Annotated in this window: 33 protein-coding genes (1 of these 33 cut by a window edge); 16 read left to right on the top strand and 17 right to left on the bottom strand. The window is 70.5% G+C overall.

Annotated elements, in window-relative coordinates; translation table 11 throughout:
* Window positions 1–123 precede the first annotated feature (123 nt).
* The gene (locus POL72_RS35315; protein WP_272101202.1) at window positions 124–708 is read right to left on the bottom strand and encodes a malonic semialdehyde reductase; all 585 of its coding nucleotides are present in this window, start codon (window positions 706–708) and stop codon (window positions 124–126) included.
* 231 nt (window positions 709–939) lie between these two features.
* On the opposite strand from POL72_RS35315, the gene POL72_RS35310 reads away from it, so the two are divergent.
* Complete coding sequence (locus tag POL72_RS35310) at window positions 940–1,926, top strand: LysR family transcriptional regulator (protein WP_272101201.1); 987 nt, start codon at window positions 940–942, stop codon at window positions 1,924–1,926.
* A gap of 57 nt (window positions 1,927–1,983) precedes the next feature.
* On the opposite strand, the gene POL72_RS35305 is transcribed toward POL72_RS35310, so the two are convergent.
* The 6 genes from POL72_RS35305 to POL72_RS35280 all read right to left on the bottom strand — a co-directional run bounded on the left by POL72_RS35305 (window position 1,984) and on the right by POL72_RS35280 (window position 8,371).
* Window positions 1,984–2,790 carry an SDR family NAD(P)-dependent oxidoreductase gene (locus POL72_RS35305; protein ID WP_272101200.1) on the bottom strand — a complete coding sequence of 269 codons (807 nt, stop codon included), beginning with the start codon at window positions 2,788–2,790 and terminating at the stop codon, window positions 1,984–1,986.
* Between the two features lie 23 nt (window positions 2,791–2,813).
* Entirely contained in the window at window positions 2,814–3,716 is a 903-nt protein-coding gene (locus tag POL72_RS35300) for an oxidoreductase (RefSeq protein ID WP_272101199.1), read from the bottom strand.
* Between the two features lie 31 nt (window positions 3,717–3,747).
* Window positions 3,748–4,737 carry an AraC family transcriptional regulator gene (locus tag POL72_RS51395; RefSeq protein ID WP_272101198.1) on the bottom strand — a complete coding sequence of 330 codons (990 nt, stop codon included), beginning with the start codon at window positions 4,735–4,737 and terminating at the stop codon, window positions 3,748–3,750.
* A 117-nt stretch (window positions 4,738–4,854) separates the two neighbouring features.
* Entirely contained in the window at window positions 4,855–5,967 is a 1,113-nt protein-coding gene (locus tag POL72_RS35290; RefSeq protein ID WP_272101197.1) for an ABC transporter substrate-binding protein, read from the bottom strand.
* 491 nt (window positions 5,968–6,458) lie between these two features.
* Complete coding sequence (locus POL72_RS35285) at window positions 6,459–7,727, bottom strand: FG-GAP repeat domain-containing protein (protein ID WP_272101196.1); 1,269 nt, start codon at window positions 7,725–7,727, stop codon at window positions 6,459–6,461.
* 284 nt (window positions 7,728–8,011) lie between these two features.
* Window positions 8,012–8,371 (bottom strand): hypothetical protein, encoded by a 360-nt coding sequence (locus tag POL72_RS35280; protein ID WP_272101195.1) that lies wholly within the window; start codon window positions 8,369–8,371, stop codon window positions 8,012–8,014.
* 622 nt (window positions 8,372–8,993) lie between these two features.
* On the opposite strand from POL72_RS35280, the gene POL72_RS35275 reads away from it, so the two are divergent.
* Window positions 8,994–10,277 (top strand): glucuronyl esterase domain-containing protein, encoded by a 1,284-nt coding sequence (locus POL72_RS35275; protein WP_272101194.1) that lies wholly within the window; start codon window positions 8,994–8,996, stop codon window positions 10,275–10,277.
* Window positions 10,278–10,296: 19 nt separating this feature from the next.
* A complete protein-coding gene (locus tag POL72_RS35270) occupies window positions 10,297–11,376 on the top strand; it encodes a DUF8021 domain-containing protein (protein ID WP_272101193.1) in 1,080 nt (359 codons plus the stop codon).
* A gap of 87 nt (window positions 11,377–11,463) precedes the next feature.
* Here POL72_RS35270 and POL72_RS35265 read toward each other — a convergent pair whose 3' ends face one another.
* Both POL72_RS35265 and POL72_RS35260 read right to left on the bottom strand, forming a co-directional pair.
* Window positions 11,464–12,975, bottom strand: coding sequence for a serine/threonine-protein kinase (locus tag POL72_RS35265; protein ID WP_272101192.1), 1,512 nt, complete (start codon window positions 12,973–12,975; stop codon window positions 11,464–11,466).
* Entirely contained in the window at window positions 12,972–15,365 is a 2,394-nt protein-coding gene (locus tag POL72_RS35260; protein ID WP_272101191.1) for a FecR domain-containing protein, read from the bottom strand. Before POL72_RS35260 ends, POL72_RS35265 begins: the two co-directional genes overlap by 4 nt.
* A gap of 155 nt (window positions 15,366–15,520) precedes the next feature.
* Between POL72_RS35260 and POL72_RS35255 the strand changes: the two genes are divergently transcribed.
* The 5 genes from POL72_RS35255 to POL72_RS35235 all read left to right on the top strand — a co-directional run bounded on the left by POL72_RS35255 (window position 15,521) and on the right by POL72_RS35235 (window position 24,668).
* Entirely contained in the window at window positions 15,521–17,311 is a 1,791-nt protein-coding gene (locus POL72_RS35255; protein ID WP_272101190.1) for an OmpA family protein, read from the top strand.
* Between the two features lie 24 nt (window positions 17,312–17,335).
* Window positions 17,336–19,147, top strand: coding sequence for an adenylate/guanylate cyclase domain-containing protein (locus POL72_RS51020; RefSeq protein WP_272101189.1), 1,812 nt, complete (start codon window positions 17,336–17,338; stop codon window positions 19,145–19,147).
* A gap of 780 nt (window positions 19,148–19,927) precedes the next feature.
* A complete protein-coding gene (locus POL72_RS35245; RefSeq protein ID WP_272101188.1) occupies window positions 19,928–21,418 on the top strand; it encodes a DUF1592 domain-containing protein in 1,491 nt (496 codons plus the stop codon).
* Window positions 21,419–21,447: 29 nt separating this feature from the next.
* On the top strand, window positions 21,448–22,809 hold the full coding sequence (locus tag POL72_RS35240; RefSeq protein WP_272101187.1) for a DUF1552 domain-containing protein: 1,362 nt from the start codon (window positions 21,448–21,450) through the stop codon (window positions 22,807–22,809).
* A 50-nt stretch (window positions 22,810–22,859) separates the two neighbouring features.
* Window positions 22,860–24,668 carry a glycoside hydrolase family 44 protein gene (locus POL72_RS35235; RefSeq protein ID WP_272101186.1) on the top strand — a complete coding sequence of 603 codons (1,809 nt, stop codon included), beginning with the start codon at window positions 22,860–22,862 and terminating at the stop codon, window positions 24,666–24,668.
* A 127-nt stretch (window positions 24,669–24,795) separates the two neighbouring features.
* Here POL72_RS35235 and POL72_RS35230 read toward each other — a convergent pair whose 3' ends face one another.
* Window positions 24,796–26,337, bottom strand: a complete 1,542-nt coding sequence (locus POL72_RS35230) for an amidase (RefSeq protein ID WP_272101185.1) — start codon at window positions 26,335–26,337, stop codon at window positions 24,796–24,798.
* Between the two features lie 815 nt (window positions 26,338–27,152).
* On the opposite strand from POL72_RS35230, the gene POL72_RS35225 reads away from it, so the two are divergent.
* Window positions 27,153–30,311, top strand: coding sequence for an NHL repeat-containing protein (locus tag POL72_RS35225; protein WP_272101184.1), 3,159 nt, complete (start codon window positions 27,153–27,155; stop codon window positions 30,309–30,311).
* Between the two features lie 225 nt (window positions 30,312–30,536).
* Here the strand turns inward: POL72_RS35225 and POL72_RS35220 are convergent, their stop codons facing one another.
* Complete coding sequence (locus tag POL72_RS35220; RefSeq protein ID WP_272101183.1) at window positions 30,537–31,814, bottom strand: serine hydrolase domain-containing protein; 1,278 nt, start codon at window positions 31,812–31,814, stop codon at window positions 30,537–30,539.
* An 821-nt stretch (window positions 31,815–32,635) separates the two neighbouring features.
* Between POL72_RS35220 and POL72_RS35215 the strand changes: the two genes are divergently transcribed.
* From POL72_RS35215 to POL72_RS35190, 6 genes are all read left to right on the top strand, one after another.
* The gene (locus POL72_RS35215; protein WP_272101182.1) at window positions 32,636–38,593 is read left to right on the top strand and encodes an ATP-binding protein; all 5,958 of its coding nucleotides are present in this window, start codon (window positions 32,636–32,638) and stop codon (window positions 38,591–38,593) included.
* 186 nt (window positions 38,594–38,779) lie between these two features.
* Window positions 38,780–40,027, top strand: coding sequence for a hypothetical protein (locus tag POL72_RS35210; RefSeq protein WP_272101181.1), 1,248 nt, complete (start codon window positions 38,780–38,782; stop codon window positions 40,025–40,027).
* A gap of 361 nt (window positions 40,028–40,388) precedes the next feature.
* Window positions 40,389–40,979: a GTP-binding protein gene (locus tag POL72_RS35205; protein WP_272101180.1), complete on the top strand. Its 591-nt coding sequence runs from the start codon at window positions 40,389–40,391 to the stop codon at window positions 40,977–40,979.
* 70 nt (window positions 40,980–41,049) lie between these two features.
* Window positions 41,050–41,274 carry a DUF2188 domain-containing protein gene (locus POL72_RS35200; RefSeq protein ID WP_272101179.1) on the top strand — a complete coding sequence of 75 codons (225 nt, stop codon included), beginning with the start codon at window positions 41,050–41,052 and terminating at the stop codon, window positions 41,272–41,274.
* 342 nt (window positions 41,275–41,616) lie between these two features.
* Window positions 41,617–42,336: a YciI family protein gene (locus tag POL72_RS35195; protein ID WP_272101178.1), complete on the top strand. Its 720-nt coding sequence runs from the start codon at window positions 41,617–41,619 to the stop codon at window positions 42,334–42,336.
* Window positions 42,337–42,572: 236 nt separating this feature from the next.
* Complete coding sequence (locus POL72_RS35190) at window positions 42,573–44,954, top strand: rhamnogalacturonan lyase family protein (RefSeq protein ID WP_272101177.1); 2,382 nt, start codon at window positions 42,573–42,575, stop codon at window positions 44,952–44,954.
* A 428-nt stretch (window positions 44,955–45,382) separates the two neighbouring features.
* Here POL72_RS35190 and POL72_RS35185 read toward each other — a convergent pair whose 3' ends face one another.
* From POL72_RS35185 to POL72_RS35175, 3 genes are all read right to left on the bottom strand, one after another.
* Complete coding sequence (locus tag POL72_RS35185; RefSeq protein WP_272101176.1) at window positions 45,383–45,994, bottom strand: CE1 family esterase; 612 nt, start codon at window positions 45,992–45,994, stop codon at window positions 45,383–45,385.
* Between the two features lie 498 nt (window positions 45,995–46,492).
* Window positions 46,493–48,193 (bottom strand): right-handed parallel beta-helix repeat-containing protein, encoded by a 1,701-nt coding sequence (locus POL72_RS35180; RefSeq protein ID WP_272101175.1) that lies wholly within the window; start codon window positions 48,191–48,193, stop codon window positions 46,493–46,495.
* 204 nt (window positions 48,194–48,397) lie between these two features.
* Entirely contained in the window at window positions 48,398–49,684 is a 1,287-nt protein-coding gene (locus POL72_RS35175) for a GDSL-type esterase/lipase family protein (RefSeq protein ID WP_272101174.1), read from the bottom strand.
* Window positions 49,685–50,411: 727 nt separating this feature from the next.
* Here POL72_RS35175 and POL72_RS35170 point away from each other — a divergent pair.
* Window positions 50,412–53,426: a glycosyl hydrolase 115 family protein gene (locus tag POL72_RS35170; RefSeq protein ID WP_272101173.1), complete on the top strand. Its 3,015-nt coding sequence runs from the start codon at window positions 50,412–50,414 to the stop codon at window positions 53,424–53,426.
* Window positions 53,427–53,507: 81 nt separating this feature from the next.
* Here POL72_RS35170 and POL72_RS35165 read toward each other — a convergent pair whose 3' ends face one another.
* The 3 genes from POL72_RS35165 to POL72_RS35155 form a co-directional block, all read right to left on the bottom strand.
* On the bottom strand, window positions 53,508–54,593 hold the full coding sequence (locus tag POL72_RS35165) for a HupE/UreJ family protein (protein ID WP_272101172.1): 1,086 nt from the start codon (window positions 54,591–54,593) through the stop codon (window positions 53,508–53,510).
* A 118-nt stretch (window positions 54,594–54,711) separates the two neighbouring features.
* Window positions 54,712–55,710 (bottom strand): rhamnogalacturonan acetylesterase, encoded by a 999-nt coding sequence (locus POL72_RS35160; RefSeq protein ID WP_272101171.1) that lies wholly within the window; start codon window positions 55,708–55,710, stop codon window positions 54,712–54,714.
* A 176-nt stretch (window positions 55,711–55,886) separates the two neighbouring features.
* A protein-coding gene (locus tag POL72_RS35155) for a rhamnogalacturonan lyase (protein WP_272101170.1) crosses the window boundary here: on the bottom strand, window positions 55,887–57,671 show its 3' portion. It continues 264 nt past the right edge of the window; 1,785 of the gene's 2,049 nt are visible here — the last part of the coding sequence; its start codon lies beyond the right edge, outside the window; its stop codon occupies window positions 55,887–55,889.

The following is a 57,671-nucleotide window of genomic DNA, read 5'->3' as shown; positions in this document are numbered from 1 at the left end:
CATCGCGCCCCCCGGTCGGCCCACTCCGCTCTCGTCGCCACGGAAGGTACATCGCGCAGATGGAGGCGAGACAGACGCCGCGCGACAGCAGCATCGCGCAGACCTCCGGCGGGGGCCGGTCGACTACGCGATACGGCAGGCCTCGTCGAAATCGAGGCGCGGGTTGCGCGGGTAGAGCTTCGCCGGATCGCCGTGGCCCAGGTTGATGAGGAGGATCGATTTCCAGGGCACGTCGGCGAGGAACGCGGCGTCGACTTTCTCCCGGTCGAAGCCGCCCATCGGCCCGCAGTCGAGCCCGAGCGCGCGGGCCGCGAGGATCAGGTAGCCGGCCTGGAGCGAGGCGTTCTGGAGGAGAAAGAAGTCGCGCTGCTCCTGCGGCATCGCGGCGAGGGCCTCGCCCATCGTCGGGCGCGCCGGGAAGAGCTTCGGCATCTTCTCGTGAAAGCGCGTGTCGTGGGCGATGATCGCGGTGACGGGCGCGCTCATGGTCTTCTCGACGTTGCCCTCCGCGAGGCAGGGGCGCAGGCGCTCCTTGGCCTCGGGGCTCTTCACGAAGACGATCCGCGCCGGCACGCTGTTGGCCGCGGTCGGGCCGAGGCGCAGGGCCTCGTAGAGGCGGTGCAGGGTCGCGTCGTCGATGGGCTCGGCGAGCCAGCCGTTGTGGGTGCGGGCTTCGAGGAGGACTTGCTGGAGGAGTTGGTCGCTCATGATGCTTGCTCGGTGGTATGTGGGTGAGGTGGGGCGAGTCGCTGCGTGAGATCCCGCCTCATGTCGCGAGCGCGTGCTCGCCGACGCGGGCCTCGGCCTCGGGCTTCGGGGCGCTCGCGATCCAGGCGCCCATGGTGCGTGCCTTGTCGTTCATGAGCGGGCATTCTGAGGCCTGGACACGCCTGCAACAATGCATCAACAGTTGGAAGCATCTGCCAGGATTTGATCCAAATGGACGACCCCCTCGAGACCTCCGAGCTCCTCGCCTTCTCGAAGACCGTGGAGGCCCGATCCCTGTCCCGCGCCGCCGCCGAGCTCGGCGTCCCTCGCGCCACCATCAGCCGCCGCCTCGCGCGGCTGGAGGAGCGGCTCGGCGTGCGCTTGCTCCGCCGGACGACGCGCAGCCTCGCCCTCACCGACGCGGGCGAGGCGCTCTACCGCCACGCCCGCATCGTGCTCGACGCCGTCCACCACGCCGAGGCGAGCGTGCGCAAGGCCGACGGCGCCGTGCGCGGCGAGCTGCGCGTCTCGGTGCCGCCGATGATGGACACGAGCTTCAACGCGATGATCTGCGATTTTGGGCGGCGCTACCCCGAGGTCCGCCTCCACGTCCACAGCACGACCCAGTACGTCGACCTCCAGCGCGGCGGCTACGACGTCGCGCTCCGCGCGAGCAGCGCGCTCGAGCCCGGCCTCGTCGCCCGGACGCTGGCGCGCATGCCGCTCCTCGCGGTCGCTTCGCCCGCGTACCTAGAGGCCCGCGGCACGCCGCGCACGCGCCGCGATCTGCGGAGCCACCGTTGCATGATGGGCTTCGCCCGCGGGGAGCTGCCGCAGACGCACTGGCCGTCCTCCGGCGGTAAGTTCCAGGTCGAGGGCGCGCTCTTCACGAACGACCTCCTCCTGCTCTGCGACGCCGCGCTCCAGGGCCTCGGCATCGCGCTCTTGCCGCAGCAGATCGTGCGCCCTCACCTCGAGAGCGGCGCCCTCCGGCACGTGCTGCCAGGCGCGATCCAGGCGGACTCGCACATCGCGGTGGTCTACGCGGAGCGGGAGTTCATGCCGCCGCAGCTCCGCGCCTTCATCGACGCGGTGATGGCGTGGGGAGGGGAGAATCTCCTCCCGCGCGCGGACGCGCCGAAGCCGAAGCGGGCGGCGAAGAGCGGCCTGCGCCCACGCTCGATATCGCCCGGCGGCCCCCGGCGCGCCTCCGGATAGCCTCGCTCCGCAGGCTGTGGGCGACCCCGCGTCGCCCGCGCGCCGCCCTCCTCGTCGTCACAACGTGGGCGTGGCCCCTCCATCGATGCGAAAGGTCGTGCCCGTCATGAAGTCCGTCAGCGGACTCGCGAGGAAGCACACCGCTGCAGCGATGTCGGCCGGCATGCCGAGGCGATCCACCGTCTGATGAACCGCGTTCTTCAACACCCACGCGCGTCCCTCGGCGGGATCGGTCACGCCTTGCCTGGCGGCGACCTCGCGGAACCACCCGTCGAGGCTGGGCGTATAGATGAGCCCGGGCATGATGCCGTTCGACGTCACGCCGGTCCCGGCCAGGGCCTTCGACAAACTCAGCGTGAAGTTGTTGAGCGCGGCCTTCGATGCGCCGTAGGCACCGAGCTGCGCGTGCGGTGAGATCGCGTTGCGCGACGAGATCTGGATGACGCGGCCCCACCGACGCTCCCGCATTCCCGGCACGAACGCCTGCGCGAGCCGCACGGCAGGCATCGTGTTGCTCTTGTACTCGTCGAGCCACTCCTCGATCGGCGCGTCGAACCACGACGCGTGGGCCACGTTCGTCGCGCCGCCCGCGTTGTTGACCAGGATGTCGATGCCGCGAAAGGCACGCTCGGCGGCGTCGATGACGCTGCTCAGACCATCGACGGTCGACAGGTCACCGATCGCGACGGCCGCGCGCCCTCCCGCCGCGGTGATCTCGTTCGCGACGCCCTGTGCGCGCTCGGCGTTGCGGCCGTGCACGACGACCTCGACGCCCTCGCGCGCCAGGAGCCGCGCCGTCTCCGCGCCGATGCCCGAGCTCGATCCGGTGACGAGCGCGCGCTTGTCTTTCAGATGAAGTTCCATGGTGTCCTCGCTTTGCGCCCTCGTCAGTCGTGGTGCAGCTTCAGCATCGCTCGCCCCACGTCGGTGTCGGCGAAGTCGGGTATGCCGTCGGCGTCGGTGCTCGCGCTGAGGGCCCGGTGGGCATCATCGCTGGCGCCGAGCTCCTGCAGCGTCAGCTTGGCGAGCACGTACGCGTCGCTCCCCAGCAGCAGGCGCCGCGGCTGCCTGTCCATCGACGCGAGCTCGAGCAGCGCCTTCGCGGCCTTCTCGGGCACGCCGCGCGCCGCGCCGGGGTTGCCCCGGAGCCGCTTGTTGGTCGCGCCCACGGTGGCTTCGTAGTCGAGCTGCGACGGGTAGATCGTCATCGAGCTGCCAGCCCAGTCGGTGCCAAAGCCGCCCGGCTCGACGATGGTGACCTGGATGCCGAGCGGCGCGACCTCGTTGAGGACGACCTCGCTGAAGCCCGCGACGGCGAACTTCGCCGCCTGGTACGCGCTCAGCCCCGGCGTGCCGCCGCGCCGTCCGCCGATGGAGCTGATCTGCAGGATACGCCCGCTGCGCTGCGCGCGCATCACGGGCAGCACCGCGCGCGTGACATGTACGACGCCGTAGAAATTGGTGTCGATCTGCGCGCGGAAATCGTCGAGCGGGATATCTTCAGCCGAGTCGACGTTCGCGTAACCCGCATTGTTGACGAGCACGTCGATGCGACCGAAGGCGTCGACCGCTTCCTTGACCGCGCGCACGGCCTGCTCGGGCTGCGTGACGTCGAGCGCCACCGTCTTCACGCGGTCGCCGTGCTGTTTCACGAGGTCATCGAGATCGGCGGGCTTGCGCGCCGAGGCGACGACGCGGTGCCCGGCGGCGAGCACGGCGAGGGCGAGGGCGCGGCCGAGCCCCCGCGAGCTTCCGGTGATGAACCATACTTGCGAGTTGTTCTCCGTCATGCACGAAACATCGTGCGCGAGGCGCCAGCGTTCAAATCCGATCGCGCCATAAATGAATCGAATCGCGCCAGCGGTTCGGGGTCGTCCCCTCCCAGGCTCGGAACGCCCGCGTGAAGGAGTTGACCTCGTCGAAGCCGAGCAGGAAGGCGATCTCGTTGACGTCGACGTCGTCGGTGCGCAGGAGGCGCAGCGCGGCGTGGTGCCGGACCTCGTCGAGCACGCGCTGATAGCTGACCCCCAGCTCGCCCAGGCGCCGCTGTAACGTGCGCGTGCTGAGCGACAGCTCGCGCGCCACCTTCGCGATGCTCGGCCGCTCGCCCGCCATGCGGCGAGCGACCACCGCGCGGACCTGCTCGACGAACGAACCCTGCTCGAGGGGCGCGAGCTTCTGGTCGAGGCTGGGGACGAGCACCTGCAACAGGTCGGCGTTGTGCGTGATGAACGGCGTCGTCAGGAGGCGCGCCTCGAGGACGAGCGCGTCGCGCTTCGCGCGGAACCGCAGCGGACAGCCGAAGAAACGCAGCAGCATCGGCTCGTCGCTGCGCGCGCGAGAGAGCTCGACGCGCTTCGGCGCGAGGGCGAGGCCGCTGCCTCGCTGCAAGAGCACGAGGAGCGAGGCGAGCGATGCGTCGACCAGGCGCGGGGGCATGGGGCCTGGCGCGTGCTGGTAGGTCGTGTGGATCGCCACCTCTTTCCCCGTCGTGTCGATGGCCATGTCCTTCGGCCCGCAAAGCCGCTTGTAGCGGGCGAGCTTGGTCAAGGCGGTGCCGAGGTCGGGAGAGTGCAGCGCCGCGAGCGACGAGACGTCGTACTCGTGCACCTGTGTCTCCATCGCCAGACGAAGCCCGACGTCGTGCGGCGACGACGCGCCGAGCGCTTCCCAGAAGGTGAAAAACTGCGCGGTGCTCAGCTCGCCGCTGGACGGCGCCCGCGCGGCGGCGGTCGCATGGGGCACGTTCGCGCCGAGGCGCGCGAGCCGAGCGCGCACCGCTGACGAGAGGCGGACGACGTCACCGTTCACCGCGAAAAACCTACCGAGATCGAGCCGTCACGACCAGTCCGATCGCGCCACCCCGCTGGGTTGCGGGGCCATGTCGGCTTCAAGCGGCGCCTCCGGCCGTCGGAGCTCCGTGCCCTCTCAGCCGGCGTGAAGGATCCGAAAGCGATCGGGCTCCGCCGGATCTCGATCAACGACTTGGACCGGCGGCCAAGCCCACTGCCAAACGCTGATCCCTGGCGTGCGGGAGAGCTGGATCTGCCCGCGGGTGCCTTCGACTGCGACGCGCGCCCAGGATTCGGCGGCGCGTACCCGGTCCGCGCCTTGAGAACGCAGCACATCGGCGAGGACGGCGACCGTGTCGTAGCCCTCGAAGGCGACGAAGGAGGGCGCTTCGGCCAGCCGCTCGCGCAGGGCCGTCTCGACTCGGGCACCGAGCGGGCTGAGGCGCTCGGGCCGGTAGCGCAAGAACGGGATCGCGGCGCCGTCGCCGCCCAGCAACGTCGCCCATTCGGCGAACTCCGGTTGCCCGGCCGGAGCACCCATCATGATCTCGGCGAGGCGCCGGTCGCGGCGGACAGACTTGACGATCGACACCGCCGGCTCCGGGTAGCCGACCAGAAGAAGGAGGGCTGTCGCGCGACTGTCGACGAGCTCGTCGCACATGGCCGCGGGGGCGAGCGCGCGCATGTCGAGCTCGATGACGGTGCCGCCGCGTGGAGCGAGGTAGTCCCGCAGGATGCGGGCGCCAGACGCCCAGTAGACGCTCGAATCAGCTGCTACGGCGATGCGCCTGTGGCCCGCGCCGAGGAGGAATTTCGCGTAGATCCGCCAGCCGTGGGACTGCGCCGGGGCGAGGCGCGCGACCCATTCCGTTGGCTGTTCGGTGAGCGCGTCGAGCACCGCTGACGAGCAGAGGAACGGCAGGCCGAGGGCGTCGGCCCTGGCGGCAGCGGCGCGAGCGACGACGCTGTGATACTCCCCCGCCAAGGCAGCCACGCCCAGGCGAGCCAGCTCATCGACGGCCGCCGCGGCCCTCTGTGGATCAGCCGCGGTGTCTCGGACCACCAGCTCGAGGGGTCTTCCGACGATCCCGCCGGCGTCATTGACTTCGCGAGCGGCCAGCTCGAGTCCAGCGAGCAAGTGCCGGCCTGCCTCGATCCAGCCGGGCCGAGTTAGCGGAACGAGAGCGCCGATCTGGACGGATGAGCCGTCGGTCTGCTCCGCTCCAGGTGGCGACAGCGGCGTATTCATGTGGTGTCATCTCCCCTATGGCGCGGGTGAGGCGTCATGTGCGGCGGGCGGTCGGGACCTCGTAGCCGAACGAGCCGCGCTCATCGAGGTGGTAGGCGGAGACGTCACGGTCGATCTTCCGCCCGGCAGCCGCCGGAGGCCGGTCTCGTCGAGCTGCCCGAGGGAGCCCTCGATCAGCGTGCGCGCGCGTGCGAGCGCGTCCTCCCGGCGGGCGATGCGCTCCGGGTGCAGCCGGGCCCGCGTCTGGCGCAACACCTGTTGGCGATCGAGCATAGGCGGCGACTATACCCCGGCGCGGCTCCCGTCGGCCGCCTCGCGCGAACGGGCGTCGCCCTGGCCGGGCGAGGTCCTCTGAGCGATCATGCCCTCGTGGAAGCCCTGCTCCTCTCCGCGCTGGGTGTCGCGCTGACGCTCGGCCTCGGCGGGGCCGGGCTTCGATGGGCGCTGTGAATGCCGCGCCGCAAAGGCGAGCTTCTCGCGAGGAGCCTGCCCTAGCGTTGTAGGAAGACGAAAGCGCCCTTCTTGTTCGAGATGACGATGTCCGGCCGGCCGTCTCCGTTGCCGTCCGCGACCGTGAGCTGGGTGCCTACCCCCGAATCGTCATCGATGAGAACGGGCTGGAAGTCGACGCGTTCCGCCGCTCGCGCCTGCTCGAACCAGTAAAGCCGGGCCGGCGCGTCGAAGTCCGGCATGCCGTCAGGCACATGACCCCAGAAGCGCTCGCCGCTCACGAGGTCCTGGAGCCGGTCACCGTCGATGTCGGCGTGAGCGAGCGCGTGCGGCTCGTGCATGAGCACGCTCGACGCGGCATCGGGTGTGGTCCCCGGAACGACGACGTGCTCCACGAACGCAGCGCCGGCCGCGTTCGGAACCTGCTCGAACCAGGAGAGCCCGTAGCCGTGAGCGGCGAGCGTGGCCGCTATGTCCGCGTCCCCGTCGCCGTCCACGTCGACCACCGGCATCTGCGCTCCCCCGGCACCGAACGGCTGCTCGACGCGCGTGAACGGCAAGCCGTCGGGCGACTCTGGGCTCCGCGTGAAGTAGCCGCTCGCCTCGACCAAGTCGCTCGCGCCGTCCCCGTTGACGTCGCCTGCACCGAGGCCGTGCGTGAACGCGCCGTACCCCCGATTCTCGGTGAGCGCCCGGAAGACCCATGGCTCGGTCGGGTCCACGCCGGGCGACGACATTCCGAGCACGCCCCCCGACATGTGCACGAGCTCGGGCGCGCCATCGCCGGTGATGTCGGCGAACAGCGGCGATTCGTTGTCGATCGGCCACGGCAGCGTGTCGTGACGAGCCCAGAGCGCGTCGCCGCCGCGCGGGTTCTGGTACCAAGCCGCGGGCGCACCCGGAAAGCCGACGACGAGGACGTCGGTGAACCCGTCGTGGTCGAAGTCGTAGGGGAACTCGAAAAAGCAATCCGAGTAGCCGTGCGGATCGAAGGCTTCCTTCGGCCACACGGGATGGCTCGTGCCATACCCCGGACCCTCGTACCAATCCGGGCCCGCGATGACGTCCGTCACCCCGTCGTGATTGAAGTCCGCAAAGCTCGCCCCCTCGCAGGTGAACTCGCGGTGCAGCGTGATCTTCACGAAGCGTGCGTCGAGGGCGGCCTCACGCGGGAGCGGTGGAGGCGCGGTGGCGGTGCCCGCGGGCGGCGCGTCGGAGCCCGCGTCGACGGGCGCGCGCGAGGATTCGCCCGCGCAGGCGATGACCAAGGCGAGCGGTGTGCAGCGCCATAACCTTATTCCCGAAGCCATCTCCGAGCGCTTAGCACATCGTGGTAGAATCGGGGTCCATGCGCCGGCCATCGCGCACGGTCCCCGCCGTCGCCCTCGGGGATGAGGGGGCGGCTCGGATCGTTCACGAGACGATCGGTCGCCTGCTCGGGCTGCCGGTGACACCGGAGCGGTGAGCAAGCTTGGACCGAACGTCGAGCACGCCGCTCGCGTGGACTCGCTGCCGGAGCCTTGCCGCACGCCAGCGCCAGCCGTCGCGCGTGCATCGTCGCTCCGAGCGAGCGCTGCGCCCGCGCCAAGGCCTCTCATGCGATGAGCTTCAGCACCACGTTCCCCGTCTTCTGTCCGGACGCGATGTAGGCATAGGCCTCCTGGATCGCATCCAGGGTCACGGTACGGTCGACTACGCGCACCTCCTCCGGCATGGGCCGGCGGGAGAGACCGACGAAGTGTCGCTCCTCGGGTCGCGCGACCGCGCTCTTGGCCGCGTTCACCTTGAGCCGCAGCCGGCCCTCGATGAAGAGATCGCTGCGCCCTATGCCGGCGGGCCACTCACCACGGTGTGGGCAGACGAATACATCTTTCATCGGCGACTCGCCGAACGTCTGCGAGAACTCGCTCGTGCATCTTACTACCTTCGCATAGAAGGCAAAGTATTCTTTCATCGTGCCATCAAGGGTCAAATAGGGAATCGGCTTCGGCCTGCTCCTGGCCCCGGGCGTGGGCGAAGGGGACGATGACCAGCGGAGGCCCGAGGATCGAGGCCATCGAAAAGGACGCAGAGAGCTCGTTCGGTGGCAGGCCGTCGAAGCAGCGCACCAGCTGCACGCCCGGCGCATCCCACAAGAATCGACATTTCGCAAGAGCCGAGAACAGTCCACCTGAGCGGCACGTGCAGCGCACGCTTGTTACGAAAAGTAGCACAAAATCAGCTTGAAGACGACCGGCAAAGTGGGGAATAACTTCGGCGGCACTCGCGGGTCGGGCCCTCGTCCGCCATCCCATCGCCCGACCCCGGCGTGAGCCTGCTTCACGACCCCCTCACGAGGAGCGCTCAACATGCGTCTACGCACTGCACGTCCCACGATCTCTTTGGCCTTGTTCGCAGCGCTGCCTTGGATGCTTGCCGCCTGCGCCACCGGAGGCGAATCGGATCCTGTCGGTTCAGGAGGAAGCTCTACAGTCGGCACGGGGGGCGGCACCGGCACCGGCACCGGAGGGACGCCGACGGGCACTGGTGGACCTTCCTCTTCTTCGGGCGGTACCCCGACCGGGACGGGCGGCGACGTGACGACGGGCGAAGCCAGCACCGGTGGCGGGGGCCCGGCCGGAACGGGCGGAGCGCCGGGAACCGGTGGTGCCGGGGGCAGCGGCGACGGCGGCAACGCCGTGAGCGCCGAGTGGGGCGAGGTGGAAAACCCTGGAGCCGGGTGCACCGTCGGACCGATGCCGAGCGTCGCTTCGCTCACGGCGAACTCGAAGCTGCCGGACCCCTTCAAGAAGATGGACGGCAACCGCATCGCCAGCAAGAGCGAGTGGGCCTGCCGGCGCGAAGAGATCCTCCAGCAAGCCTACAAGTTCATCTACGGCGACAAGCCCGTCCCGGCAAAGGGATCCGTGTCCGGTACCGTGAGCAACAGCAGGATCACGGTCGAGGTCAAGGATGGCAGCGGCAGCGCCTCGTTCAACCTCACCGTGAACATGAACGGGGCGACCGCGCCCGCCCCGGCGATCATCGGCTACGGCGGCCTGAGCGGCATGCCAGTTCCGAGCGGCGTCGCGACGATCACCTTCACCGCGGTCGAGTCGCAAGGCACCAGCGGCGCGAAGAACGGGCCGTTCTACAGCGTGTACGGTTCGGACCATCCCGCGGGTTACCTCACGGCGCAGGCCTGGCAGATCAGTCGCGTCCTCGACGTCCTGGAGCAGAACCCCGGCGTCATCGATCCACGCCGGGTGGGTGTGACGGGTTGCTCACGCTGGGGCAAGGGTGCCTTCGTCGCCGGCGTGCTCGACAACCGCATCGCCTTGACCATCCCGGTGGAGTCGGGTCTCGGGGGCACGATAGGCCTGCGCCTCGTCGAGGTGCTCGATAGCTACAGCGGCTCCGAATGGCCCTATCATGGCATCAGCTACGTCCGCTGGCTTTCGGAGGTGGCGCTCGGTCAGTTCACCACGGGCAACAACGCTGGGGCCGACAACACGAACAAGCTGCCCGTCGACATGCACGAGATGATGGGCCTCATCGCTCCACGCGGCCTCTACATCGTGGACAATCCGAGCACCATGTACAACGGGCTCGATCGGAACTCGGCGTGGGTCACCGCCAACGTCGGCAAGATGATCTTCGAGGCGCTCGGCGTCGGAGACCACATCGCCTACACGGGCGCAGGTGGGAGCCACTGCAGCTGGCGCTCGCAGTACACTGCATCCCTCAACGCCATGGTCGACAGGTTCCTGAAGGGCAACGACGGTACGGCGACGGGCAATTTCGCCACGGACCTGCCCAATAAACCCAACCACCTGGACCACATCGACTGGACACCGCCGACGCTCAGCGGCGAGCTTTGATCCAGCGCAGAGGTAGCGTATGAACCCTAGCTCGTTCCTCTCTCTCGGGGTCGCCCTGGCCCTGACGCTGGGCGCTTGCGGCCCTGGTGAAAACGGTGACGCCACGGGCGGCACCGGAGGTGGTGGAGCCTCAGGCGGCACGGTGGGCTCGGGCAGCCAGAGCTCCGCGGGAGGCGCCGGCGGCACGCCGCAAGAGGCCAGCAGCGCCTCATCCGGCGGCGCCAGCGGCGGCGCGACGTCGACCGGCGGAGCGGGGCCGAGCGGCAGCACCTCCAGCGGCGGTGGATCCGGAGCGGCCACCGGCGGAACGTCGGGGTCGGGCGGCGCTCCGGGTGGCGACTGCACGCGCGAGCTCTTGGATGGCCTCTTGGACGACTACTTCGCCGCCCTCGCTGCCGGGGATCCTTCCAGCCTACCCCTGGCAGAAGGCGTGAAGTTCACCGAGAACGGCATGCAGGCCGAGATCGGCACGACGGACTTCTGGAGGGACGCTGGCGAGGTGAAGCACTCGCAGCGTGCCCTGGATACCGAGGCGTGCAGCGCCGGCGCTCAGGCGGTGATCCCGGAAGGCGGGAGGGATCTTCCCGTCGCCCTCCGCATCAAGGTGGAAGGCTCGGAGCTGACGGAGATCGAGACGATCGTCGTCCGCCCGGGCGACTACACGGCATCGTTCGCGGTCGCCTCGAATCCCGCCGCGATCATCGCCATCTCGGACGAGATCGGTTGGCACGACGAGGTCCCGGAGGCCGAGCGGGCCACCCGGGAAGAGCTGACGAGCTGGATCGACAAGTACTTCCGCGCGTTCCCTTCCGGCGTCTGCGACGTCACGGGAGCCTGCAAGCGCTTGGAGAACGGGGGCGGCAACTTCTCTTGCCGCACCGGAGCATCCTGCAGCGCCGGCGATCCTGGGTCCGGCGGCACCTTCATCCCGCGCGTCATCCTGGCCGACGAGGTGCGCGGCATCGCCATCGGTCTCACCATCTTCGACTTCATGACGGACGGGCATCTGGACATGCATATGATCAAGATGTCCGGCGGTCAGGTGCACGCCGTCCACGCCATCCTGCGCGACACGAACGGCGTGTCCGGCTGGGAGTGATGGCGACCTCCCTCGCGGCTCGCGTCGAACCGCCGCGCGGTCAACGCTCAGCAGGGTACAGCGATACGGGGATTTCCGACCCGCGGATCAGCGCCCCCGGCGCACCACCCGCGCGATCTTTCGAGACAGCGCGTCCGGCGCGACCGGATAACGCGCCACGTCCGCGGCGCCCGCCGCGACGAGCGCGTTCATCCGGTCCGAGGAGAGCCCGGCAGCGCACACGACGGCGCGCACGCCCGGCGCCGCGCGGCCGAGCGCCTCGAGCAGCGCGCACGCGCCCTCCACGTCGGCGCCGGCGTCGATCACCGCCACGCCCAGCCCCGCCTCGATCAGCGCTGCGGCGTCCGGCACCTCGGCGAGGTGGATCCCCTGCGCGTCGAGCCCGATCTCGCACGCCTCGCTGAGCCCCTGCCCCGCCGGCGCGAGCCGGAGCAGCGCCACAGCGCGCTCCGGCACGGGCGCGAGCTCCGCCGTCTCGCCCTCCGGCCAGGCCTGCGCCCGCTCCGCCCGGTCGCCGAGCGGCGCGCCCGCCTTGCGCGCGGGCAGCCGCCGCGCCTCGGCCTCCCGCGACATCGCCTCGTCGAGCCGCGACCGCGCCGCCGCGGCGCTCTCCGGGCGCTTCTCAGGCAGCTTCGCCAGCAGATCCAGCCGGAGCCGCTCCAGGAGCGGCGGGACCGGCGGAGCCCCGGGCGGCCGCCGCAGCGGCGGCGGGATCGAGAACATGTGCATCGCCATGAGCTCCACCGCCGGGAGGCCGACGAACGGCGCCGCTCCCTGCAACAGCGCCGTCAGGATGCAGCCGCACGCGTACAGATCGGTGCTCGGGCCCACCGCGAGCGAGCGGCACTGCTCCGGGCTCATGTACTCCGGCGTGCCCGCGACCATGTCCTTCGAGGTGAGCGTCGGCCCGGCGTCGAGCGGGTCGTCGAGGTGCGCAAGGCCGAAGTCGACGACCTTGGCGACGCGCTCCCCGTCCTGCTCGGCGAGCAGCACGTTCTCCGGCTTGAGGTCGCGGTGGACGATGCCGCTCGCGTGCGCCGCGCCCACGCCGTCGAGGATGTCCGCGAACAGGGCCGCGACCTCGGCGAGCGGCAGCAGCTCGCGCGACGCCCGGAGCAGCGCGCCGAGCGACTGCCCCTTGAGCAGCTCCATCACGAGGTAGATCGAGCCGTCGCCGCCGTCCTCGTCGCCCCCGAGGTCGAGCACCTTGACCACGTTCCGGTGCACCAGCCGCGACGCGGCGCGCGCCTCGCGGAAGAACCTCCGCCGGCTCTCGGGGAGGATCGCGACGTGCGGGTGCATCGTCTTCACCGCGACCGGAACGCCGAGGAGCACGTGCTCCGCCTCGTAGACCTCCCCCATCCCGCCGGCGCCGAGGAGCCGCACGAGGTTGTACTTCCCGCCAAGGACCCGCCCGGCGCGCGTCCGCTGCCGCGCGTCCGCCCCAGGATCATCCGAGGCGAGCGTCTCCGCGGCTGCAAAGGGGTCGGCGCCCGGTCGAGGCGCGGGCGCCCGCCCGTCCGGCGCCCGCTGGCCCTTCAGCACGGTGCGGTCCGGGTCCCCGGCCGGCGGCGGGCGCTCGCCGTCGCCCGCGCTCACGGCGACGCCTCGCGGAAGCCCACCGCGATCTGCCCCGTCACAAGGCCCTCGCCCTCGTCGCGCCACGGGCTCACCCGCACCGACAGCGCCCCGAAGAGCGCGCCGCCCGCCTCCACGCCCGCCGACAGCCCGCCGAGCACGTCGTCCGCCCTGACCTCCCGGTGGACGAGGTGCAGATCCAGCGCGCCGTGCAGCCGGAGCCACGGCGCCGGATCCGCCGTCGCCCCCGCCAGCAGGAAGCCCTGCACGTCCGGCGTGGCCGGCTCGCCGCCCGCCGCGCCGTCGCCCGCCGCCGCGCCGTCGCCCGCTTCCACCGCCGCGCCGTCGCCCGAGGCGCGGATGCGGGCCCCGGCATCGGCCACCCACGTGAACCGGCCCGCGGCGCCGCCGAGCGCGATCCCGGGCTCGATGCGGACAGGCGGGCTCCCGTCGGCCATGGGCACGCCGAGGCGGAGCGTGGGGCCGAGCTCGAGCTCCGAGCGCCCGAGGCGCAGGACGCGCAGGCGCGCGCCGAACCAGCCGGTGCTGCCCACGCCCGCGCCGTCGCCCTCACCGGCCGGGTTCGAGCGGAGCGCGACGTCGAGGCCCAGTGGGCCGATCGCGCCGCTCGCGCGCACCTGGCCCGCGGCGACCCAGCCGCCCCCGGAGCGCGCCGCGGCCGCGCCGACCGCGGCGACCGAGGGCGGCGTCGGCGCGAGCCAGAGCCCGTCGGCCACCCCGGACATCGGGAGGAGCGGGAGGTACGCGCCCAGCACCGGCGCGGCCGGGGGCGCAGGCGGAGGCGCGGCTCGCGGCGCCTCCGGCGCGGCGGGCAGCTCGGCGTCGCTCGTCGCGATCACGCCGCCGCGGCCGTCGGCGACGTCGAGCCGGACGCGCAGCGGCTCGCCGGGGCGCAGCGCCTCCCGGGGCAGCGGGATCCGCGCCGTCAGGGCGCCGCCGCGATCGCCGCCGGCGAGCGCGACGGAGCGCACCCCCCCCGGCAGGTGGGCGACGAGCCGCGGCGCCACCCGCCGTCCTACGTCGACCCCGGCGAGCCCCTCGAGCTCGACCCGGGCCTCGAGCGCCGGCCCGCCCTGCGTCGTCGTCGATGTCGTCGACGTCGACCCCGCGCGCGAGGCCGAGACCACCGCGCCCACCTTCGTGTACCGGACCGGGAGCGACGTGGCCGCGTCGCTCCCACGCTCCGCCGCGGCGCTGCCCCGCTCGCGCAGCCGGAGCGCGCGCGGGGCGCGCTGGAGCAGATCGATGCGCTCGGGGACGGGGCCGAACGGGCCGTCGTCGAGCGAGAGCTCGAGCGCGGGAGACGGCGTGAGCTCGATGATCCCGTACGGGTTCGCGGTGATCTCCTGCGCCGCCGGCACGACGCCCCCGGCGGCCCGCGCGGCGACGAGGTGGAACCTGCGCACCGCGCCCACGCCGAGGTACTCCTCGCGATCGACGACCCGGACCCGGAGGAAATAGGCGCCGGCCGGCATCTTCTCCGCGCGGAACGACAGGACGTCCGGCTTCACCTCCTCGCGGGCGATGAGATCGTTGAACTCCGCGTCGCGCGCGATCTCGACGCGATAGCCGGCCGCGGCCGGCGCCGGCTTCCACGACGCCGACAGGACGCCGAGCCCCTCCGGGGCGAGCGCGATCTGCGCGGCGTCCGCGGTCGTCCACTCGACAGGCGCCGGCAGCGGGCGCGGGCGCGCGGGCGGCGCCTTGCCCACGAACCGGGTGCCGTGGTCCTTCGGGACCACGACGGAGAGGCCGCCCGACGTGACGCCTGCCTTGCCGTCGAACACCGCGACCGTCGTCCGCTCCCCGCGCCGCTGCACCACCGTGTCCCGCGACGACGCGCTCACGCGGCCTCCCCCGCTCGCGGCGACCTCGACCGACTGTCCCCGCAGCGCGGCGAGCGCGGCCTTCACCTCGCCGTCCGCGAGCTCGACGGCTGCGGGCGGCGTCTTCGATACCCGCGCTCGGCTCGCCGTGCCGTAGATGACGACGAGCGTATTCGGCGCGAGGAGCACCCGAGTCCGGTCCACAAACTCGATATCTGCCCTCCCCTCATCCAGCGTGTTGACGCTCGAGTTCGTGAGCAGCGGCATCCCCTGAGCCGCGGGCGACCAGGCGCCGCCGGCCGGGCGCGCGCGCACGTCCGGGTGCATCGACCGGAGCTTCGCGTCGGGGATCGACGTCACCTCGGCCGGGAGGACCAGCGTGAGCCCCTCGGCGAGCGTCGTGCCCGGGCCGCACGCGACGCGGTTGTACCGCTGGATCAGCGCTGCATGCTTGGACGAGCCGTAGAGGACCGCCGCGATGTCGTCGCACGTCTCTCCCGCCTGCACGCCCCATTGAATGACCGCCTCCGGATATCCGGGCGTCGGCTCTCTGGCGCTCGCCACGCCGACGTATCCAACGTGGATCGCAGCGTGGCCGGCGCAGCCGAGGAGCACCGCGATAGCGACAGACTGGCCATTTGACGGTGCCACGCCGGTGGCACGCTACCGGATCGAGATCGGCGTTGCAAGGGACCAGGCAATAGGATACGAGCAGACCGATGGCGTATTGGTCGGCGCGCGTCATCGCGCCCCTCCTGGCCTCCCCGCTGCTCGTCGCCGCGGCCACGGCTTCCATGCCGGCCGCAGCGCAGGAGGCCACAGCGCTCGACAGGCTCGCTCCCGCGCCCGCGGGCGACGGGCTATCCACTGTCCCTTCTGCCGGCGTATCGGGGGAGCTCCGGCCCGCGGTCGGACTTCTGTTCTCCTATTCTCATCAACCGCTCAGCCTGCGCGGGACCGCGCCTGCCGGCTCGGTAACGTGGGTGGGCCGGCAGGCGATCCTCCACGCGCTCGCGAGCGTCGAGCTCCTGCGCCGGATCAAGCTCGATCTCGACGCGCCGTTCGTGCTGGAGCAGGGCGGCGCGTCCGGCGCGCTCGGGGGCATCCGCGTCACGGCGCCCGCGGGCGGCGCCACGCTCGCCGATCTGCAGGCGGGAGGAAGGGTGACGCTGCTGCCCCAGGAGGGGCTCCGGCCGGCGGCGGCGCTCGGGCTCTCCGTCTGGCTGCCGACGGGAGACGAGGCGGCGTTCGCCGGCGCGGGCGCCGTGCGTTATGCGCCGCGGGTGATCGTGGGGGCCGAGCACCCGGGCTTCCGCTGGTCGGCCTCGGCGGGGGGCCGGTTCCAGAAGGCCTCGTCGGACAGCCTGACGGGCAGCGAGGTCCTCTTCGCCGCGGGCGCGGGCGTCCGCAAAGGCCCGCTGCAGCTCGGGTCGGAGCTCTCCGTCTGGGCCGCCGCCGGCGAGGGTTCGGCGCTCGAGGTCCCGGGCCGCGCGGGGGCCGAGCTCCTGCTCACCGCGCGCTGGTCGCTCGGCCCCCTCACGCTCGACGCGGGCGCGGGCCCCGGCTTCGGGCGGCTGCCCGGCATCCCGAAGGCGCGCTTCTTCGCGGCGCTCGGCGTCGCGGCGGACGTCGTTCCGTCGGCGCCCCCTGCCGCCGCCCCTGCGGCCTTCGCCGGCGCGTCCGCCGCGACGAAGGGCGCTCGCGGCGCGGCGCGGGCTGCGCCTCCGGCCGCCGACTTCGACGGGGACTCGGTCCCCGACGCGGAGGACGCCTGCCCCCGGGTCATCGGCGAGGCGCGCCCGCCGGCCGCGGCGGCGGGCGCCCGACCGGCGTTCCGCCGCGGCTGCCCGCCGGATAGGGACGACGACGGGATCTACGATGTCGACGATCGCTGCCCGGACGTGCCGGGGGTCAGCAGCGCGGCCGCCGACGCGGGATCCGGCCCCGCGTCCGCAGCCCCCGCGAACGCGGGGTCCCAACCGGCGTCGAAGCACGGGTGCCCTGCGGATACGGACGGCGACGGCATCCCCAACGCCGCGGACGCCTGCCCCTACGAGCGCGGCAAGCCGAGCGAGGATCCCGCGACGCACGGCTGCCCGTTCGCCGTGCGCATCGAGGGCTCGCAGATCGTGATCCTGCAGCAGGTCCAGTTCCGGACGGGCAGGGCCGAGATCGAGCCGGAGAGCTTCGAGCTGCTCTCCGAGGTCGCGGCCGTCCTCGAGGAGCACCCCGAGATCGCCCGGGTCGCGGTCGACGGCCACACGGACAACCAGGGCTCCGCGCAGGCGAACCTGAGCCTCTCGCAGCGCCGCGCGCTCGCCGTCGTCGCGTGGCTGACCGCGCACGGCATCGACGCCCGCCGCCTCGAAGCGCGCGGCTTCGGCGCGCGCCGCCCCCTCGCCGACAACCGCACCCGAGACGGCCGGGCCAAAAACCGCAGGGTGGAGTTCCAGATCCGCAAGCGCACCGACGAGGGCGCGGCAGGCTGGAGGGACGGCCCTCTTGAATGACGCATCGCCCGCGGAGGCCTCCGCGTGAGGGCGTTCTCGCTCAAGACGAAGGCGATCGCGCTCTTCACGGCGATCGCGCTCGTCCCCGTGGCCGTCGCCGTCACGCTCCTCACGGACGTGAACCAGCGCGCCGTGCGGACCTCCGAGGAGAGCTTGCAGGCGTCGATCCTCTCCGAGGTGGCCTCGGCCTCGATCCAGCTCGTCCGGGATGTCGAGAGCGATGCCGTCGCCGCGGCGGCCATCTTCGGCCACGCCGCGAGCGGCGCCATCCGGGACGAGGACGCTGTCGCCTCGGTGCGCGCCCTCGTCGCGACGCGCGCGCTCGTCGACGCGGTGCGGCTCGAGGTGCCCGACGCGGGGATCAGCACCTTGATCCGCAAGGCGTCGTCCCGCGCCGACGTCCCCGCCGCGCCGGCTGCGCTGCGCCGGCTCGCCGACGAGCGCGGCGTCGGCTTCGGCGTGATCGGGCCGGCCCGCGGCCTCCTCGTGGCCCGCGTGCGGCCCGCCGGCGACGCGGGTGCCGGCGCCGCGCCGGGCGCAGGCGCAGGCGCCGCGGCGCCGCCTCCCCCGGGCGGCCCGGCCGGCTACGTGATCGCCGAGGTGGCGCTCGACATGCTCGGACGCGACCTGGAGGTGATCGCCGGGCGCCGCTTCGGGGGCCGCGCCGTGCGCCTGCTCATCGCGGGCCACAACCGCCAGGTGATCGCGGCGTTCGGGGTGCCCGGTGTCGCGCCGGGCAGCGACGCCTCATCCTTGCCGATCTGGCGTAACCTCCCCCCCGGCGCGGGGTTGAACGACAGGATCACCGTGCTCGCCCCGCACGACGAGGGCGGCCGGCAGATGATCGGCGCCATCGAGACGGTGCCCGATCTCGGCTGGGCGGTCGCGATCTGGCGTCCGGAGCCGGAGGCCTTCGCAGCGCTCGATGAGATGCGGCGCCGCGGCCTCGCCGTCGCGGCGGGCGCGCTCGTCCTCGCGCTCGCCCTCGCGCTCGTCACCGCCCGCCACGTGACGCGCCCGATCCTGCACCTCGTCGCGCAGGCGCGGCTCATCGGCGCCCGGCGCTGGCGCGAGATCGCGCTCGGCGAAGCGCTGCGGGGGCGGCGCGACGAGATCGGCGAGCTCACGACCTCCCTCGGCCGCATGGCCCAGGACCTGGAGCAAGGCGAGGCCGACATCGCCCGGGAGGCGAAGCTCCGCGGCGATCTCGGCCGGTTCATGGACAGGGCGGTCGTCGACGCGATCGTGCGGGGCGAGCACCCGCTCGCCCTCGGCGGCAAGCGGGCGGCCGTGTCGGTGCTCTTCGCCGACGTCGTCGGCTTCACGCCGCTCGCCGAGTCGCGCGACGCCGAGCGGATGGTCGCCCTCCTCAACGAGCTCTTCTCGATGCTCACCGAGATCGTGTTCCGGCACGGGGGCACGGTCGACAAGTTCATCGGCGACTGCGTCATGGCCGTCTGGGGCGCCCCGATCGCGCAGGAGGATCACGCGCGCCGCGCGCTCGCGGCCGCGGAGGACATGATGCGCTTCCTCGAGACGGCGAACGAGGAGTGGCGCGAGCGGTACGACGTCGAGGTCCGCCTCGGCGTGGGCGTGAACTCCGGAGAGGCCATCGTCGGCAACATCGGCTCCGACAAGCGGATGGAGTACACAGTGATAGGCGACGTGGTGAACGTGGCCTCGCGGCTCGAGGCGATCGCGGCGCCGAACCAGGTGCTGGTCTCCGCGGCGACGAGGGACCTCGCCGGCGACGCGTTCCCGCTGCGCGCGCTGGGCGAGCGCAACCTCACGGGGCGAAAGACGACCACGGCCGTGTACGCGCTCGATCCGGACTGAAGGGGGCCCAGCGCGCCCGCGCCCGTCGGCGCATGGTGGTGAACTCCCCCGCCCCGCCGGAAGGATGGCACCGCTTCCGCCATATTGTGAACGTTCACAAATAACGTCACGTCCGAGCGACGACATCGACGCCGCGCAGCAGGCGCACCTCGCGCGATCGCGGCGACCGGCGCCCGCCCTCTTGACGCAGTGATCCGGAGGAGCTCGCCGGCCCTGCCCTCCCTCGGCCTCGCGGAGCGGCACGGGCCGGTCGATTGGCATTGACCTCGGCCATGTGATCGTTCACATTTGGTTCAAGGGGTATCCTTTTACTTCGCGCATGAGCGGGTCGCCCTGCGCGCCGCGCCCTTCGTCATCCAATCGAGTTCTTGTCGATTCCAGAGCTCCGTTCGCCCGACCGCCGCGAAAGCGATGGTCGAGCGATGGTGCTTGGTGTTCTTACCGAGGGTGAGCCACCGGAGGACACCACAGACCTCGTCGATTCGACGGGGGTCGAGAAATCCTCGGTACGGTCCGTCGGGTCACCCCGTCGCATCATCGGAGAGCAAGATGAAGAAGCCGTCCTGGCACGAGCTCCGTTTCTCAAGAGAAGGCGCCGCCATTTGCGCGCTCGCATTCGCGGCCGCGTGCACGGGCGCGCTGGGTGACACGACGAAGGGCGGTGGGGCATCCTCTGCCGGAGGCGACGGATCACCGACGGACTCGGGTGTCGGCAGCGGCGGATCACCGACGGACGCGGATCCCCCGCCGTTCCAGCCCGCGGCCGGGATGTTGCGCCGTTTGACGAGAACGCAATTTCGCAACGCCGTGCGCGACGTCTTCGGCGTGGAAGTCAATATCAATGACCTCGACGCCGACAGCTGGAACGGGAATTTTGCGGTCATCGGCGCATCGACCGTCGTGACCTCGGAGCGAGGCGTCGAGCAGTACCACGCGGCCATCGAGAGCGCCGTCGACGCGGTGTTCGCGGATCGCGCGAAGCGGGACCAGTTCATCGGCTGCGCGCCCAGCGGCGCGGAGAACGACGCTTGCGTGCGTGGCTTCCTCCAGACGCTCGGGCTTCGAGCATGGCGCCGCCCGCTCGAGGCCGCCGAGCTCGACCGGCTCGCGGCCGTCGCCGCGAAGGCCGCGACCGAGCTCGAGAGCCCCGTCGAGGGGGCTCGCTGGGCGACCGTGGCCCTCTTCACCTCTCCGAACTTCCTGTATCGCCCGGAGCTCGGGGCGCCGAGCGCCGACGGGTCGCTTCGCTTGACGGGCTACGAGATGGCGTCCCGGCTCGCGTTCCTTTTGTGGAACAGCCTGCCGGACCAGGAGCTGCTCGACGAGGCCGCGAGCGGGGCGCTCGGAACGGTGGAGGGGATCCGCGCGGCGGCGACGCGGCTGCTCGAGACGCCCGCCGGGCGCGAGGCGGTCGGCGCCTTCGCCGAGGAGTACATGCGGCTCGATCGGATCGGCACCCAGGCAAAGGACTCGGGGCTCTTTCCGGAGTACAACCCCGCGCTGCAAGCGGCGATGGTCCGCGACATGCGAGGCACCTGGGAGGTCCTCGCGTTCGACGATCAAGCGAGCGCGCTCGACCTGTTCTCGACCACGAAGGTCGTCGTCAACAGCGACCTCGCCCAGGTCTACGGTCTCGACACGGCCGGCCTCGGCTCGGGCGCCTTCGAGGTCCGCTCGTTGCCCGCGGACGGCCCGCGCATCGGGATCCTCAGCAAAGCGGGCTTCCTCTCGCAGTTCGCGAACCAGAAGGAGGGCTCTCCCACCCTGCGCGGCAAGTTCATGCGCGACGCCCTCATGTGCACGCCCATCCCGCCGCCCCCCGGCGACGTCGCTCTCGAGCTCCCGGAGCCGCCTGCGGACAAGCCCCTCACGAAGCGCCAGCGCCTCGAGATCCACCGGACCGAGCCCGCTTGCGCCGGCTGCCACTCGTACATGGACCCGCTGGGCCTGCCGCTCGAGACCTTCGACGCGATCGGCCGCTTCCGCACGACCGACCACGGCCTGCCGATCGACCCGAGCGGCGAGTTCGACGGGCAGCCGGTGGCCGACGCGCGCGCGCTCGGCGTGACCCTCAGCGCGGACGCCTCCGTCGCGGAATGCCTCGTCCGCAAGTACTACATGTACGCAGCGGGTCACGAGGAGAGGAAGGTGGACGAGAGCGTGCTCAACGCGCTGACCGCCTCGTTCGAAGGGTCGGGGTACAAGCTGCGCGAGCTGGTCCTCGACGTCGTGACCAACGACGCTTTCTCGTCCGTCGCCCCCCAACCCTGATCGCAGGTACCCCAATGACGAACAAAGCCTTGAACCGACGAACTGTTCTCCGGGGCATTCTGGCGACGGGCGCCGCCGTCACGATCCCGCTCCCCCTGCTCGAGATCATGCTGAACGAGAGCGGCACGGCGCTCGCTCAGACGAAGACCCCGGTCTCGCCGCTCTACGTCACGTGGTTCTTCGGGAACGGCACGCTTCCCGGTCGCTGGAAGCCGACGCGCACGGGCTCCGGTCAGGCCTGGGACCTCAGCCCCCAGCTCCAGCCCCTCGCGGACCTCAAGTCGTACCTCACGGTGATCAGCGGCCTCGAAAACAAGCTCGTGGTATCGGGCGTCGAGCACCCCTCGGGGTCGGCGGGGGTCACGACCGGCGCGCCGCTCAGCGGGAACGCCGTGCGGGCCGCGTCCATCGACCAGGTCGTCGCGGACGCCATCTCGGCGGGGGCGCCGTACCGCTCCCTCGAGGTGGGGGTGACGCCTGCGACGCCGAACGGCCCTCAGGACTCGCTGCACACGGTCTCGCACAAGGGGCCGAACGCGCGCAACAACCCGGAGTTCGATCCGAAGGCCGTGTTCAATCGACTGTTCATGAGCGGCTTGCCCGAGCCCAGCGACGACGGCGCGGCTCAGGCCGCGAAGATCGCGAACGTCCGGAAGAGCGTGCTCGACTCCATCCTGCAGGACGGCGCGAGCCTGAAGCAGCGGCTCGGGGAGGCCGACAAGCATCGTATCGAGGAGCATCTCGAGTCGATCCGGGCCATCGAGCAGCGCCTCGAGACCATGTCGTCCGGAGGCGGTTCGACGTCAGCGTGCAAGAGCCCGACGGCCCCCACCGCCGGAAAGGATGCGCGGAGCGAGGCGCCCCCCGACGTGAACGCCGCCATGGTCGAGCTCTCGGCGCTCGCGCTCGCGTGCGAGAGGACCCGCGTGCTCTCGTTCATGTTCTCGCTGCCCGCCGCGCACGTCTACTACCGGCACCTCGCGCAGGACATGAACGACGACTTTCACGACACCATCTGCCACGGAGATGCCGGGGACCAATCGAGTCAGCCTCGCGTCGACAAGGGCGTGATCTACACGATGCGCTGCCTGAACGAGTTCTTGACGAAGCTCAAGAACACGCCGCACGGCAGCTCGAACCTGCTCGACAGCTCTCTCGTGTACGTCACGTCCGACACCGCGTGGGGCAAGGTGCACACGAGGACGGAATGGCCGGTGCTCTTCGCCGGGAAAGCCGGAGGGCGGCTGCGCGGCGACGAGCACCACAACTTTCCCGGCGACAACCTGAGCAAGGCGCTCCTGACGGTCGCCCAGATCATGGGTTTGCCGATCAAGGAGATCGGCATCGACGCGGGGCGGGTCACGTCGCCGCTCGCGGGCATCCAGGTCTGACCGCGCCAGCGCGCGCCGCGATCCCGCGGACGATGGAGTACATGCACCGCATGCTTTCTCGACACGCGCCCTTCTTGCACGTCACGCTGGTCCTCCTCGCATCTGCCGCCTTCCTCGGCTGCGGCGACGACGCCGACACCTCCTCTGCTGGCAGCGGCGGCGCCGGCGCTTCTGGCGGCGGCGCCGGCGCTTCCGGCGGCGGCGCCGCCGCTTCTGGCGGCACCGGCACGGCCAGCAGCGGCGCCGGCGCTTCCGGCGGCGGCACCGGCACGGCCAGCAGCGGTCAAGGCGGGTCCGGCGGCCATCCTCCCGCGGACCTCGTCGAGCCCGGCGATCCCGGCCCGGGTGATGTCACGTTCACCGTGCGCGCCGATCGGGACGTGCGCCCCATCAGCCGGCTCATCTACGGCGCCAACTGGGCCGAAGACCTGGACGGCGAGCAGCGCGGCACCACCGTCGTGCGCATGGGCGGCAACCGCATGACCGCGTACAACTGGGAGAACAACGCCTCCAACGCCGGCTCAGACTATATGCACCAGAACGACGCGCACCTCGTCGACAACAGCCCGAAGGGCGATGTCCCCGGGGAGGCGGTGCGCATGCACGCCGAGGGCGCGCTGACGCACGGCGCCGCCTTCATCGCGACCATTCCCATCTGCGGCTATGTCGCGGCGGACAAGAACGGCGGCGGCGACGTCAACCAGACCCGGAATTACCTCGAGACCCGCTTCCACCCGACGATCGCGCGCAAGGGCGCTCCCTTCTCCTCGTCGCCCAATCTCAACGACAACGCCGTGTACCAGGACGAGTTCGTCGCCTGGATGAAGCAGGCCTTCCCCGGCGCCTTCGAGGGCGACGTCGCGAGCGTGCTGTTCTCGCTCGATAACGAGCCCGACCTCTGGAATCACAGCCACGAGCGCATCCACCCGGAGCCGGTGCGCTACGCCGAGCTCGTCGACAAGAACATCGAGTTCGCGTCCGCGATCAAGGACGTCGCGCCCAATGCGCTCGTCACCGGCTTCGTCTCCTACGGGTATTCGGGCTATGTCAGCCTCCAGGACGCGCCCGACGCGGACGGCAACTTCATCGAGTACTGGCTCGACGCCATGAAGGCCGCCGAGACGAGCGAGGGGCGCCGCCTGGTCGACGTGCTCGACCTGCACTGGTACACGGAGATCTACGCGAACGGCGAGCGCCTCACGGGCTCCGACGCCTCCCCCGCGTCGGTCGAGGCCCGCGTACAGGCGCCGCGCTCGCTCTGGGACCCGACCTTCGTCGAGGACAGCTGGATCGCGAAGGACGTCGTGCGCGGCCCGATCAAGCTCATCCCCTGGCTCCAGGGCCTCATCGACGCCCATTACCCGGGCACCGCCCTCGGCATCACCGAGTACAATTACGGGGGCGGCAACCACATCTCCGGGGCGATCGCGCAGGCCGACGCCCTCGGCGTCTTCGGCCGCGAAGGCGTGTTCCTCGCGACGATCTGGGATCCCGGCGAAGAGGTCTCGATGCTCCGGGCCGGCGTGCGCGCCTTCACGAGCTACGACGGGCAGGGCGCGCGCTTCGGCGATACGTCCGTCCGCGCCGAGACGAGCGACGTCGCCAAGGCCACCGTGTACGCGAGCATCGACGAGGCCGATCCGAGCCGGATGGTCCTCGTCGCCATCAACAAGACCGCGGCCCCGCTCACGGCCGCGGTGACCCTCGCCGCCTACGAGAGCTACACGGCCATCGACACGTGGCAACTCACATCCACCAAGGCCGATCTCGTGCGTGCGGATCCGATTGCGCCGCGCGCCACGAACGCCTTCACCTACGCGATGCCGGCCCACAGCGTGTCGGTGCTGGTCCCCCGATAGTCGCGTCCCCCTCGTCCGGAGCGTCGTCGAGACAAGCCCCGTCGAGGAATGCGGAGACTCGACACGGGTCGGGATGGGACCCGCGGAGGCCCCCCGGACCGACACGGCAGACCGGACCGAGCTCCCGTCAGATCGCCGGCGCTCGGTAGCCGCCGAGCTCCCGCTCGATGTGGCCGGCCAGGGCGAGGACGACATCCTCGCGGAAGGGGCGGCCGATGATCTGGACGCCGACCGGCGTTCCTCGCGACGAGGTGCCCGCGCGCACGACGACCGCCGGCCACCCTGTCATGTTGTAAGCGAACGAGTAGCTGAATCCTGCGTAGACTCCGTGCTCGACCCACGCATCGTGGGGCAGCGCCTCGAGGACACACGGCGGGCAGACGATGGCGTCGACATCCTTCATGAAGCCGAGCATCCGCCCCCGCCACGCGTCCAGCCGCTCGACTGCCGCGGTCAGCTCCCCGCTCGACAGCGGCTCGCTCGCGAGCGCGGCGTCCACCTCGGCGCCGGGGTCCGTGGTTCCGGCCAGATCCAGGAGCCGCCTCAACCAGGCGCCGCCGTCCGCCCGGAAGATATCTGCGTCTATCGTGAGCACGTCGCTCAGCGCGTCGGGCTTCTTCGACTCCACCCGCGCGCCGCCCGCCTCCAGCGCCGCCGCCGCGTCCACCACCGCCTGGCGCACCGCCGCGTCCGGCGCCGCGATCCCGTTGTCGGTGTGCATCGCGATCCGCAGCTCCCTGAGCTGCACGTGCTTCGGGTCGCCGAGCGGCGCCGGGATCAGCGCCGCGTCGCGCCAGTCGGGCCCCGCCAGGACGCTGAAGAGCAGCCAGAGATCGTCGACCGAGCGGGCCATCGGCCCGAGCACGGTGAACGATTGGAGCAACCCCTCCGCCGGGACGATATGGCCCGTCCGCGAGATGCGGCCAGCGGTCGGCTTGAGCCCGGCAATCCCGCAAAAATGCGACGGCACACGGATGCTCCCGCCGGTGTCGCTGCCCACGTCGAACGGCGAGCCGCCCGCGGCCACGATGGCGCCCGCCCCCCCGCTGGAGCCGCCCGGCGACAGGTCAAGGCCATACGGATTGTTGGTGCGCCCGTACACCGCGTTGTTCGTCTCGTACGACCACGTCATCTCGGGCGTATTGCTCTTGCCCAGCAGGATCGCGCCCGCTTCCTTGAGGCGCCGGACCACGGTGGCGTCCTCTTTCGGAACGAAATTCGTTCGCCCGGCCGTCCCGCCGGTCGTCACCACGCCGGCGGTGTCGATGGAATCCTTGATCGTCATCGGCACGCCGTGCAGCGGGCCGAGCGGCTTGCCGCTCGCCAGGGCCTTGTCCGCCGCCCGCGCCTCCGCTCTCGCCTCGTCGGCGCGGAGCTTCACCACGGCGTTCAGCCGCGGATTGATCTTCGCGATGCGCGCCAGGTGCGCCTCCACGACCTCGAGCGACGACACCCGCTTCCGGCGGATCAGATCCGCCAGCTGCCCCCCGGTCGCCCGCGTGAGCTCCGACAGCGCCTCCGCTGCAGGCTCCTCGACGGGCGTCATCCCATCGCACGCGCCCGACAGGGCCGCCACGCTCCCGGCGAACGCCCGCAAGAAGAAGCGGCGCGAGATCTCCCCTGTGTGCCCGGCAGCGCCCGGGTCATCGACGTTTGCAGATTGGGTCATACTCTCCTCCCCACGGGAGCGTCGTGAGCCAGCGTCGCACGGCTCGCGAGACGCACGCCGCGATTCGTCACGCCTAGATGATGCCTTTACAGGAAACGAGCCATTGCACAGCAGGATACCGGCAATTGGTGGCACGTTGGCCACAGCCGTCCCGCGTGGAACGAGGAAACGATGCGACCCCGGGGCCTCACGCGGCGATCGCCACGCCCACCTCGGACGACCGTACCCTGATGCGATCCGCCCACCCTCGTGCGACGGCTACACGATCTCGATCGTCGATCCACGCACCGAAGGGTGCCGACTTCGCCCCGTGGCTCCTGGTCCCTCTACGGCGCTCAGCGCGCGCGGTTTCGGCGCCGACCATGTCTTCGACGATCCGTGGAGGGAACCCCGCGTCGTGTTGCCCCCTGGTACCCACCCGGCCATGCTCTCCGTCGAACCGCCGGATCCCCACATCGCCTTTCGAGCTCGCAGCTTTGTGCGCGTCGCTCGGCTGTCTCCTGGTCTGGTTTCGGTCGCCTGAGCCGCTGTCGCTCAAGACACTTGCGACCGGCATCATCGTCTCTGTCGAGCTCGCGATGGTCACCGGTGGGCCCTGTCGCAGCACCATCTTCCTGACCTCGCAGCGAGCCCGGCAGATCCTCATCGTGATGTTCACGGCCGCCGTCTGCCGCGTCGGAGCATCTTGCCTCTCGTCGGGCTCGTGGCGGAGCGTGAATGTTCTGGTCATGCCGGGCATCGGACGCGGCATGACCAGAGACCCTGAGCAGCTTGTTTCAGTACCATCCAGGTCAGGCAGCGGTGTCGCGGCAGCGTTGACCATCGCGGTGGTCCTCACCTCCACGGCGTGCGATCTCGTGGTGCGCGGGGGCGGCGGCGCCGAAACGGGCGGCGGCTCCACGACCGGTGATCAGGGCGGCGGCGCCGGTGCTGTCGGCAGTGGCGGAGGCGAGAGCGGCAGCGGCGGCGAGGGCGGCGGCATCGGGCCCAGCGGCAGCGGCGGCGAGGGCGGCAGCAGCGGGCCCAGCGGCAGCGGCGGCGAGGGCGGCGGCATCGGGCCCAGCGGCAGTGGTGGCGCGAGCGGCAGTGGCACCGGCGGCGCGGGCGGCAGCACGCCAGACACATGCGTGCCGGGCTCGGTCCTCACCTGTTATACTGGCCCCGTCGGGGTCGCTCACATCGGGCAGTGCGTCACCGGGACGCAGACGTGCCGCTCCGACGGGCTGGGCTACGGCCCCTGTACGGGGGCGGTGACGCCCACCGAAGAGATCTGCGCCACGCCGGTGGACGAGAACTGCGACGGCGAGCCCCGTTGCCCTCGGTTCCCCCTGTGGGCGCGGGGATACGGCGGCCCCGGCGACGACGACGGTCTATCCATCGTGAGCGACGCCTCCGGCAACTACTACGTCGCGGGTGAATTCGAGGGGACGGTCGATTTCGGCGCCGGCCCCCTCACCAGCGCAGGGGGCTCCGACATCTTCTTCCTCAAGCTCGATCCCTCCGGCTCGGTGATCTGGAGCAAGCGCTTCGGGGCCGCGCACGACGATGACAGCGCCACCATCGCCGTCGACGGGAGCGGAAACATCGTCCTTGTCGGCCGCTACTACAACGGGAGCTCGGTCTTCGGCGCCAGATTCGACCACGAAGGCAATCAGGTCACGAACACGGACTTCGAGATCATGATCCCTGGCGCTGAGCCCAAACAACTCGCTGTCAATGGCGACGGCGATGTGTTCATGCTCTTCGACGACGGCGGCGGTATCGTGGGGTTCACGCGCTCCGTGGCCGGAGGACCCGTCTGGTCCGGTGGGGGTCAAGTGCTTACATACGACCCGGGCACCGTCGCAGCAGGCCTCGCGGTCGGCGACGCAGGTGACGTGATCGTGGTGGAGGAGGTGAGCCATAGTGACCCGGAATTCCCTCCATTCGAGCTGATCGTCACCAGGTTCAGCTACGGTGGTGCGCTGCTGTGGCAACGATCGTTCGCGTCGAGCTCGACCGACAGATCCGCCGCCCCCTTGGCCGCGTCGGTCGTGGTCAACGCGGCGGACGAGATCCTCGTGACGACCTTCACGGACGGGACCATCGACTTCGGCGGCGGCGTGCTCCCCCGTGGGGCCGCGCTCGTGAAGCTGGACGCCGGAGGCCAGCATCTCTTCAGCCGCTCGGTTCGCTTCGGCGACAAGATCACCCTCGATCCCGCAGGCGGCATGTTCGTCGTCGGGCACGGCCTTGCCAGACTCGACGCGAGCGGGACGGAGACCTGGTCGGTCGACTTCGATCCTCTCGTGAAGGACATCGCGGCCTCGCCGAACGGCACCGTGGCCGTCACCGGGAGGGCGCTCGCGCCGGCGGACTTCGGGACCGGCCCGATCCCCTACGCAGCGGGGAGCGACATCTTCGTCGCCACGTTCAGCCCGCCCTGCGACGGCGGCGAGTGGGACTGCGAGACTGCGGGCAGCGGCGGGAGCGGCGACGGCGGCAGCGGCGCAGGCGGCAGCGGCGACGGCGGCAGCGGCGCAGGCGGCAGCGGCGACGGCGGCAGCGGCGCGGGCGGCGGTGGCAGCACGGAAGGCACGTGCGTGCCGGGCTCGGTCCTCACCTGCTACACGGGCCCCGTGGGGACCGTCGGCGTCGGGCCGTGCGTCACCGGGACGCAGACGTGCCGCTCCGATGGGCTGGGTTACGGGCCCTGCACAGGCGCGGTGACGCCCGCCGACGAGATCTGCGCCACGCCGGTGGACGAGAGCTGCGACGGCGTGCCCGATTGCCCCCGGCTTCCGCCGTGGGCGCGGGGATACGGGGGGTCCGGCGACGACTTGGGGCTGTCCATCATGAGCGACGCCGCTGGCAACTTCTACGTCTCGGGTAGCTTCCGAGGAACGGTCGACTTCGGCGCCGGCCCCGTCACCAGCGCAGGGGGGTCGGACGTCTTCTTCCTCAAGCTCGATCCCGCTGGCTCGGTGATCTGGAGCAAGCGCTTCGGGACCGAATACAACGACGCGAACGCCACCATGGCCGTCGACGGAAGCGGCAATATCGTGCTCGTCGGGGTTTATGACGGTGAAACTCTCACGCCAGGTCCGGATCTCGGTGGGGGTCCCCTCCCGCCCGTTCTCGATGAGGGCACGCTGTTCGTGGCCGCATTCGACTCCGATGGCAATCACATCTGGAGCAACGGCTTCCCGGGCAGACTCGGCACCTCGGGCTGGCCCTGGATGGTACAGCAGGCTGCCGTCGACGGCGCCGGCGATGTGTACGTGCTCCATGTCGTCGATGAATCTTATCGACTGGCAAAGGTGGGCGCCGGAGGCACCGCCGTCCTCTGGACAGCCGGCCTGCCCGGGATGTACAGCTATACACAGGCAACGGGAGCGGGAGGCATCGCGCTCGACAGCGCCGGCAACGTGCTGGCGGCGACCCCAAGCGTCTTTACGGGCACGCTCCCGTGGCCGACGACATTCAACGTCACCAAGATCGCCTCGACGGGGGCCGTGCTGTGGGAAAAACAGTTTCCGTCGATGGCGACGTACCCCCGAGCGGCGGCCTATTCGGTGGCGGTCAACGCGGCGGACGAGGTCCTCGTGACGGGCTTCACGGACGGCACCGTCGACTTCGGCGGCGGCGCCGTGGAGGATTCTTCCGTGCTGCTCAAGCTGGACGCGGCAGGAGAGGTCATCTCCACCCACACGACCCCTCACTTCCATCGGATCTTCCTCGATCCTGCCGGCGGAATGTTCGTCGCCGGGCCCTCGGGGCTCGCCAAGCTCGACGAGAACGGGACCAAGCTCTGGTCGGTCGCCTTCGACCCGCCCAGCAGCGATCCACTCAACCGTTTCGTGGAGGACATCGCCGTGTCTCCGAATGGCACGGTTGCGATCACCGGCAGCACGGGCGCGCCGGTCGACTTCGGGACCGGCCCGATCCCCTACGCAGCGGGCGGCGACATCTTCGTCGCCACGTTCAATCCCTGACGACCTCGCCTCTCTGCCTGCAAGCCAGCCTCGCGGAGCGGGAGCTTGAACTCCCTCGCTCCCCGCTCCGCGAGGTCAGTCGCCGGTGTCGCGCATCGACAGGTCGCTGCCCGGTGAACGGGCCCGTGAGGCCGATCTTCCCGACCGCGATCACGTCGGTCGCGCTGTCCCGGGTCACAGGAGCAGCGACACGGCCAGCACGCTCTACCAGAGCGGCGCCGACGCTCAGCGGTGCACGGCGTTGATGATGCCGTCGAAGAACTCGGTGCAACCGACGCTGTCGAGCATGCGGTTCCAGCCGAGCTCGTCGAACGGCTGCGGCAGGCCGTGGTTGGTCAGGAGGACGCCGATGATCTCGAGATCGGGATCGACCCACATGAACGTGCCGGCGCCGCCCGCCTTTCCGTAGGAGCGCGGCGACAGGCGCATGCCGCCGTTCGAGAAGCGCCGCGTCCGCAGCTCCCACCCGAGGCCCTTCGGGGCGAGGAGCAGGTTGTTGATGGGCGAGGTGTCGGTCGCCGCCTCCGTCACGTAGGGCGTGTTGTTCTTCTTCATCTGCCGGACCAGATCGGGCCGCAAGACCTCGGCGTTGCCGTAGGCGCCGCCGTTCAAGATCATCTGGCAGAAGACGGCCACGTCGCGCGCCGTGGTGAACACGCCGTCGCAGCCGGCGACGCCGCCCAGCGCGAAGTCCTGCTCGTCCTGCACCTGGCCCCGCACGAGGCAGCCCCGGCGGGCGGAGTACCCCGTGGCCGCGATGCGCTCGACGAGCTCCGGAGGCGGGTTGTACATCGTGTCGCTCATGCCGAGAGGACGCCAGATGCACTCTCTCGCGATGGCGTCGAGATCGTCCCCCGCGGCGGCCTCGATCATGCGGCCGAGGAGGCGGTACGTGAGATCGCTGTACAGCGCCGATCTGCCCGTCGCGTATTCGAGCGGCGTCTCGGCCATGATGCACCAGGCCGTCTCGACGTCCTCATCCAAGCACTGGTTGTCCAGCGGCAGACCGGACGAATAACGGAGCATGTCGTAGACGGTGACAGCCCCCTTTCCGTTGGCGGCGAACTCCGGCAGGTACCTGGCGACCGGCGCGTCCAGCCGGATCACGCGCTCTTCCACGAGCGCGAGGGCCGTCGCCGCGGTCGAGAGCACCTTGCTCATCGACTGGACGTCGAAGATCGTATCGAGCGTCACCGGCTCGTCGGCGCCGGCGACCTTGCTGCCGAAGGCCCGGTGACCCACGATGACCCCGTGCCGGGCGACCAGCGCCGTGGCGCCGGGAAACAGGGCGTCGTTCACGCGGCGCTGGATCCGCGCGAAGACGTCCTCCAGCCGCTCCGAGCTCATGTTCACGTCCTCGGGCCGCCCCGTGGTGAGCGTGGTCGAGCAGGCGCCTCTCCATGGGTCCGAACCGAGCGCAGGCGCCGCGGCGGCCACCGAGGCGATCTGGGTCATCCCTTGCAAGAACGTCCTGCGGTTGACCCCTCGTCGTTGATCGATCATGGCTCTTCCCAACCTTGCTTTCATGCAGAACGAATCCTTCCACGGCGTTTGCCCCCCGGAGGGCCGGAGGCGCATTCAGCGTGGGCGTCTGGCGTGAAGGCTCGCAATATGTACGCCAGCGTGACCTGCCGTCTCCCCTTCGAGCTGCACCGCCAAAAAGAGCTTCCACCTGGCCGCTGGTTTCAGCTGAGAGGTCCGGCGCGTCCCCTCCAATGGAGTTGGCACGACTGGAATGGAAGCGCAATCGATTGCGGGATGACGCAAGCAGATGACATCCTGGACGACCGTGGACGACCGCGGACGAATGAACGCGCTGTTCCCGTTGTGCCCCGTTGTGCTCCGTTCCGCCCCGCTCCGCCCCGTTCCGAGCTCGTTTGGAGGCTAGCTCACCGATCACGGGCGTCCTTCACCGGCCGACCCCGACATGCTGTCATGTCCTATCGACTCCAGACCAGCGGCGCCCGACGCGCCCGCGAGGCGGGGTTGCGGGCGCTCGTGGCCTGACGTCTCCCCCGCTGCCTCTCTCGTCGTCTCGCCCCCCCCCCGTCACTCGCGCACTTGCGCGCCAGCGGACGATGCGGTGGGCATTCCGCTCAATGCTGAGCTCGGCAGACAGCGTCCGATGACCCCGCGATCGACGCGGCTCGCCCTGGCCGGCCGTCATGTCGCAGCCGGCGCGTCGAGTCGCCCGGATGCCTGGATCCGCCGCGAAGCCGACCGCTCACCTCTGGTACCGATCCTGCCTGCCGGTCGGCAGCGCAGGCGCTTTCGAGCGCAGCTGCGCCCCGGAGCCGTGTTGTCACGCCCAGCACGCCAGAGCCATGCAGACAGCGACCGAATACCTCGCGGAGGCCGTGCTGGACGAAGGTCCGGATTTCGCGCTCTACCGGGCGCGCGGGCCGGCGGGGCGGAGCGTCCTCGTCAAGGCCCTGAAGGCCGCTCACCCCTCGACGGCCGAGTACGAGGCGCTGCGGCGCGAGCTGGAGGCGACCCGGCTGGTCGGCTGCGACGTGGCCATGGAGGCGGTGCGGATCTGCACGTTCCATGGCCAGCCCGCGCTCGTGATCCAGGACGACGGCGCGACGCCGCTCGCCCGCCTCATGGGCACCCCCATGGATCTCGGCCGGTTCCTGAGGCTCTCCATCGCCATCGCCGACGCGCTGGCGACGATCCACGGGCGGCAGATCGTCCACCTCGGCCTCACCCCGCACCGCGTGATGCTCATGCCCGGCGACGACATCAAGCTGACCGGGTTCAGCCCCTGGTCGCTCTCTCCGGGCCGGTGTAGCCCCCGATCCGCCCGTCCAGCCCCCTGCACCTGGCCGTACCTGTCGCTCGAGCAGGGCGGGCGCCTCGGCGTGGCGATCGATCATCGGTCGGACCTCTACTCGCTCGGCGTGATCCTGTTCGAGCTCCTCACCGGACGGCTGCCGTTCGCCGCGAACGATCTGCTGGGATGGCTCTACTGCCACGCCGCGGTGGTCCCCCCGTCGCCGCTCGTGTCCGTGCCCGGGCTGCCCTCGACCGTCGCCGAGCTCGTCCTGAAGCTGCTCGCGAAGCTCCCCGAGGACAGGTACCAGAGCGCCGCCGGCCTCCAGCACGATCTCGTCCGGTGCCGGGAGGCGCTCCGGACGAAGGGGCGGATCGCGCCGTTCCAGCCGGGTCTCGCCGACGTGCCGCCGCCTCTGCGGCTGACCCCCGGGCTCTACGGCCGCGCCGGCGAGGTCGCGCGGCTGGAGGGCGCCGTGGCGCGGGTCGGGAGCGATGGCCGGACGGAGCTGGTCCTGATCTCCGGCCTTCCGGGCGTGGGCAAGACGCGCCTGGTCCATCGCCTCGGCGAGTCCGTCCGCGCGCCCGCCGCGCGCTTCACGGGCGGCAGGTGCGAGGCGGCCCCGCGCCATGCCTCGTGCGAGGCGCTCCTCGCGGCGCTGGACGGCGCGCTCGTCCAGGCCCTCGAAGAGGGCGAGGCGTCGCGCGCGGAGCTGCAGCGCGGCCTCGCGGGGGCGCTGGGCGCGAACGCGTCGCTGCTGGCCGGCATGCTCCCGGCGCTCGCCCGGATCCTCGGCCAGCAGAGCCCGCCGCCCGAGATCCCGCCCCCCGAGGCCGAGGCCCGGTTCCTCCTGGCGCTCGGCCAGCTCCTCGGCGCGCTCGCGCGGCCGGGGAAGCCGCTCATCGTCTTCCTCGACGATCTCCAGTGGACAGACGCCGATACGCTGAAGGTCGTCGAGCGCTGGGCGACCGACCCCGGCGTCCGCGACACGCTGATCCTCGGCGCATACCGGAGCAACGAGGTCTCCGATTCCCACGCGGTGCGCCGGATGATCCGCCGGCTCCGCGAGCAGGACGTCGCCGTGACCGAGATCGCGATCGCCCCGCTGTCCGCCGACGCCGTGACCTCGTGGGTGGCCGACTCGCTGCGCGCTCCCCGGGAGGAGGTCGCCCCGCTCGCGGTGAGCCTCCACGAGAAGACAGGGGGAAATCCGCTGTTCGTCGCGCAGCTCGCGGGCACGCTCTACCAGGAAGGGCTGATCCGCTTCTCGACCACCGCCCGAGCGTTCCGGTGGGATCTCGAGAAGATCCGGGCAAAGCGGTGCTCGGACGACGTCGCCGAGATCATCGCCGCGAACCTCCGCAGCCTCGATGCGGGCACGCAGGACGCGCTGCGGCGGTTCGCCGTGTTCGGCGACGCCGCGGATCTGGCGACCCTGGCGCTCCTCCTCGGCTGCCCGGAAGACGCCGTCATCGAGCGCCTGCAAGCGGCCTTCGCGCTGCGGCTCATCGTCCGGATCGACCGCGAGATCCGCTTCCTTCACGACCGCATCCATCAGGTCGCCTACGAGCTCACCCCCGCCGAGCAGCGGCCCGAGGCGCACCTCGCCGCCGCGCGCGCCCTGCTCGACGGCCTCCTGCCCGACCGCATCGAGGCCCAGCTGTTCGAGATCGTCCGCCAGATCACCCGCGGCGCGTCTCGGATCACGTCGCCGGAGGAGCGGGCGCGGGCCGCCGAGCTCGACCTGCGCGCGGGCCGGAAGGCCCAGGCCGCGACCCACCACGCCGCGGCCATCGGCTTCTTCCTGCAGGGCGCCGAGCTGCTCGGGGGCGCGCGCGCCGAGCTCGCGTTCGAGCTCGACTTCGCGCTGGCCCAGTGCCGGTTCGCGACCGGCGAGCTCGCGGCCGCCGAGCGCATCTGCGCGTCGCTGTGCGAGCGCGCCTCCGGGCGGTGCGCGGCCGCGACCGTGTACGCCCTGCTCGCCGAGATCCAGGTCGCGCAAGGCGCGATGGACGCCGCCGTCGAGAGCTGCGTCGCAGGCTTCGGCCACTGCGGGCTCCCCCTGCCGCGCCACCCGGAGGCCGCCGCGGTGGACGCCGCCGTCGCAGCGGCCCTGGGTCGCCTCGAGGGCCGCGCCCTCGCCATCTCCGCCCTCCCGGACCTGCCGCCCATGACCGACCCGCGCACCCGGGCCGTCTGCGATCTCGCCGCCACCCTCTACCAGCCTGCTTACCACGCGAGCTGGGACGTCATGGCGGCCGCCGCCAGCGTCGCCGTGGAGCTCTCGCTGACGCACGGGAACACGAGCAGCTCCGCGGCCGCCTACGCGACCTTCGGGCTCGTCCTCGCCGAGCGGCGCGGGCGCCCCGCGGACGCGTTCGCCTTCGGCGAGGCGGGCTATCGGCTCGCCCAGCGCGAGGAGCACTCGCCGTACAGGCCCAGGGCGAGCTTCACGTTCATCGTCTTGCTCGGCTACCTGAAGATGCCGGTCCGACGCTGTCTGGAGCTCATGCAGCGCGAGCTGGACGCGGCGATCTCCGCCGGCAACTACCCTTTCGCGTGCTACTTCGGCCATCAGCTCGTCGCGCTCCGGCTGTTCGTCGGCGACTCCCTCGACGACGTCGCCGACGAGGCGACCCGGCGCCTCGCGTTCGCCGAGCGGACGAGCGGCTGGCTCGACCAGGAGGTCTTCCGCGCCCAGCTGCGCCTGATCGCGCGGCTGCGCGACCCCTCCGCGCCCGATCGCCCTGCGGACTGCGCCGTCGAGGAGCTCGCGCAGAGGTCGCCGATCAGGGGCTTCCATGGCCACCTCCTCGAGCTGCAGACGCGCCTGCACCTCGGCGATCCGGGCGGGGCCGTCGAGGCGGCGGAGCGCGCGGGCGCATTGCTGCAGGCCGCGCGCGGCTTCCTCGGGGCCGCCCAGCTTCACTTCTACGCGGCGGTCGCGCGCTCTGCCGGCCACGCTCGCGCGCCCCCGCCCGCCTGCCTCGAGGCCGTGCGCGCGCACCTCGCCCACCTGACGGCGCTGGCGGAGGTCTCCCCGGCGAACTTCGCACACCAGGCAGCCCTGGTCTCGGCCGAACTCGCGCGCCTCTCGGGCGATGAGCTCGCCGCGGAGCGCGCGTACGAGCAGGCCCTCAAGGACGCCCGCGCCGGCGGGTTCCTCGAGGTCGAGGGGCTCGCCAGCGAGCTCTGCGCGCGCTTCTACGAGCAGCGGGGGCTCGACACGGCGGCGAGCGCCTACCTCGCGCGCGCCCGCGACAGCTACGAGGCCTGGGGCGCGCGGGCGAAGGTCTGCGCCCTGCTCCAGCGGCACCCCGAGCTCGCGAGGCGGCCCGCGTCCGGGTGTGCCGACGTCAAGTACCTGGATATGCTCGGCATTCTGAAGGCCTCCCAGGAGATCTCGAGCGCGCTGGTCCTGCCCCAGCTGCACGCGCGGCTCCTGCGCGTGGCCATGGAGCACGTGGGCGCGCAGCGCGGCTGCCTGCTCCTCTCGTCGCCGGAGGGCCTCGTCCTGGCGGAGGCGAGCGGCGACGGCGAGCGCGCCTTCGGCCCCGCCGGCCGCCTCGCGGCGCCGTCGCAGGTGCCCCTGTCGCTCTGCAGGGCCGTCGTCCGCGCCCGCAAGCCCATCGCGATCGCCGACGCGGCTGCGCCGCACCGCTTCACGATGGATCCCTATTTCGGCGACGCGCTGCGCCCTCGCCGCTCGGCCCTCGGCGTGCCCATCGTGCGCCAGGACGAGGCGGTGGGCCTGCTCTACCTGGAGAACGACCTGGTCCCGGGCGCCTTCTCCACGGCGGAGCTGGACGTCCTCGATGTCCTCGCGTCGCAGGCGGCCATCTCGCTCGAGAACGCGCGGCTCTACGGCGAGCTCCAGCTGGAGAACGCGCAGCGCCGGCGCGCGGAGGCGTCCTTGCACGACAGCAGCTCGCTCCTGCAGGCCATCCTCGACAACACGCCCGCCGTCGTGTTCGTCAAGGCCCCGGACGGGCGGTACCTGCTCATCAACCGCCGTTACGAGGACGTCGTGCACGTGAGCCGCGAGGACATCCTCGGCAAGACCGACCACGAGCTGTTCCCGACCGAGATCGCCGACGCGGTGCGCGCCAACGATCTCGCCGCGCTGCGGGAGGACAACCCCATCGAGAGGGACGAGTTCGTCTCGGCGCCCGACGGCATGCACGTGTTCCTCTCCCTCAAGTTCCCGCTGCGCCATCCGGACGGGACGTCGTATGCGGTGTGCGGGATCTCGACGGACGTCACCGAGCGCAAGCGCGCCGAGGAGATGCTGCGCCACTCGCACGCGCTGCTCGAGGCCACGCTCGACTCGACGGCGGACGGCATCCTCGTCGTCGACGACGCGGGCCGCCCCGTGCGGCACAACCGAAGGTTCAGGGAGATGTGGGGGATCCCCGAGCATGTGCTCCTCTCGCAGGACGACCGCCTGGCGCTCTGCGTCGATCAGCTCGCGGACTCGGAGCAGCTCCTGCAAGAAACGAAGACAGCAAGGACAGCGAAGACGGCGAAGACAGCGAAGATGACGAGGACGACGAGGAGCGTCGACGATCCTCGGGAGGCGAGCGGCGTCGACACCCTGACGTTCGACGACGGCCGGGTCTTCGAGCGTTGCTCCCAGCCTCAGCGCGTGAGCGGGCGCATCGTCGGGCGGGTCTGGAGCTTCCGCGACGTCACCACGCGCGTGCAGGCCGAGCAGCAGCGGGACCGCCTGCTCGCGGATGAGCAGCGAGCGCGCGCCCGCGCGGAGGAGGCCGTCCGCGTGCGGGACGAGTTCCTCTCCGTCGCCTCGCACGAGCTCCGGACGCCGCTGACCAGCCTGCAGCTCGCCGTCCACTCGATGGAGAAGAAGCTCTCGCGAGGCGCGGAGGGCATCGAGCGGGCGCGCGCGTCGGTCGATCTCTCGCAGCGGCAGATCAAGCGCCTCGTCGCCCTCGTCGACATGCTCCTCGACGTCTCCCGCATCCAGGCGGGGCGCCTGGAGCTCGACCCGATCGAGATCGATCTCCGCGCGATCGTCGGAGAGGTCGCCACGTACCTGGACGACCAGCTCGCGCGGGCAGGCTGCGCGCTCGACGTGCGCGCCGCCGGGCCGGTCGTCGGCCGCTGGGACGCGCAGCGCATCGAGCAGGTCGTGACCAACCTGCTGAGCAACGCGATCAAGTTCGGCGGGGGCAAGCCGCTCGAGCTCACCATCGCGTCGGACGGAGAGATCGCCCGCCTCTCGGTGACCGATCATGGCATCGGCATCCCCGCCGACGTGCGAGAGCAGGTCTTCGAGCGGTATCGCCGGGGCGTCTCGTCGCGTCATTACGGCGGGCTCGGGCTGGGCCTCTACATCACGCGCACCATCGTCGAGGCGCACGGAGGGCGGGTGAGCGTGGCGAGCGAGATCGGCGAGGGCTCGACCTTCTCCGTCGAGCTGCCGCTCTCGCGCGACGTCAAGCCACCCGCGAACGACCGGGAGCGGCGGCGGCGGCGGCGCACTGAGTAGAGTAGTTGAGCAGCGATGAGGGCGTTGACAGCGGGCGCGCTGGCGCTACCCTGGGCACACCGGTCAGGAACAGGATCCGTCATTCCACCGACCGACGAGTCATGACGGGCCGCGCTAGCGCCTGGCGACGATGGACCTGAGAGCGTCCCTGATCCCACATGGGGTCTCGGGTGATGAGGTCGTGCCATGCGAAAGGCGGAGATAGAGGCCCTGGTGCGCGCGCACCGGGGCCGTGCCCGTCCCGTCGCGTTCTTTCATGTGCTCCGTCAGCCGTCGCTGGAGCCAGACGATCATGCCTTCCTGTCCGAGCACATCGACGAGCTCGGGACATCCGATCTCCTGCGCTGGAGAGCGCGCTGCGAGAGCGGGTTCAGCGGGCCGGTGATCCGGCAGCTCGCGCGGCTCGCGATCCAGGATCCCGCGCACTTCCAGCATGAGGTGCTGGGCGTGCCGCGCCTCGTGCTCGACGAGGAGGAGTGGATCGAGCTCTCGGATCTCGTGCGCGGCAAGGTCCCGGCGGGGATCTACGAGCGCGTGCTCGAGCGTTGCCGGCGCGAGCCTGTCCAGTGGCCCTCGGAGTTCATCCTCGCGCCCAAGGTCCACAAGGGGCTGCCGCCGCTGCTCGACGGGGACGAGCTCGACGGCCTGAACGGGGAGCGCCCCGCGCTGCGCGATCTGCCGGTCCCGAAGATCCTCGCGGCGAGGCGGGCCGGGGCGCTCTCGCTCGATGACGACGCGCTGGCCGCGCTGGCGATGGAGCGCGCGCGCGGCTCGGACGAGGACTGGAGCGTCGATATCCTCCGTTTTCCCCCGGCGCTCCGGGACGCGATCCTCGAGAAGGCGCGCCGGACGCCGCGGGGCGCGGAGCGGGCGAACCTGCTCGGCTGGCTCGAGGCGCACGGCGTGGGGCGGGCCGCGCTGATGGACATCGCGCTCGGCGCGATCCGGGCGGGGGACGACGCGTATGCCGTGCTCTCCTGGCTCGCGCGCCAGCTGACGACGCGGGCGGCGTGGGACAAACACGGCCTGGAGACGCTCTCCACGCTGATGTCGAGGCGCGCCTTCTCGGAGATAGGCGAGCTCGTGACGCTCGCGTGGAGCGAGGCCAGCCAGGGCGGCAAGGAGGTCTCCCGCGGCTTCCTGGAGGCGATCCAGGTCGCCTTCGCGCTGGTGCTGCTCGGGATGGCGCGGGAGGCGCTCGCGGCGGGCCGCGAGGCGGGCGCGACGGCGGCGCTGTCGGCGCTCGCGTGCCTCGACCCGCCGTCGCGGGTGAGCCGCGCTGTGCACGAGCTCCGGCGGGTCCCGGGCGCGAGCCCGGACGTGGTGGAGCTCATCGCCGTGAACGAGCGGCTGGTGAAGCACAGCGACGCGCGCGACGCCTCCCTGGAGGGCTTCGTGGCCGCCCTCCACGCGATCGCCGACGCGTCTTCGTGATCGCCGCCGGCGCGGCGCCGCTCGCGGCGGCAGCAGCGGCGCGCCCGCTCGCCGCCGGCCGCGCGTGACGTAGCGCGGGGAGCAGCGAGCGGGGCGCGCCGCGCGGCGCGCCGTGGGCGAGCCGGGGCGCCCCCGGCGCGGCGCATGGAATCGTGGGGAGAGCGGCCGCCGCCTCCCCTCCCAGCGCAGGAGTCGACGACGGCCGCCGCCTCGAGCGCGGCGGCCGCTGATCGCCTTCGTTTCCAATGCGCTTCACGACAGTCGCCATCGCTTCCAATGCGATGGACGACGGTCGCCTTCTTTTTCAATGCGGGGGCCGGCCTTGCCTCCCCTCGAACGTCGACTCTGGAGGAGCACGCCGATGGCGTTCATCAACTATGCGAGCCGGGAGATCTACTGCAAGATCGTCTATTACGGACCCGGTCTCTGCGGCAAGACGACGAACCTTCAGTACGTGTACGACCGGACGGTGCCGGCCGCCAAGGGGCGGCTCATCTCGCTCAAGACCGAGAGCGATCGCACGCTGTTCTTCGATTTCCTGCCGCTCGATCTCGGGGGCCTGTCGGGCTTCCGGACGCGCCTTCAGCTCTACACGGTGCCGGGCCAGATCTTCTACAGGGCGAGCCGGAAGCTCATCCTGAAGGGGCTGGATGGCGTCGTGTTCGTGGCGGACTCGCAGCGCGCCCGGCTCGACGCGAACATCGAGTCGTTGGCGGACCTCTGGGACAACCTCGCCGAGGAGGGCCGCTCGCCCGGCCGGCTGCCGTTCGTCGTCCAGTACAACAAGCGGGATCTCGACGGGATCGCCGATGTCGCGGAGCTCCGGGAGCTCCTCAACCCGGACGGGGCGCCCGAGTTCGAGGCCGCGGCGGCGAGCGGCCGCGGCGTGTTCGACACCCTGAGGGCGATCTCGAAGCTCGCCCTCAAGGAGGTGCAGCGCCGCCAGCGGTAGGGCCTCCGCGAGCGCCGATCTCTTGCTGCTCGCGCGCGCCGAGCTCACCCTCCCGGAGGGAGGACACACCATGACACAGAGGCTCACATACCACGTCATGCCGGACCCCGACGGCTGGGGCTGGGTGGTCGCGGCCGAGGGCTACGTCACCCGCTCGCTCCCGTACGGCACGGTGCAGGAAGCGATCGAGTCCACGGAGGAGCTCGTCCGCCAGCACCCGGGCAGCGCGGTCGTCATCGACGAGCTGCCACCGCCGCTCACGCCGATCGAGATCGAGCATCGCCTGGCGGCGTGACCGCGGCCAGCGCCGCCGCGGAGGCGCGCGGCCCGTGAGGGTACGGCCGGCGCGCCCGGGCGCGTCCCGCGGCGGCGCGAAAAAAAAAGCTCCCCCGTGTCGATCCGGCGCGCTTCCGTTCGTCGCCCTGCTGAACGCCGGGCTTCCTCCCGGTAACGACCCCGTGGGAAGAGTGTACGAGCAGACAGCGTCAGGACCGGAGCGAGGGCACGAACGAGCAGGGCTGCAGCGAGCACGCCGGCGCGTGAGGGCCACCGCTCCGGGAGACATCGAGAAGAGCGTCGCGCTGGACGACGGCAGCTCGTGCGCTCCCTGTCGGCCCATACCAAGGAGAATGTGGACATGCGTTTCATGATCATGCACAGGACCAACGCACAGACTGAAGCCGGCGCGATGCCGAGCCCCGAGTTCATCGCGCGTGTGGGGCAGATGATGGGGGACCTGGTGAAGACGGGGGTGCTGCGCGGCGGCGATGGGCTCCGCCCCAGCTCCGAGGGCGTTCGCCTCCAGTTCGCCGGCGGCCAGCGCACCGTCACCCGAGGGCCCTTCGGCGGCGCAAAGGCGGTGCCCGCCGGCTTCGCGGTCCTCCGCGTCACGTCGCTCGACGAGGCGATCGGCTGGGTGTCGCGGTTCGCGGCCCTGATCGGCGACGTCGACATCGACATCCGGCCTGTGACGGAGATGTGGGATCTCGGCATGGGGCCGAAGCCCGAGGGGCTCACGACGACGCGGTACATGGCGGTCCACTGCCACGACGAGGCGGGAGGCGACGCGCCGCCCGCGCCGGAGCTGATGGCGTCGATGGGTCGCCTCATCGAGGAGATGACCCGGGCCGGCGTGCTGCTCGCGACCGAGGGAATGCAGCCGAGCGCGAAGGGCGCTCGCATCGTGTCGACCGGCGGCAAGCACAAGGTGACCGACGGCCCGTTCGCCGAAGCCAAGGAGCTGATCGGCGGGTACGTCATCGTCGATGTGCCGTCTCTCGACGACGCCAAAAACATCGCGCTCCGCTACGCGGACGTCATGGGCGACATCACGATGGATATCCGCGCGCTGTCCTGACGTAGGCCGGATGCTGAGAGCGGCGTCGTTCTGATGCGGCTCAAAAACTCCGACCGACCGCGAAATACACGGCTCTCGTCGCTTTCGTGATTGGGTCCGAGCTGCTCGGGCAACCATGGAGGTCATTCATTGATCCTCGGTCTCCGAGCGCCACCGGCCGCAGGGCCGCCGGCGCCGGAGGCCGAGGACCTTTCGCGGATCGCCTCGCGCTCCGCGTGCTCTGAAAGGAACTTTCCATGCGAACTTGCTTGTCGGCGGCGACCGCCGCCGCCCTCGTGCTCCTCGGAGCGTGCGTCGTGGAGGACGCCTACGGGCCGGAAGGGGAGATCGAGCAACAGGAAGGCTGGGATCAGCCGCTGACCGGCGACGGGCTGACCGCCACGCTGACGGTCGCGTCGGACTGGGGGACCGGGTACTGCGCCGACGTCGCCATCCGGAACACCGGAACCGCGACGACGACGACCTGGCGGATCACCACGAACCTGAACGGCTCCACGCTCGTGAACGCGTGGAGCGCCACCACGAGCGTGAGCGGGTCGCAGCTGGTCGCCACGCCCGCGGCGCACAACGCGACCCTGGCGCCGGCCGCATCGACAAGCTTCGGGTTCTGCGCCAACGCGAGCGGCCCTGCCCAGCGCCCAGCGCTCGCCAGCGTGACGGCGGGCGGGTCCGGCAGCAGCAGCGCCAGCAGCAGCGCCAGCAGCAGCAGCAGCGCCAGCAGCAGCAGCAGCGCCAGCAGCAGCAGCAGCGCTAGCACCGGCAGCGGCGGCGCAGGCGGCGCAGGCGGCAGCGGCGGCGCCGCGCCGACCGGGCATTACCAGATGGAGGACCTCGATCGCGGCGTGGTCGCCGTCAAGGTCTCGAACGGCGTCTACGTCGGATGGAGGATGTTCGGTTACGAGTACGACGCGGCGAACCCGAGCGCGATCTCGTACGATGTGTACCGGAACGGGACGCGCATCGCGAACGTCACGAACAGCACCAACTACCTCGATACCGCCGGCACCAGCGCGTCGACCTACACGATCCGGGCAGTGGTCGGCGGCGTCGCACAGGCCGCCTCCCCCGCCGCCGCCACGTGGGGCCAGAACTACCTCCGGATCCCTCTCACGGCGCCCGCGGGTGGAACGACGCCATCGAAGTGCGATAACGCCGGCGAGAGCTACTCATACGCCGCGAACGACGCGAGCGTCGGAGACGTCGACGGCGACGGGCAGTACGAGATCATCCTCAAGTGGGATCCGTCGAACGCCAAGGACAACTCCCAGGCTGGCTGCACGGGGCCTGTCTACCTCGACGCCTACAAGCTCGACGGGCGGCGCCTCTTCCGCATCGATCTCGGGAGGAACATCCGGGCGGGCGCGCACTACACGCAGTTCGTCGTGTACGACTTCGACGGCGACGGCAACGCGGAGATCGCGGTGAAGACCGCGCCCGGCACGCGCGACGGCGCGGGCGCCTACCTCAGCCGCGGTCCCGCGGCCTCCGACGACGACGCGGCGGACTACAGGAACGCCGCGGGCTACGTGCTCACCGGCCCCGAGTACCTGACGGTGTTCAGCGGCGCGAGCGGCGCGGAGCTCGCGACCGTCGCCTTCGACGTGGCCCGCGGGACGGTCTCCTCGTGGGGGGACTCGTACGGCAACCGCGTCGATCGCTTCCTCGCGAGCGCGGCGTTCGTGAGCGATCTCGGGACAGGCCAGGACGCGAGCGGCAGGCCGGCGATCCTGATGGCCCGCGGCTACTACACGCGAGCCACCGTGACCGCCTGGAGCTTCCGCGGCGGCAAGCTCACCCAGATCTGGAAGGCCGACAGCAACGCGAACACCGCCTACACCGGCCAGGGCGCCCACTCCATGGTCGTGGCCGACGTCGACGCCGACGGGGCGCAGGAGGTGATCTACGGGGCCTCGACGATCGACAGCAACGGCACCCGGAAGTGCTCGACGGCGCTCGGGCACGGCGACGCGCTGCACGTCAGCGACTTCGTCCTCTCACGCCCGGGGCTCGAGGTGTTCATGCCGCACGAGGACGGCACCAAGCCGACCTACGACCTCCACGACGCGAACACCTGCGCGATCCTCAAGCAGGGCCCCGTCACGGGGGCCGACACCGGGCGCGGGGTGGCGGGCGACGTGCTCGCGAGCAGCGCCGGCGCGGAGATGTGGACCAACTCCACGGGAGGGCTCCTGTCCGCGACCAGCGGGTCGAACGTCGGGAGCCAGCCCGCGTCGGTCAACTTCCTGATCTGGTGGGACGCGGACGAGCTGCGCGAGCTGCAGAACAACACGTCGATCACCAAATACGGCGGCGGCTCGCTCCTCAGCTGCAGCCAGTGCGCGTCGAACAACGGCACGAAGTCGACGCCGGCCCTCACGGCCGACCTGCTCGGCGACTGGCGCGAGGAGATCGTGTGGCGCGAGTCCGACAACTCGGCGCTGCGGCTGTACACAACGACGAACGTGACGACGCGCCGGCTTTACACGCTGATGCATGACCCCCAGTACCGGATGCAGGTCAGCTCGGAGCAGACCGCCTACAACCAGCCGCCTCACCCGAGCTTCCACCTCGGCGGCGGAATGGCGGCGCCCCCGAAGCCGGACATCCACGTGAGGTGACACGGGCAGCGCCAGGCAGACGCGCCTGTTCGTCATTTCACAGCCGTCACAGACCACAGGCGCTGTGGACCCATCGGCGTCGCCGAGCGCCTTGCGGCGCAGGACGGTGCTCTTCCAGTACGGCGGCCGATCTGCTCAAGCGCCCATTCGCAACCGCAAGTACATGGTTGTTGCACCTGCGCTGTTGGTGCCTCATCCCCAGCGGAGGCCGCGGGCTCTGGTTGTCGGCGAGCGAGTCCACCCAGCATCGCTGAGCCTGCCGTCTGGCGGAAGGCGGGCGCTCCGGGCACACCGTCCTCTACTACGCTTCCGCGGTCCGAGGCCTCGGCGCGGACCGGAGCCTTGGCGCGCCAGGCATCCGGCTCGCTGTCGTCCCTCCGGCCACCTACGCGAGCGACGATGGAAACCTCCGACGCAGCGATCTCTCATCAGAACTGCGCGATGAAGTTCCAGGCTTCTTCCGGAACCCAGCTTTCTCGCGTGCCGCTGTCCTTGTGGGTCGGATTGTGGCCGCCATCGTAGCTGCACCAACGGACCGGGAACTCGGGCATGCAACCGTCAAACGACGTGCAAATGTGCCCACCCCTCGGCGCCCTCGGCGGATTCTGCGACACACAACGGTTCAGCGTCACGAACTTGTTGCGCAAGTTCTCTCCCCCCGAGTAGTTGAGCGTGGCGTCGTTGATGCCATGGGCCCCGAAATAAGCGACGGGGGTGGTTCCTCCCTGGCAACCGCTGAGCAGCGCGGCGGCGTAAACGGCGCCCCCCCGGAAGACGGTCGGGCGCGCGCACGCGACGGCGTACGACATGCCTGCGCCGTAGCTGAACCCGGTCGCAAAGATCCGCGTCGTGTCGATGCAGAGATCGTTCTGCACTTGCTCGAGGAAGGCATCGGTGAACGCCACGTCCCGGCCGTTGGTGTTCGCCCATCCCTTATCGAGGCCATCCGGCGCGACGAAGATCGCGCTGTTCTCCGAGAGCTCCAGCAGTCCGTAATAGGGCTTGTCCGTGTCCCTGTTCATACCGATGGCGACCGCCATTCCGTCTCCGTTCAGCCAGTGGTACGCAACGATCAATCGGTAGGGGCGATGGTTATCGTAGTCGGCGGGCGTCTTCAGTATATACGTGCGGTCCCTCCCTCCGCTTTGAACCGTGATGCGGCCATCTCGCAACGTGCGGGTCTCGCCGCAGCCAGCGCTCGGCATCGCGTCGGCCTCTCCGCCCCCGCCCGCCCCGCCGGCTCCAGCCGTCCCGCCACCCGTGCCTCCTCTGCCGCCGCCGCCCGCGCCGCCACCTCCGGTCCCGCCTCCGCCGGTTCCGCCGGTTACGCCGGTTACGCCGCCGGTTCCACTGCTTACGCCGCCGGTTCCACTGCTTACGCCGCCGCTGCTCGCAGTCGTCGAATTACCCGTCCCAGCGTCACCGCCGCCGACATTGCCGTCGCCTTCGGGACGTACATGCGGGGAAGACGACCAACGCGGCGACCACTCCAAACCACGTGCTTGCCTGGGATCTCATCTCTGTCGTTCTCCTTCGGATCAGAACCTCGACGACCGGCCGTTCTTCCGTCGCGCCGTCCTCCGATCGCGGGAGCGCGCGGCGAATGCGGAGGCAAGGGCGAGAAACGCGAACCCGCCCCTACCGGCGGTGGCGTCGTCGGAAGTGACGGCGCAAGCGCAACCCGCCGCGGAGCTGTCGTCCTCCGAGGCCCCTGCGGCTCCGGCGCGGCCCCCCGAATCGCCGTCGGTGCCGCCCGTAGCGCCGCCGGTCTCCGGGGAGCCGCCGATACCCACCACGCCACCCTGGCCAGCGCCACCCTGTGCGCCCATTCCACCGCTGGTGCCGACCGTGCCACCGGCCCCGTCGCCGCCGCTTCCATTGGCTGCCGTGCCGCCCATGCCGGTGCCAGAGCCACCGGCGGCACCGCCACCTGTCCCTTCGGTCGGCTCGGCGCCGAATTCGTAAGCTCCGAGGTCCGGCGCCGATCCGACGAACGGAAGCCGCACGTCCGTGCCTTTGTCGATCAAAGCGCTCCCAGCCTTGAGCTTCATGAACGCGCACGCGGAGGGGATGCTGCCGTCGGCCTCGCGGGGTCCGGTGCAACCGGCGTCGGACGTGCTCTCGAAGGCCGCGCTCGCCTCCGTGATGTTCAGGTCCCACGTGTTGAACGCGGCGTCGGCGCCTCCCATGTTCGAGTTCTTGTTCGGGAAGCCGACGTTGTTCCGCATTCTGTGCGCGAGCTCTCCGGTCAAGATGATCGCCTGGCCGCTATCGTTGGGCGGGCTCGCCAGCATGTTGTATTGGGTTCCATTGTTGTACGCGGTGTTGTTGAGCCAGGTGTTGCCGCCCGACGAATGGTTCGCGTAAAAGCCCGCAGCCTTGTTCTTCCAGGCCACGTTGTTCCGCACGACGTGCCGGATGCCCGTCTTGCTGCTGCCGACCTTGAACCCGTTGCCGTTGCCCTGGCTGCCCCGACCGTTCGACATGGCGAAGCTGCCCTCGGTGATGACCGGCACCTCCTGCGAGATGTAGTCATAGCCATCGTCCGAGTTGTTCCACGCGCGGCATCCCCGAATGATCGTGCTGGGACCCGTCGTTTGGTAATGGACCCCGAAGCCGTCTCCGTTCTGACCGTCGCCCTGGCTGCCGTCCTGGTCGTAGTTGTCGTGCGCATCGCAGTTGAGGATCAGGTTGCCGCCGTTGCCTGTATCGATGAACAGGGCGGGCCCGAAGGCGTGATGGAGGTGGAGCAGCTCGAAGACGTTGTTGCTGGAGTTCTTGGTGCGGAGCAGCGAGTACGAGTGGTCGCCGCTCCTGCCCACCTTGGCGTTGGCGATCTCGAGCCCTCGAAGGTGCATCCAGCTTCCGGTCACCAGGACCACCGGCACGTCGACGGCCCGGTTGCTGGTGTTGTATCTCGACGCGTCGAGCACCGGCTTCTCACCTGGATAGGCCCAAATCTTGGTACGGTTGGTATCCGAGGTGCCGCCCCTCGAAAGGACGAGCTGGGTCGTGATGTAGTAGATGCCGCCGCGCACCCAGATGGTGTCACCGGCGGCGGCGGCGCCGTTCGCCTTGGAAAGGGTGGCGAACGGCTGGTCCATGGTCCCGCGATTGGAATCGCCGCCGTCCGGCGCCACATAGTACTCCGCCGCGCGCGCGTATCCGGCCGCCAGCAGCACGAAGAGGCCGGCGGTCATCGACGTTGCTGCCAAAGACTGCTTTCGATTGATGCTCATCGGTGTAGCCTCGCGAGAAGGTGAAGTCGTTGAATAGGCGTTTGACCTGATTGCCGGTTGTCGCGCTGGGCGGGGGTTCTCTCCCGAGGCGAGGTGCACGTCATGCAATCATCGCCGTAGAGGAACCGACGAGCGGCGGCTGCCCCGGTACGTAGAGCGGGCGTTTCGCGGTTACCTGCGCTGCAGAGCCTTCGCGGTCGAGGCTCACCGTCGCGCGCGCAGCCGCGCGGCGAGCTCCGGAACTTGCGCCCGGATGCCCTCGACCACGAGCTCGGCGAACACCCTCGCCCCCTCCTCGTTCGAGTGCGTGGCGTCGCCGTCCACGTAGAAGGCTCTGGCCTCTGCTCGCCCGATGCTGCCCACCCACTCGGCGCTGGTGGCCATCAGGTCGATGAACGGTATCCCCTTGTCGCGGGAGATCTGGAGCAACACCTGCCGGACATTCAGATCGCCGTAGATGTGCTGGCGCTCGAGCGGCTCGCCGTTGTTCCTCACCATGGGTGATACCAGCACCGGGTTGGCGCGCGCGCTCTTCGTCGCGTCGACGATCCCCTCGATGCGCGAGCGGTACGTCGCCGCGGGCGTCGACTTGTCGTTGTGGCCGAGCTGGACGAGCACGTAGTCGCCGGCCTTCAGGCCCCTCGAGATGCGATCCCACAGGGCGCCGCCGTCGGTCCGGAACGCCGCCGTGCCCTCTCCGGAGTCCGCGTAGTTCGTGACGGAGATCCCGGGACCGAAGAACGCCGGCAGCCGCTGTCCCCAGCCCGTGAAGCGAGCGCGCGGCTGCAGGTTCAGCTGAGGATCCTGGTCGCATACTGTCGAGTCGCCCGCGAGATAAACGACGACGGTGGATGAGTCCGCGGGCGCCACGCTGACGCCTTGCAGGTCGGGCGCCTCCCCACCAATCCACAGGTTCAGCCCATCGATCCCGGGGTCACCGCCCTGGATGGGCTGTCCCTCCGGCTTCCGCACGTTGACGGTGAACCTCACGCACTGCGGATCGTCCGCAGGTGAGCCTTCCCAGAAGAAGCGCCGCGACTCCGCCGTGACCACCGACTTGCCGCCCACGAGCACGGTGACGTCGTAGTTGCCCGTGGCCCCGCCGAACGAGCAGGTCAGGGCCTTGCTTCCGGAGCAGCGCGCGAGGAGAGCGGGATCGAACGCCGGAGGCGCCGCGCAGTCTCCGTCCGCGGTGCCCCCGGCTCCCGTGGCGCCTCCCGCGCCGGCTCCGCCGCCGCCGTCTCCTCTGTCTCCTCCGCCCGACGTGATCCCGCTGGACGCGGCCCCGCCGCTGCCCGCGGCCGGCGTGCCGCCCGCCTCGCCGGGCGTGCCACCGCTGGACGCGATCCCGCCGCTGCCCGCGGCCGGCGTGCCACCCGCCTCGCCGGGCGTGCCACCTTGCCCCGGAACAGCGTCACTCCCACAGCCGACGGTCAAGCCGAGGACCGCCCAGAAGACCGCGAAACACGGAACGACGCCCGCTTGATGCATCGATTCTCTCCTGTCCCCCGCGTCGAGGTACGCAGTCCAAGTGAACCGAGGTGCCTCGGATCAATCACGAGTTGATCGAGTTTTGTGAGGGCTCGGGGCGATCACTTCGGAAGGTACTTTTGCGCTGAGGAAGGAAGATGCTCCTGGCGAATGTACCACCACGGTTCGCGTACTCGTCCTCTGGCGCCAGGGGGCCTCGAGCGCGGGCAACATCGATCATGACCGCGGCCCAGCCCCCGCCCCGCCTGACGCGGCGCTCCGGAGGAGACCCGCTGGCCTCATCATCCATCGGGCTCGAGGAGAGCCGCAGGCGGGCCGATTGGAGTTGAAATCAGACATGTGCTCGTTCACATTCCACCCGAGGGGCACCGTTCTGCTCGGCTCTGGATGGGTCGTCTTGCGCAGCGGGACCTTCGTCCGCCACGACAGCGCGACAACGAGGCTGTGCGACGGGTTGCGGCCACGAGACGCTTGACCTGCGCATAGCGTTTGGACTTTCAACCTCCTCGACGGGAGCGGCGTCAATCGACGCCGCGTGCCCATATGGATATCCGATATGAGCTTTCACTCTTTTGGCTGGATCCGCCGTTTGGGTTCGTGGGCGCTCGCGTGCGCCGCAGATCGGCGATCCGTCCTCGGAAACGACCAGCGGCGGAACCGGCAGCGACGTTCCCTCGCAGCAGGCCGACGGCGGCTTGCCGTACACGGCGCCGCAGCCCGCCTTCCGATGGCGGTCGCGCTGCTCCTCGGCGCGCAGCTGCTCGGTGGCTGTTCTGGCGGCGAGGGCTCGCCTGGGACGGGCTCGGGCGCGAGCGGCGGGGGCTCGCAGGGAGGGCAGGAAGCAGCGGCGACGGCCGGGAACGGCGGCGGACCTGTCGCTGGCGGCGGAGGCGGCGGAATCGGCGGAGGAGAGGGCGGCGGCGACGCGAGCGGCACCGGGGGCGCACCGCGCGATCCGTTCGACGTGGTGGTGTCGGGCGCCGCGGTGGATATCTATGTCGACGCGGCGGATCATGCGGCGGTCGTGCGCGCGGTGGGAGACCTTCAGGCCGACGTGGAGCGGGTCTCCGGAGTGAAGCCCGCCGTGAAGAGCTCGCTCGCGGGGCTCTCGGCGAGGGCCATCATCGTGGGAACGCTCGGGAAGAGCGCCATCGTCGACGAGCTCGTTGCTCAGGGCAAGCTCGACGTGGAGGGGGTGAGCGGGAAATGGGAGTCGTTCGCGGTGCAAGCGGTGAGCGCGCCGGTCGCGGGCGTGGAGCGGGCGCTCGTGATTGCGGGGAGCGATCGGCGCGGCGCGGTGTATGGCGTGTACGACGTCTCGCAGGCGATCGGGGTGTCGCCTTGGTACTGGTGGGCCGACGTGGCGCCGGAACGCGTTTCGACGGTGACGGTCGAAGGCGCGCTGCGGAAGCAAGGGGAACCTTCGGTCAAGTATCGCGGCATCTTCATCAACGACGAGGAGAACTTCGCTGCTTGGTCGGCGGCGAAGATGGACGCGGGCAAGAAGGTCGGGCCCGAGACGTACAAGCGGGTCTTCGAGCTCTTGCTGCGGCTCAAGGCGAATTTCTTGTGGCCGGCGATGCACGAGGCCTCCGACGAGTTCAACAAGTATCCGGAAAACGCGCAGAACGCGGACCGCTACGGGATCGTGATGGGCTCCTCGCATCCGGAGATGCTGCTCCGGAACAACGTGAAGGAGTGGGGGCCCTGGGCGAGCAGCCACGCGAGCGGCGGAAGGACGCCGGCGTACGACTACAGCGTCAACCCGCAGGTGATCCACGACTACTGGGACTATCGCGTGGAGAAGAACGGAAAGTACGAGAACGCGTACTCGATCGGGATGCGCGGCGAGCACGATAGCGGCCTGGTGGCGGCCAACGCGAGGACGACGGCGGAGAAGGTGACGCTGATGCAGAGGATCTTTGCCGCTCAGCGCGAGATCCTGGCGGCGCGCGTGGACCCGGATCCGACCCGGGTGTTTCAGGTCTTCACGCCGTACAAGGAGGTGTTGACCTTGTACAACTCGGGGCTCGAGGTGCCCGAGGACGCGACGATCTTGTGGGCCGAGGACAACCACGGCTACATGCGGCAGATCCCGAACGACGCGGAGCGCCGCCGCTCCGGCGGCGCGGGCGCGTATTATCACCTCTCGTATTACGGAAAACCCGAGAGCTACTTGTGGATCAACACCACGCCGCCTAGCCTGGTACGCGAAGAGCTCCGCAAATCGTTCGATGCCGGCGCGAGCCGGCTGTGGGTGATCAACGTCGGTGACATCAAGCCGTCCGAGATCGCGATCGAATACGCCATGCGCCTGGCGTACCGGATCGACGACCTCACCGAGACGAACGTGCTCGATCAGCTCGCCTGGCAGGTCGGGCGCGATTTCGGCGCGGCCCACGGCCGCGAGATCGCGGAGATCGTGCTGGCGTATTACCAGATCAACATCGCGCGGCGTCCGGAGTTCATGAGGAAGTCGGTGTACAACCTGGTGAACTACGGCGACGAAGGGCAGCGGCGATTGAACGAGCTCTCCGCGCTGCTCGCGCGGGCGGCCGCCGTCTCCGAGGCGCTGCCCGCGGGCAAGCGCGATGCGTTCTACGAGATGGTGTTGTACCCGCTCCGCGCGAGCAAGCTCACCATGGAGAAGTACGTCGGCGCGGCGAAGACCGACCTCTACGCCGGCCAGGGGCGCACGGCGAGCGTCGCCAAATATCGCGCGCTCGCCACGGCGGCGTACGACACGATCCGCAGCGATCTAACCTACTACAACGACACGCTCGCTTCCGGGAAGTGGCAGCGGATCATGAATCCATACAACAGGTCGCTCCCGACGATCGAGGCCATGCCGACGCTCGCGGCGGTGCCCCGCGCCGCGTCGGGCTCCGCGCTCGGCGTGGTCGTGGAAGGACAGACCACGGGCGCCGAGCCGGCGAACCTCAGATTTTCGTCTTACACCGAAGACGTGCGCTTCGTGGACGTGTTCACGAAGGGCGACTCGGGGTTCAGCTGGACCGCGTCCGCGTCGCACCCATTCATCAAGCTCGGCAAGGCGAGCGGCACCATCACGGACGAAGAGCGCATCCGGGTGAGCATCGATTGGGCGAGCGCGCCTGCGGGAACCAGCACGGGCACCGTGACCGTGAGCGGGGCCTCGTCGTCGAAGACCATCAACGTCACCGTCTCGAATCCGGCCACGCCGAGCCGCAAGGATCTCGACGGCTACGTCGAGGCGAACGGCTACGTCGCGATCGAGGCGGAGCACTTCAGCGAAGCGATCCCGCGCGGCGGCTCGGAGTGGCGCGTGCTCACGGCTCTCGGCCGCAGCGGCGACTCGGTCAAGGTCTTTCCGGACGTGGCGCCGAGCATCACCGCGAACCACGCGACCAGCGCGCCCGAGCTCGCCTACAAGATCTACTTCTTCAGCACCGGCACGTTCCCGGTCACCGTGTTCCGCATCCCGACCCTCAACAGCGGTGGCTCGTGCCGGCTCGCGCTCGCGCTCGACGACGGCTCGGTCGCGACGCTGCGCGGCGCCGACGCGACGGACGATCCGACCTGGGAGACGAACGTGATCGAGCACATCGAGAAGCTCTCCACGACGATCCAGGTGAGCACGCCGGGCTACCACACGCTCAGGATCTGGAAAGTCGATCCCTCGATCGCGATCGACCGCATCGTGATCGACACCGGCGGCTTGATGCCCTCGTACCTCGGACCGCCCGAGAGCTACCGGAACTGACTGCGCCAGGCGGGCCGGTCGCCCCGCGGCCTCGCGCCCGGCGACCGGCCCGCCTGCGCGCGAGAGCGTCCGCTCGATCGCTCACGACACCGCGCGCTCGACAAGCCAGTAGAGCCCCAGGGCAACGACCACCAGGGACAGACCCCTTTGGCCGTGGCGCGCGAACGCAGGCGCGGCCCGCAACCTCCAGAGGATCGGCAAGAACAGGAGGGTGATCCCCAGCTGTCCGAGCTCGACGCCGAGGTTGAACGAGAGGAGCGGGACCACGATCGAGCCGCCGCCCTCGCCGAGCCCCAGCTCCCTCAGCACGCCCGCGAAGCCGAGGCCGTGAATGAGCCCGAAGGCGAACGTGAGCGCCCAGCGTCCCTTCGGCTCCTCGCCCCGGAGCAGGTTCTCGGCCCCCACGAACACGATGGTCGCGGCGATGAGCGGCTCGACGACGCGGCTCGAGATCGTGACGACCTGGAGCACGGCGAGCACCAGCGTGAGCGAGTGCGCGAGCGTGAAGCAGGTGATGATGCCGAGCACCGAACGGACGCTGCGGCATACCGCCAGCAGCGCGGTGAGGAACAGCAAATGATCGTACCCCGTGAGGATGTGCTCCACGCCGAGGCGTAGGTACTGTCCGAAGGAAGGCATCTCGGGCCGCGCCGGCGCCGGGGCTCCCGCGCCGGGCGCCGGCGCGGCGATGTCGATCTCGAACGTCGACGCCTCGGCGCGCAGGAGCTGCTGGCCGAGGAGCGCCCCCTCGCGCATCACCCTGATCTCCGCGCCGAACGTCGGCTCGGGAAGCTGCCTCAGGAGCACGGCGTCGAACCTGAGCGGCCCTCTCGCCGGTAGCGGGTAGACGAGGGTCATCTCGGCATCGTTCTCCACGGTCAACGCGGCGCGCGCCGCGCTGGGCCGCAACGCTTCACCGCCGGCGGTGACCTCGTAAAGGCGCGGCGCGCACGCCTCCATGCGCGAGCGCCATGCCTCGAGCGAGGCGGGCCCCTCCCTCGGCCGCCCGCCGGCCGCGTCGGGGCACGACGTCGCGGCCGTCCCGCGTGCCATCGTGATCTGCACCTCCAGCCGGTCGGCGAGCAAGCTCGCCTCCGTGGTGATCTCGAAGGGATCGTGCGCGAGCGCGCTGTCAGCCGAGAGCAGCGCGACCAGCGCGACCGACATGGACGACAGGAAGCAGCGCAAGAGACCTCCGGGACACCGTTCCAGCGCAGGCGGGGGCCGAGCCGCCGGTCGCCTCGCGCTCAGGGCTCAGCAGAGGGTGGCAGGCTGAAGCGCTGCCTCATTTCCGGTACCGCGCGAGCAGCAGGCCGGCGTCCGCGGTGCCGTCGGCCACGAAGCCCGCCATGATGCGGGCGCCGGTCTCCTGGAAATGGGTGCCGTCGACCGAGCCGTCCGCCTTGACGAGGAAGAAGTCCTTGCCCGCCGCCACGCATCCGATCGACCTCAGATAGACGAGCGTCTTCTCGTTGAGATCGATGACAGGCACGCCCAGATCGCCTCCGAGCTCCCGCATCGCCTGCGCATACGCGGCGAGGCCGTTGCCGAAATCGTGGCTGTCCCCGGTGCACGACCGCCGCGGGGGCGGGGTGACCAGCACGGGGTTCGCGTCGTGCGCCTGCGCGCCCGCGATGTACTCTTTGAGATACGTTTTGAAGTCGGTCGCGGGGTCCAGGTAGTAGGGAATGGTCTTGCCGTCGCGCTGGTAGGTCGCGGTCTTGTTGCTGTCGTTGGTGCCGAACTGCACCAGCAAGTAATCTCCGCTCCGGATGTCGTCGAGGATGTCGGTCAGATGCCCCTCCTCGATGAACCGGCGCGCGGTGCGGCCGCCGATGGCCCGGTTCTCGATGTGCACCCGCTCGTCAAAGTACTGTCCGAGCATCTGACCCCAGCCCGCCTGGTGAATGGGGCTGTTCACATAGGTCTGGACCGTCGAGTCGCCGGCGACGTAAACCGAGACATCCGGCAGCTCGGCGCCCTCGCCGCCGCCTGCCGAGCCTCCCGCGGCGCCCGTCGGTCCTCCGGCAGCGCCACCGCCGCCGTCCCCTGCGCCCGCACCGCCCACACCCGTGCCGCCGGCGCCGCCGCCGTCTCCTGCGCCCGCACCGCCCACACCGCTGCCGCTGGCGGCGCTGGTGCTGCCACTGCTGGTGCTGCCATCGCTGCCGCTGCCCTGCGCGACGGGCTGGTCGTCGGCGCCTCCCGAGTCGCACCCCCCTGCAGCGAGGCCGCACACGAGGGAAGAAAGCACGACGGTCAAGAAGATGGGTCGAACGTTCATGACAAGCTCCTGAGAGAGCACGATACACGCACCAGCGCACCTCGGGGGTGCCGGGAGAATAGACGAAGTGACAGGCGCCGGTCCGCCCGCGGATGCACGGCGGCCGGCCGCTCGAGAAGCGAGCGGCGGCAGCGCGGCCGCCCCGGAGCGAGCGCGCTGCCGCCGCTCGGCGAGGATCATGGCAAGCAGGGCACCGAGATCTCCGGAGCGGGCGGGTCGGTCATGCCGTCGCCCAGGTAGAAGCTCGTGTGCGGCGGCTGGTTGTAGGCGACGTTCTGCCAGGCGATCGCGAGCCGGTACTGGGGATCGTGCAAGAGCGTGTGGATGCGCCGGTCCGTGGGGATCGTCGTCGTGTAGATGCGCAAGGCTTTGCCGTCCGTCGTCCTCCACATCACCTCTTCGCGCCAGTCACCGAAGAGATCCGCGCTGAGGGCAGGGGTCGCCTTGGTCCCGTTGTTCGAGTCGCACCCGTCCGCCGTCAGCAGGTTGCCTCCGCCATACTTGCTGATCCGGTTGCGATCGAGGAGCTCGCGGAGCGGGTCGGCGTCCCACCAGGCCAAGAAGTTGCACGAGGAAGGAGCGTCGCCGACCTTGGCTCCGCGCACGTTCCAGAGCGAGCCGCCCAGACCGGCGCCCGCGACCCACATCTCCAGCCCCCTGTGCGCCGGATCCAGATCGGCCGCGACGCCGCGACCAGGCCCCTCCCCGTCATCTCCCGAGGCGACCGACGCCTTCTTCCACAGCGTCTCCCCGGTCCGGGCGTCGTTCAGGTGGGCGCCGGCGTCGCCGAACGGCTCCTGGATGTCGAACACCTCGATACCCGGCCTGTCCGGATCGATGTCGGTGAGGTGCATGGCGTCCCCATGCCCGTACCGGGCGTTCCACAGCGGCGACCCATCGTCGTCGATCGCCATCGAGCCATAGACGATCTCGTCCTTGCCGTCGGCATCGACGTCGCCGACGCTGAGCTGGTGGTTGCCCTGCCCGGCGTAGTCCCGGTGCCCGTTGTTGCTGTCGAACGTCCAGACGTTCTTCAGCTGGCCATCCCTCCAGTTCCACGCGGCGAGGACGGTCCTCGTGTAGTATCCACGGCACATCACGAGGCTCGGCCTTTTGCCGTCGAGGTACGCCACGCCGGCGAGGAAGCGGTCGACGCGGTTGCCGTAGGTGTCTCCCCAGTCGCCGACGTTTCCCCGGGCCGGGATGTAATCGACCGTGGCGAGCTCGCCGCCGGTCCTCCCGTCGAAGAGGGTGAGGAACTCCGGGCCGCGCAGGACATAGCCGTCGCCGTTCCGGTGGTCCGCGTTCGCGTCGCCGAGGACCTTGCCCTTTCCGTCGACGGTCCCGTCCGCGGTCTTGGCCGCGACCTCGGCCCGCCCATCGCCGTCGAAGTCGAAGACCATGAACTGCGTGTAATGGGCGCCTTCCCGGATGTTGCGGCCCATGTTGATCCTCCACAGGAGGGTCCCATCGAGCTCGTACGCCTCGAGCTTCGTCTCGCCGGTGGTCCCTTTCTGCGAGTTGTCCCGGGGCGTCTGCTCCTGCTTCAGGACGATCTCGAGCTCCCCGTCGCCGTCGAGGTCCCCGACGGACGCGTCGTTCGGGGTGTGGCCGGGGAGGGTCTGCAGGGGAACCGTGATGTAGTTGCGCGCGAGCGGCGTCACCGGCTTCGACGCCGGCTGCTCCTGCCCGCGGACGACGGGTCGAACCTCGTACGAGGACCTCTCGCCGCCGTCGCGATCGACGTAGTTGGTCGACGTCGCGATCGGCTCGGCGTTGATCCTGGCCCCGTCGCGGTACAGGTTGAAGGCCACGTCCGTGGGATCCGTGCCCAGCAGGCGCCAGCCGACGTAGACGCCGTCGCTCGTCCTCACCGCGACCAGGCCGCGCCCGAGGTTCTCCATGAGCCGCGCCGTCGGCTCCTGCCCGGCGCCGACGCAGGCGTCCACGCTGCTCCCGCC

Origin of the sequence: Sorangium aterium (genome assembly GCF_028368935.1) — a bacterium.
In the GTDB taxonomy this organism is placed as follows: domain Bacteria; phylum Myxococcota_A; class Polyangia; order Polyangiales; family Polyangiaceae; genus Sorangium; species Sorangium atrum.
This window is presented reverse-complemented; position numbering and strand designations above follow the sequence as displayed.

Excerpts from the sequence above, each read along its gene's own strand:
- POL72_RS35215 (WP_272101182.1), top strand. The coding sequence starts at position 32,636 with ATGCAGACAGCGACCGAATACCTCGCGGAGGCCGTGCTGGACGAAGGT.
- POL72_RS35190 (WP_272101177.1), top strand. The coding sequence starts at position 42,573 with ATGCGAACTTGCTTGTCGGCGGCGACCGCCGCCGCCCTCGTGCTCCTC.
- POL72_RS35280 (WP_272101195.1), bottom strand. The coding sequence starts at position 8,371 with ATGAAAGAATACTTTGCCTTCTATGCGAAGGTAGTAAGATGCACGAGC.
- POL72_RS35210 (WP_272101181.1), top strand. The coding sequence starts at position 38,780 with ATGCGAAAGGCGGAGATAGAGGCCCTGGTGCGCGCGCACCGGGGCCGT.
- POL72_RS35160 (WP_272101171.1), bottom strand. The coding sequence starts at position 55,710 with ATGAACGTTCGACCCATCTTCTTGACCGTCGTGCTTTCTTCCCTCGTG.
- POL72_RS35180 (WP_272101175.1), bottom strand. The coding sequence starts at position 48,193 with ATGAGCATCAATCGAAAGCAGTCTTTGGCAGCAACGTCGATGACCGCC.
- POL72_RS35165 (WP_272101172.1), bottom strand. The coding sequence starts at position 54,593 with ATGTCGGTCGCGCTGGTCGCGCTGCTCTCGGCTGACAGCGCGCTCGCG.
- POL72_RS35200 (WP_272101179.1), top strand. The coding sequence starts at position 41,050 with ATGACACAGAGGCTCACATACCACGTCATGCCGGACCCCGACGGCTGG.
- POL72_RS35305 (WP_272101200.1), bottom strand. The coding sequence starts at position 2,790 with ATGGAACTTCATCTGAAAGACAAGCGCGCGCTCGTCACCGGATCGAGC.
- POL72_RS35285 (WP_272101196.1), bottom strand. The coding sequence starts at position 7,727 with ATGGCTTCGGGAATAAGGTTATGGCGCTGCACACCGCTCGCCTTGGTC.
- POL72_RS35170 (WP_272101173.1), top strand. The coding sequence starts at position 50,412 with ATGGCGGTCGCGCTGCTCCTCGGCGCGCAGCTGCTCGGTGGCTGTTCT.
- POL72_RS35220 (WP_272101183.1), bottom strand. The coding sequence starts at position 31,814 with ATGATCGATCAACGACGAGGGGTCAACCGCAGGACGTTCTTGCAAGGG.
- POL72_RS35235 (WP_272101186.1), top strand. The coding sequence starts at position 22,860 with ATGCTTTCTCGACACGCGCCCTTCTTGCACGTCACGCTGGTCCTCCTC.
- POL72_RS35315 (WP_272101202.1), bottom strand. The coding sequence starts at position 708 with ATGAGCGACCAACTCCTCCAGCAAGTCCTCCTCGAAGCCCGCACCCAC.
- POL72_RS35195 (WP_272101178.1), top strand. The coding sequence starts at position 41,617 with ATGCGTTTCATGATCATGCACAGGACCAACGCACAGACTGAAGCCGGC.
- POL72_RS35205 (WP_272101180.1), top strand. The coding sequence starts at position 40,389 with ATGGCGTTCATCAACTATGCGAGCCGGGAGATCTACTGCAAGATCGTC.
- POL72_RS35270 (WP_272101193.1), top strand. The coding sequence starts at position 10,297 with ATGAACCCTAGCTCGTTCCTCTCTCTCGGGGTCGCCCTGGCCCTGACG.
- POL72_RS35310 (WP_272101201.1), top strand. The coding sequence starts at position 940 with ATGGACGACCCCCTCGAGACCTCCGAGCTCCTCGCCTTCTCGAAGACC.
- POL72_RS35230 (WP_272101185.1), bottom strand. The coding sequence starts at position 26,337 with ATGACCCAATCTGCAAACGTCGATGACCCGGGCGCTGCCGGGCACACA.
- POL72_RS35175 (WP_272101174.1), bottom strand. The coding sequence starts at position 49,684 with ATGCATCAAGCGGGCGTCGTTCCGTGTTTCGCGGTCTTCTGGGCGGTC.
- POL72_RS35255 (WP_272101190.1), top strand. The coding sequence starts at position 15,521 with ATGGCGTATTGGTCGGCGCGCGTCATCGCGCCCCTCCTGGCCTCCCCG.
- POL72_RS35290 (WP_272101197.1), bottom strand. The coding sequence starts at position 5,967 with ATGAATACGCCGCTGTCGCCACCTGGAGCGGAGCAGACCGACGGCTCA.
- POL72_RS35185 (WP_272101176.1), bottom strand. The coding sequence starts at position 45,994 with ATGGCGGTCGCCATCGGTATGAACAGGGACACGGACAAGCCCTATTAC.
- POL72_RS35300 (WP_272101199.1), bottom strand. The coding sequence starts at position 3,716 with ATGACGGAGAACAACTCGCAAGTATGGTTCATCACCGGAAGCTCGCGG.